The 56,084-nt window shown below is 61.9% G+C and carries 54 protein-coding genes and 1 tRNA gene (2 of these 55 running past the window's edge); 21 read left to right on the forward strand and 34 right to left on the reverse strand.

The window, feature by feature from the left end; all coding sequences use genetic code 11:
• Positions 1 to 1,792: the 5' portion of a S9 family peptidase gene (locus tag DKB74_RS03980; RefSeq protein ID WP_161956789.1), read on the reverse strand. It extends 146 nt beyond the left edge of the window; 1,792 of the gene's 1,938 nt are visible here — the first part of the coding sequence; its start codon is at positions 1,790 to 1,792; the stop codon falls past the left edge of the window.
• A 97-nt stretch (positions 1,793 to 1,889) separates the two neighbouring features.
• The gene (locus DKB74_RS03985; protein ID WP_161956790.1) at positions 1,890 to 4,835 is read right to left on the reverse strand and encodes a TonB-dependent receptor plug domain-containing protein; all 2,946 of its coding nucleotides are present in this window, start codon (positions 4,833 to 4,835) and stop codon (positions 1,890 to 1,892) included.
• A gap of 228 nt (positions 4,836 to 5,063) precedes the next feature.
• Here DKB74_RS03985 and DKB74_RS03990 point away from each other — a divergent pair, with 228 nt between their 5' ends.
• Complete coding sequence (locus DKB74_RS03990; protein WP_109806771.1) at positions 5,064 to 5,972, forward strand: LysR family transcriptional regulator; 909 nt, start codon at positions 5,064 to 5,066, stop codon at positions 5,970 to 5,972.
• Between the two features lie 5 nt (positions 5,973 to 5,977).
• On the opposite strand, the gene DKB74_RS03995 is transcribed toward DKB74_RS03990, so the two are convergent.
• The 3 genes from DKB74_RS03995 to DKB74_RS04005 are packed head-to-tail and all read right to left on the reverse strand — an operon-like array spanning position 5,978 to position 7,755.
• Positions 5,978 to 6,523 carry an AAA family ATPase gene (locus tag DKB74_RS03995; RefSeq protein ID WP_109806772.1) on the reverse strand — a complete coding sequence of 182 codons (546 nt, stop codon included), beginning with the start codon at positions 6,521 to 6,523 and terminating at the stop codon, positions 5,978 to 5,980.
• A gap of 9 nt (positions 6,524 to 6,532) precedes the next feature.
• Positions 6,533 to 7,249 carry a 2OG-Fe dioxygenase family protein gene (locus DKB74_RS04000; RefSeq protein WP_109806773.1) on the reverse strand — a complete coding sequence of 239 codons (717 nt, stop codon included), beginning with the start codon at positions 7,247 to 7,249 and terminating at the stop codon, positions 6,533 to 6,535.
• The gene (locus DKB74_RS04005; protein ID WP_109806774.1) at positions 7,246 to 7,755 is read right to left on the reverse strand and encodes a cupin domain-containing protein; all 510 of its coding nucleotides are present in this window, start codon (positions 7,753 to 7,755) and stop codon (positions 7,246 to 7,248) included. The genes DKB74_RS04000 and DKB74_RS04005 overlap by 4 nt, the downstream gene beginning before the upstream one ends.
• Before the next feature lie 189 nt (positions 7,756 to 7,944).
• Between DKB74_RS04005 and DKB74_RS04010 the strand changes: the two genes are divergently transcribed.
• From DKB74_RS04010 to DKB74_RS04020, 3 genes are read left to right on the forward strand one after another with little or no spacing between them, the layout of a single operon-like run.
• A complete protein-coding gene (locus tag DKB74_RS04010) occupies positions 7,945 to 8,385 on the forward strand; it encodes a PaaI family thioesterase (RefSeq protein WP_109807109.1) in 441 nt (146 codons plus the stop codon).
• Entirely contained in the window at positions 8,382 to 9,029 is a 648-nt protein-coding gene (locus tag DKB74_RS04015) for a LysE family translocator (protein ID WP_109806775.1), read from the forward strand. Before DKB74_RS04010 ends, DKB74_RS04015 begins: the two co-directional genes overlap by 4 nt.
• 23 nt (positions 9,030 to 9,052) lie before the next feature.
• Complete coding sequence (locus DKB74_RS04020) at positions 9,053 to 9,712, forward strand: DJ-1/PfpI family protein (RefSeq protein WP_109807110.1); 660 nt, start codon at positions 9,053 to 9,055, stop codon at positions 9,710 to 9,712.
• Between the two features lie 16 nt (positions 9,713 to 9,728).
• Here DKB74_RS04020 and catB read toward each other — a convergent pair whose 3' ends face one another.
• From catB to DKB74_RS04040, 4 genes are all read right to left on the reverse strand, one after another.
• The gene (catB, locus tag DKB74_RS04025; RefSeq protein ID WP_109806776.1) at positions 9,729 to 10,367 is read right to left on the reverse strand and encodes a type B chloramphenicol O-acetyltransferase; all 639 of its coding nucleotides are present in this window, start codon (positions 10,365 to 10,367) and stop codon (positions 9,729 to 9,731) included.
• Positions 10,368 to 10,588: 221 nt separating this feature from the next.
• A complete protein-coding gene (locus DKB74_RS04030; RefSeq protein WP_205007834.1) occupies positions 10,589 to 10,924 on the reverse strand; it encodes a DUF1330 domain-containing protein in 336 nt (111 codons plus the stop codon).
• Entirely contained in the window at positions 10,921 to 11,322 is a 402-nt protein-coding gene (locus tag DKB74_RS04035; RefSeq protein WP_145960895.1) for a nuclear transport factor 2 family protein, read from the reverse strand. Before DKB74_RS04035 ends, DKB74_RS04030 begins: the two co-directional genes overlap by 4 nt.
• Positions 11,323 to 11,333: 11 nt before the next feature.
• Positions 11,334 to 11,927, reverse strand: a complete 594-nt coding sequence (locus DKB74_RS04040) for a LysE family translocator (RefSeq protein WP_109806778.1) — start codon at positions 11,925 to 11,927, stop codon at positions 11,334 to 11,336.
• An 81-nt stretch (positions 11,928 to 12,008) separates the two neighbouring features.
• Here DKB74_RS04040 and DKB74_RS04045 point away from each other — a divergent pair, with 81 nt between their 5' ends.
• The 4 genes from DKB74_RS04045 to DKB74_RS04065 all read left to right on the forward strand — a co-directional run bounded on the left by DKB74_RS04045 (position 12,009) and on the right by DKB74_RS04065 (position 21,043).
• Positions 12,009 to 13,403, forward strand: coding sequence for an aminotransferase-like domain-containing protein (locus tag DKB74_RS04045; protein ID WP_205007835.1), 1,395 nt, complete (start codon positions 12,009 to 12,011; stop codon positions 13,401 to 13,403).
• Between the two features lie 14 nt (positions 13,404 to 13,417).
• Positions 13,418 to 14,344, forward strand: a complete 927-nt coding sequence (locus DKB74_RS04050; RefSeq protein ID WP_109806779.1) for a DMT family transporter — start codon at positions 13,418 to 13,420, stop codon at positions 14,342 to 14,344.
• A gap of 795 nt (positions 14,345 to 15,139) precedes the next feature.
• Positions 15,140 to 16,078, forward strand: coding sequence for a tyrosine-type recombinase/integrase (locus DKB74_RS04055; RefSeq protein WP_109806780.1), 939 nt, complete (start codon positions 15,140 to 15,142; stop codon positions 16,076 to 16,078).
• 1,377 nt (positions 16,079 to 17,455) lie between these two features.
• Entirely contained in the window at positions 17,456 to 21,043 is a 3,588-nt protein-coding gene (locus DKB74_RS04065) for a hypothetical protein (RefSeq protein ID WP_145960896.1), read from the forward strand.
• Positions 21,044 to 21,269: 226 nt separating this feature from the next.
• Here DKB74_RS04065 and DKB74_RS04070 read toward each other — a convergent pair whose 3' ends face one another.
• Positions 21,270 to 21,485: a helix-turn-helix transcriptional regulator gene (locus DKB74_RS04070; RefSeq protein ID WP_109806783.1), complete on the reverse strand. Its 216-nt coding sequence runs from the start codon at positions 21,483 to 21,485 to the stop codon at positions 21,270 to 21,272.
• Between the two features lie 749 nt (positions 21,486 to 22,234).
• Here DKB74_RS04070 and DKB74_RS04075 point away from each other — a divergent pair.
• The 3 genes from DKB74_RS04075 to DKB74_RS04085 all read left to right on the forward strand — a co-directional run bounded on the left by DKB74_RS04075 (position 22,235) and on the right by DKB74_RS04085 (position 25,227).
• Complete coding sequence (locus DKB74_RS04075) at positions 22,235 to 23,968, forward strand: ParB/RepB/Spo0J family partition protein (RefSeq protein WP_109806784.1); 1,734 nt, start codon at positions 22,235 to 22,237, stop codon at positions 23,966 to 23,968.
• Positions 23,969 to 24,019: 51 nt separating this feature from the next.
• Entirely contained in the window at positions 24,020 to 24,244 is a 225-nt protein-coding gene (locus tag DKB74_RS04080) for a sigma factor-like helix-turn-helix DNA-binding protein (RefSeq protein WP_109806785.1), read from the forward strand.
• Between the two features lie 68 nt (positions 24,245 to 24,312).
• A complete protein-coding gene (locus DKB74_RS04085; RefSeq protein ID WP_109806786.1) occupies positions 24,313 to 25,227 on the forward strand; it encodes a HEPN domain-containing protein in 915 nt (304 codons plus the stop codon).
• Between the two features lie 22 nt (positions 25,228 to 25,249).
• Here DKB74_RS04085 and DKB74_RS04090 read toward each other — a convergent pair whose 3' ends face one another.
• The 9 genes from DKB74_RS04090 to DKB74_RS04135 form a co-directional block, all read right to left on the reverse strand.
• On the reverse strand, positions 25,250 to 25,744 hold the full coding sequence (locus DKB74_RS04090; RefSeq protein WP_109806787.1) for a Ros/MucR family transcriptional regulator: 495 nt from the start codon (positions 25,742 to 25,744) through the stop codon (positions 25,250 to 25,252).
• Positions 25,745 to 25,855: 111 nt separating this feature from the next.
• On the reverse strand, positions 25,856 to 26,068 hold the full coding sequence (locus DKB74_RS04095) for a conjugal transfer protein TraD (RefSeq protein ID WP_109807113.1): 213 nt from the start codon (positions 26,066 to 26,068) through the stop codon (positions 25,856 to 25,858).
• Between the two features lie 19 nt (positions 26,069 to 26,087).
• A complete protein-coding gene (locus DKB74_RS04100) occupies positions 26,088 to 26,408 on the reverse strand; it encodes a conjugal transfer protein TraD (protein ID WP_109806788.1) in 321 nt (106 codons plus the stop codon).
• 650 nt (positions 26,409 to 27,058) lie between these two features.
• Positions 27,059 to 28,822 carry a UvrD-helicase domain-containing protein gene (locus tag DKB74_RS04105; protein ID WP_109806789.1) on the reverse strand — a complete coding sequence of 588 codons (1,764 nt, stop codon included), beginning with the start codon at positions 28,820 to 28,822 and terminating at the stop codon, positions 27,059 to 27,061.
• Entirely contained in the window at positions 28,819 to 30,627 is a 1,809-nt protein-coding gene (locus tag DKB74_RS04110; protein ID WP_239987359.1) for an ATP-dependent nuclease, read from the reverse strand. The genes DKB74_RS04105 and DKB74_RS04110 overlap by 4 nt, the downstream gene beginning before the upstream one ends.
• 117 nt (positions 30,628 to 30,744) lie before the next feature.
• Positions 30,745 to 31,557, reverse strand: coding sequence for a hypothetical protein (locus tag DKB74_RS18505; RefSeq protein ID WP_145960897.1), 813 nt, complete (start codon positions 31,555 to 31,557; stop codon positions 30,745 to 30,747).
• Entirely contained in the window at positions 31,547 to 32,641 is a 1,095-nt protein-coding gene (locus DKB74_RS04125) for a hypothetical protein (RefSeq protein ID WP_145960898.1), read from the reverse strand. Before DKB74_RS04125 ends, DKB74_RS18505 begins: the two co-directional genes overlap by 11 nt.
• Positions 32,642 to 32,653: 12 nt before the next feature.
• Complete coding sequence (locus DKB74_RS04130; RefSeq protein WP_109806793.1) at positions 32,654 to 33,001, reverse strand: hypothetical protein; 348 nt, start codon at positions 32,999 to 33,001, stop codon at positions 32,654 to 32,656.
• Positions 32,991 to 33,563: a hypothetical protein gene (locus DKB74_RS04135; protein ID WP_109806794.1), complete on the reverse strand. Its 573-nt coding sequence runs from the start codon at positions 33,561 to 33,563 to the stop codon at positions 32,991 to 32,993. The genes DKB74_RS04130 and DKB74_RS04135 overlap by 11 nt, the downstream gene beginning before the upstream one ends.
• 671 nt (positions 33,564 to 34,234) lie before the next feature.
• On the opposite strand from DKB74_RS04135, the gene DKB74_RS04140 reads away from it, so the two are divergent.
• Both DKB74_RS04140 and DKB74_RS04145 read left to right on the forward strand, forming a co-directional pair.
• Positions 34,235 to 35,401 (forward strand): DUF262 domain-containing protein, encoded by a 1,167-nt coding sequence (locus DKB74_RS04140; protein ID WP_109807115.1) that lies wholly within the window; start codon positions 34,235 to 34,237, stop codon positions 35,399 to 35,401.
• A gap of 2 nt (positions 35,402 to 35,403) precedes the next feature.
• The gene (locus DKB74_RS04145; RefSeq protein WP_109806795.1) at positions 35,404 to 36,039 is read left to right on the forward strand and encodes a hypothetical protein; all 636 of its coding nucleotides are present in this window, start codon (positions 35,404 to 35,406) and stop codon (positions 36,037 to 36,039) included.
• A 304-nt stretch (positions 36,040 to 36,343) separates the two neighbouring features.
• Here the strand turns inward: DKB74_RS04145 and DKB74_RS04150 are convergent.
• The 6 genes from DKB74_RS04150 to DKB74_RS04175 form a co-directional block, all read right to left on the reverse strand.
• A tRNA-Lys gene (locus DKB74_RS04150) sits at positions 36,344 to 36,419 on the reverse strand.
• Between the two features lie 112 nt (positions 36,420 to 36,531).
• Positions 36,532 to 37,650: a rod shape-determining protein RodA gene (rodA, locus tag DKB74_RS04155; RefSeq protein WP_109806796.1), complete on the reverse strand. Its 1,119-nt coding sequence runs from the start codon at positions 37,648 to 37,650 to the stop codon at positions 36,532 to 36,534.
• Positions 37,647 to 39,689 (reverse strand): penicillin-binding protein 2, encoded by a 2,043-nt coding sequence (gene mrdA, locus DKB74_RS04160; protein ID WP_109806797.1) that lies wholly within the window; start codon positions 39,687 to 39,689, stop codon positions 37,647 to 37,649. Before mrdA ends, rodA begins: the two co-directional genes overlap by 4 nt.
• Positions 39,686 to 40,204, reverse strand: coding sequence for a rod shape-determining protein MreD (gene mreD / locus DKB74_RS04165; RefSeq protein ID WP_239987360.1), 519 nt, complete (start codon positions 40,202 to 40,204; stop codon positions 39,686 to 39,688). Before mreD ends, mrdA begins: the two co-directional genes overlap by 4 nt.
• Complete coding sequence (mreC, locus tag DKB74_RS04170) at positions 40,201 to 41,091, reverse strand: rod shape-determining protein MreC (RefSeq protein WP_109806798.1); 891 nt, start codon at positions 41,089 to 41,091, stop codon at positions 40,201 to 40,203. The genes mreD and mreC overlap by 4 nt, the downstream gene beginning before the upstream one ends.
• 19 nt (positions 41,092 to 41,110) lie before the next feature.
• The gene (locus tag DKB74_RS04175; protein ID WP_109806799.1) at positions 41,111 to 42,157 is read right to left on the reverse strand and encodes a rod shape-determining protein; all 1,047 of its coding nucleotides are present in this window, start codon (positions 42,155 to 42,157) and stop codon (positions 41,111 to 41,113) included.
• A 151-nt stretch (positions 42,158 to 42,308) separates the two neighbouring features.
• On the opposite strand from DKB74_RS04175, the gene mutL reads away from it, so the two are divergent.
• The gene (mutL, locus tag DKB74_RS04180) at positions 42,309 to 44,084 is read left to right on the forward strand and encodes a DNA mismatch repair endonuclease MutL (protein ID WP_109806800.1); all 1,776 of its coding nucleotides are present in this window, start codon (positions 42,309 to 42,311) and stop codon (positions 44,082 to 44,084) included.
• 16 nt (positions 44,085 to 44,100) lie between these two features.
• On the opposite strand, the gene DKB74_RS18510 is transcribed toward mutL, so the two are convergent.
• The 7 genes from DKB74_RS18510 to DKB74_RS04210 all read right to left on the reverse strand — a co-directional run bounded on the left by DKB74_RS18510 (position 44,101) and on the right by DKB74_RS04210 (position 48,725).
• Positions 44,101 to 44,292: a hypothetical protein gene (locus DKB74_RS18510; RefSeq protein ID WP_145960899.1), complete on the reverse strand. Its 192-nt coding sequence runs from the start codon at positions 44,290 to 44,292 to the stop codon at positions 44,101 to 44,103.
• Positions 44,293 to 44,564: 272 nt separating this feature from the next.
• Positions 44,565 to 45,701 carry a threonine aldolase family protein gene (locus tag DKB74_RS04185; protein ID WP_161956792.1) on the reverse strand — a complete coding sequence of 379 codons (1,137 nt, stop codon included), beginning with the start codon at positions 45,699 to 45,701 and terminating at the stop codon, positions 44,565 to 44,567.
• 111 nt (positions 45,702 to 45,812) lie between these two features.
• Positions 45,813 to 46,427, reverse strand: a complete 615-nt coding sequence (gene rplI / locus DKB74_RS04190; RefSeq protein ID WP_109806802.1) for a 50S ribosomal protein L9 — start codon at positions 46,425 to 46,427, stop codon at positions 45,813 to 45,815.
• 12 nt (positions 46,428 to 46,439) lie between these two features.
• Entirely contained in the window at positions 46,440 to 46,664 is a 225-nt protein-coding gene (gene rpsR, locus DKB74_RS04195) for a 30S ribosomal protein S18 (RefSeq protein WP_109806803.1), read from the reverse strand.
• Positions 46,665 to 46,677: 13 nt separating this feature from the next.
• Positions 46,678 to 47,064 carry a 30S ribosomal protein S6 gene (rpsF, locus tag DKB74_RS04200; protein ID WP_109806804.1) on the reverse strand — a complete coding sequence of 129 codons (387 nt, stop codon included), beginning with the start codon at positions 47,062 to 47,064 and terminating at the stop codon, positions 46,678 to 46,680.
• A gap of 164 nt (positions 47,065 to 47,228) precedes the next feature.
• Positions 47,229 to 48,173, reverse strand: a complete 945-nt coding sequence (locus DKB74_RS04205; protein WP_109806805.1) for a hypothetical protein — start codon at positions 48,171 to 48,173, stop codon at positions 47,229 to 47,231.
• 135 nt (positions 48,174 to 48,308) lie between these two features.
• Positions 48,309 to 48,725 carry an RcnB family protein gene (locus DKB74_RS04210; RefSeq protein ID WP_239987361.1) on the reverse strand — a complete coding sequence of 139 codons (417 nt, stop codon included), beginning with the start codon at positions 48,723 to 48,725 and terminating at the stop codon, positions 48,309 to 48,311.
• Positions 48,726 to 48,934: 209 nt separating this feature from the next.
• Between DKB74_RS04210 and fabD the strand changes: the two genes are divergently transcribed.
• From fabD to DKB74_RS04245, 7 genes are all read left to right on the forward strand, one after another.
• Positions 48,935 to 49,870: an ACP S-malonyltransferase gene (gene fabD, locus DKB74_RS04215; protein WP_109806806.1), complete on the forward strand. Its 936-nt coding sequence runs from the start codon at positions 48,935 to 48,937 to the stop codon at positions 49,868 to 49,870.
• 22 nt (positions 49,871 to 49,892) lie between these two features.
• Complete coding sequence (gene fabG / locus DKB74_RS04220) at positions 49,893 to 50,630, forward strand: 3-oxoacyl-[acyl-carrier-protein] reductase (RefSeq protein ID WP_109806807.1); 738 nt, start codon at positions 49,893 to 49,895, stop codon at positions 50,628 to 50,630.
• A gap of 113 nt (positions 50,631 to 50,743) precedes the next feature.
• The gene (locus tag DKB74_RS04225; RefSeq protein WP_109806808.1) at positions 50,744 to 51,361 is read left to right on the forward strand and encodes a hypothetical protein; all 618 of its coding nucleotides are present in this window, start codon (positions 50,744 to 50,746) and stop codon (positions 51,359 to 51,361) included.
• 157 nt (positions 51,362 to 51,518) lie between these two features.
• A complete protein-coding gene (locus DKB74_RS04230; protein ID WP_193504354.1) occupies positions 51,519 to 51,752 on the forward strand; it encodes an acyl carrier protein in 234 nt (77 codons plus the stop codon).
• Between the two features lie 132 nt (positions 51,753 to 51,884).
• Positions 51,885 to 53,144 (forward strand): beta-ketoacyl-ACP synthase II, encoded by a 1,260-nt coding sequence (gene fabF, locus DKB74_RS04235; RefSeq protein ID WP_109806810.1) that lies wholly within the window; start codon positions 51,885 to 51,887, stop codon positions 53,142 to 53,144.
• A 30-nt stretch (positions 53,145 to 53,174) separates the two neighbouring features.
• Positions 53,175 to 54,146, forward strand: a complete 972-nt coding sequence (gene mltG / locus DKB74_RS04240) for an endolytic transglycosylase MltG (RefSeq protein WP_109806811.1) — start codon at positions 53,175 to 53,177, stop codon at positions 54,144 to 54,146.
• A 227-nt stretch (positions 54,147 to 54,373) separates the two neighbouring features.
• Positions 54,374 to 54,694 (forward strand): hypothetical protein, encoded by a 321-nt coding sequence (locus DKB74_RS04245; protein WP_109806812.1) that lies wholly within the window; start codon positions 54,374 to 54,376, stop codon positions 54,692 to 54,694.
• Between the two features lie 39 nt (positions 54,695 to 54,733).
• Here the strand turns inward: DKB74_RS04245 and eda are convergent, their stop codons facing one another.
• Both eda and glk read right to left on the reverse strand, forming a co-directional pair.
• On the reverse strand, positions 54,734 to 55,345 hold the full coding sequence (gene eda / locus DKB74_RS04250) for a bifunctional 4-hydroxy-2-oxoglutarate aldolase/2-dehydro-3-deoxy-phosphogluconate aldolase (RefSeq protein WP_109806813.1): 612 nt from the start codon (positions 55,343 to 55,345) through the stop codon (positions 54,734 to 54,736).
• Positions 55,342 to 56,084: the 3' portion of a glucokinase gene (glk, locus tag DKB74_RS04255; RefSeq protein WP_109806814.1), read on the reverse strand. 226 nt of this gene lie beyond the right edge of the window; the window shows 743 of its 969 coding nt (coding positions 227-969); the start codon falls outside the window, past its right edge — the gene reads right to left on this strand; it ends in the stop codon at positions 55,342 to 55,344. Before glk ends, eda begins: the two co-directional genes overlap by 4 nt.

Genomic DNA, 56,084 nt, shown 5'->3' on the forward strand with positions numbered 1-56,084 from the left:
CTTCGGATTGCTGCTGCGGGACGCGGGGGTCGTTGCCGCCCTGGATGAACAACACCGGCACCGTGATCCGGTCGGCATTCTGCATCGGCGATACGCGCTGAAAGAACGCTGCGATTTCGGGATCGCGCTCATCGCCATATTCGCGGCGGCGATTGTCGACGCGATAGGGCTCGGTATTCGCCATGAACGATGCGAAATCGGCAACGCCGAAGCGGGAAATGCCGCCCTTGAGCCGGTCGGAATAGGCGACCAGCGATCCGAGCGAGACATAGCCGCCATAGGAACCGCCTGCGATCACAACCCGCGATTCGTCCAGATCGGGCTGGTCGCGGATCCAGTCGAGCAATGCGCCGATGTCGCGGATCGCGTCCTCGCGCTTCGTGGTTTCGTCGAGCCGTTCGAATTCCTTGCCATAGCCGTCCGACCCGCGAATGTTCGGCCGGAGCACCGCGATGCCCAGTTCGGTGACGATATAATGGTAGAAGCGGCTGAAGCTGGGCCGCGACTGCGATTCCGGCCCGCCATGGGCAAAGATCACCACCGGCGCGGGCTTGTCTGCCGAAACCGTCGAGGGGCGATAGGCGAGCAGCGGGATCCGGCGCGGCGCATCGCCGTCCATGTCGAAGGTTGGATAGGTGGTGAGTTCGGGCACCAGCGACGTGATCGTCTGATTGGGTGCGAAGCCACCGGTCCAGACTTCGAAACTGTCGCGGCGATAATCATATAGCCCCGAACGCCACGGCACTTCGGGCTGGGAAATGCGCATCGCCAGCTTTTCGCCATCGGGCGAGAATTGCATGCCTGCAACGACGCCCAGCGACTTTTCCGACGGGCCGGCGATCAGCTTGAGCGCGTTCATGTCGATAACGACGATCATCGACAGGCCAAGACGATTGTACGAGACCGCCATGCGGCTGCGGTCGGGCGATACGGCGATTTCGTCGATATCGTACCCGACATCGCTGAGCACCGGGATGAGTTCGCCGGTTTCGCGGTCGAGCCGCATCAGTTCGATGAAATTGGAATAGGCGTTGCTGGTGAAGAAGATATAGCGGCCATCGGCGGAATAGACCGCATCGCGCACATCCTCATCGCTTTTCAGGATGACTTCCTCGACGCCGGTTTCCAGGTCGATCTCGGACAGTTTGAAGCCGTCGTCGGACGGCCCTTTGGCCAGCATATGCGTTTCGTCTGGGCTGATATCGTCGGGATAGAAAGGCGCGTTGCCGGTATAGAGGATCTGGGACGGCGCACCGGCGCAGCTTTTCTGTGTGATGAGCTGCCACACGCCGGTGCCTGCCTCCGCACTGGCATAGGCGACGCGATCGCCCGATGCGGAAACGATCACCGATACATTGCGCGACCGGCCCGGCGAGATTTTGTCCGCGTCGAAGGAACGACCGTCGGTCAGATAGACCGCGCTATATTCGTCGCCGTCCTGATCCGACGTGAAGACATAGCCGTCGCGCCCGCACACCGATGCCGGCTTGGCGCTCGACAGGCTTAGCTTGGGCAGGTCGAGTACCGGAACATAGTCCGCATTCACGCTCGACCGGCGGTACAGGTCGCCGCGATAGGCGAACAGCAGCGCGCTGCCGTCATGCGTCCAGCCGCGCACCGAATAGCTGTTGCGGGTACGCATATGCCCGGCGACCGCCTGGCCGTCATAAAGGACCGATTGCGGGACATTTTCGAGGAACAGATGCTCGCCGAACTGGCGGCGTTCCTGAGCGCCCGCCGGCGCGGTGGCGAGAATGAGGGCGGCCAGAGAGGCGGAGAGCAGCAAACGCACGACAAGAAGCTCCTTTGCGAGGAAGTCCCCGCAGGCCTGTTTGATCAAAAGTGAGGGGGAGCCGCCCCTTGCGGAGGCGGCTCCCGAAGGTCGATGGTCAGAAGGCGAAGCGTGCGCCCACATAGAATTCGCGACCATCCAGATCGTTGAGCGACGACACGATGTTGCGGCTGCTGCCGTTGTCCAGACCCGAAGGCAGGAACGGGCCGAGATCGTCGAACACATTGTTCACGCCGGCATAGAGACGGACCGTCGGCCGGTTCCGCAGCGTATAGCCGATGTAGAAATTGTGATATGCCTGCGATCCGATGTGGAAATAGGCGGGATCGCCCGGCGCCACATCCTTGTCGTCGACGCCGCCGCTCTTGAACAGCGTCGTCCAGCTCAGCCGCAGTCCGTTATGGCTCCAGCCGACCTTCGCCCGGAATTCGTCCTGCGGATTGCCGATCAGACCCAGCGTATCGACTTCCTCAAGTCCGTCGATCGCCTGGAAGCTGTACGAATCGTCCAGATAATGGGTGTAGATCACGCTGAGCCCGAACTTGCCCGGCAGGACGGGCAGCTCGACATCATAATCGAACGTCGCGTCGATACCCGCCGTCTTGTAGCGATCGAGATTTTCCGACTGGTTGATCACCTGACGGATCGTGCCGTTCGCGGGATTGCGCGAGATCACGTCGCAGAAGCGATTGTCCGGATAATTGTCCGCCGTGTAGCAGAGCTCGGCCGTCAGCTGGGTCGAAACCGATCCGATCGCGTCCTTCACGTTGATCTGGTAATAATCGACGATCAGCGTCAGGCCCGGAATGAACCGGGGCGTCAGGATGACGCCGGCGGTAAAGGTGTCGGCGGTTTCTTCGCGCAGATTGGTGTTGCCCGCGTTCGGACCATAGACGCTGCCACCGCTCGAAAATGCCTGACCGGCATTGTTCGGGTCGGCGAAATAGGCCTGAATACCCGGTTCGGCGAGGCAGTTTGCCGCGATCGTCGAAGCCGAAGCGCCGCTGCCCGGCGGAATGGTGATGCCATTCCCGTCGGCCAGCAGCCCGCTGCAGGGATCGGTGAGCGAGTCATAGTCGCCGCGCGGCGGCGAGAAGAACTCGGTCAGCGTCGGCGCGCGCTGCGACCGCGAATATTGCGCGCGGAAGCGGATGTCGGGGCTGGGATAGAAGCTGCCGCCGACATTGTAGCTGTAGACGGTGCCGACCGTGGAATAATCGGCGACGCGACCCGCAATCTGCAACGAAAGCGTGCGCAGGATCGGAATATCGGCTTCGGCGAACGCTTCGATGACGTCGAAACGGGCTTCGATATCGGGAATGCCGGTCGACGTGGTCTGGAGGATCTTGTCCCCGCCCTGACCCCAGGTGCGCTGATATTCGCGGCGATATTCGATGCCCGCGGCGACCTTCAGCGGTCCGGCGGGAAGCTGGAACGCAGTGCCGTTGGCGCTGAGCAGGCCGGTGACCTGTTCGCGCTCCTGCCACAGATCCGCATTGTAGCGGATATAGCGCGCCATATCGTCGTTGATCGAACCTTCGCCGAAGATGTTGACCGGGACACAGCCTTCGGCGCGCGCGGCCGCGCTGGCGCAGACCACCTGGCTGCCGATCGTCGTCACTTCGAGCGCATTGGCGAGATGCTGAAGATCGATCTCGTTCAGGTCGCGCTGATGCTGTTTATAGGTGCCGTAGGTGCCCGAGGCATTCCATTGCCAGTCGCCCCAGGCATTGCCCGACAGCCCGAAATTGGTGCGCAGCGTGGTGCGGTCATTGACCTTTTCGTCCCAGCCGAGCTCGTTGAAACGGCGATACCAGCTGACCGTGCCCGAACGGGTTTCCTCGACCGCGGCGGGAATGAAGGGATGGTTCGCCGCGATCTGCGGAAGCTCGGCTTCGATCATGACGCCGTTGCTGTCATATTGTGCATTGCCGTTGGCATCGAGCACCGCATAGGTGTCGCCATAAATGGCCGCTTCCGACGAGCTGCGCGCGCGCGTGCTGATCAGCGTGTACATCGCGCCGACATCGAACGTGATGCTGGGCGTCACTTCGTAATTCGCCTTGAACGCGCCCGACCACATTTCATATTCGGGCGAAAGCGTCTGGCCCGGGCGATAATTATACCCGTCCGGATAGGTTTCGAAGCCTTCGGCGGCGGTGCGGCCGTCATTGGGAAGCAGCGACTTGTCATTGTACCAGACGCCGCCGATGTTCCACGCATCGTCCGATTCGAACCGGCCGCCCGGGATGTAGGAGCTGAGGCTCGGCGTCATGCAGTAGTCGCCCGATGCGTCACAGCCCGGCAGCAGCGTTTCGTCGTTGAAATTGCCGATATCGCCCGGGATCCCCCAGGAAACGGGACGGATCGATTCCGGCCGCGTCGCATCGGCATAGATCGGGTCTTCATGTTCGAAGCTGAAGCCGAGCATGACATTGCCGCGACCATTGGCGAAATTGTGACCCCAGGTCAGGTCGGCGAGCATCTCGCGCTCGCCCGATGCTTCGGGCTTGCCATAGCGAAGATTGGCTTCGAATCCGTCGAAATCCTTTTTGAGCAGGATGTTGACGACGCCCGCGATCGCGTCCGACCCGTAAATGGCCGATGCGCCGCCGGTGGTGACTTCGATCGATTCGACAAAGCCCGCGGGAATGGTGTTCAGGCTGACGCGCTCGCCATTGCCGGCGTTGGAGATGGCGCGGCGGCCGTCGATCAGCGTCAGCGTACGGTTGCTGCCCAGGCGGCGCAGGTTGATCGTGCTGATGCCCGAATTCTGAACGCTGGTGTTGGTCGTTTCGGGCGAAAGGTCCGAATCGACGCCGGGAATTTCGGTGACGATTTCGGCCAGATCGACCGTGCCGCTTTCGTCGATCGTCCGGCGATCGATCACCTGCAGCGGAATGGCCGACGTCGCGTTGGAGCGGCGGATGCGCGATCCGGTGACGACGATCTCAGCTTCCTGATTGCTGTCCTGGGCGCTGCCGTCCGGCAGCGTCTGTGTCGGTTCACCGGCGTCCTGAGCCATTGCGGGCGCGGAGACCATCGCGGCCGCCAACGCGCCCACGCACGATGTTACGAGAAACTTCCTGTTCATTTTCGACCCCCCGATTGGCGATATTGGTCACGGCCGCGACGTAATTTTCGAACGTCCTGCATTCGCATGTCGCAATTCCGTTGCAGGGAACCTAGCGCCGCAGAGGCAAGTGGTCGCAAATTCAAAATTGGCGATTTCTGATGACAAAAACGCAATGCGCTGATAATACGTGATTTTATGAACCTGAAATGGTTAGAAGACCTTGTGTGTGTTGCTCAAGAGGGACACTTTGCCCGCGCGGCGGAGGTCCGGCACATCACGCAATCGGCACTCAGCCGGCGGATCAAGTCGCTCGAACTATGGGCGGGCGCCGAATTGCTCGATCGTTCGCAGCATCCGATCCGGCTGACCGCAGCAGGGCATGAATTCGCCTCTGCGGCGCGCGACATCATCCGGCAATCCTATGACGCGAGGCTGGCGAGCGAAGGGCTGGCGCGCGGATCGCGCAACGCGATCACCATTGCCTCGCTGCACACGCTGGCGCTCTATTTCGTACCTGCGCTCGTTTCGCAGCTGATCGGCAAGGTGGGGCCGATCGAAGCTTCGGTGATCGCCGAAACGCGCACGGTCGATGAGTATCTTGCATCGCTGAGCGAGCATCGCACCGACTTTTTCCTCTGCTACGCCTTGCCCGCCGGATCGCAGGAAGTCGATTTTGCCGCGTTCGACCGAAAAGTCATCGGGCGCGACCGGCTGGTTCCCTATGCCCATACCAGCATCGCCGATCCCAAATTCGAAGCCGCTTCGGGGCCTGCAATTCCCTATATCGCCTATTCGGGGACGGCGATGCTGTCGCGACTGGTCAACGATATGGTGGAACAGGCGCCGTTCCGATCGCGGCTGCGGCCGCGATACCGCGCGTCGCTGGCGGAGAGCATACACACCGCCGCCACGCTGGGGCTGGGAGTCGCCTGGCTGCCCGAAACTACCGTCCTGGCGCATGGCGAGGAGCCGATGTTGCGACAAATCCCCGGCCCGTGGGAAGTCGAAGTCCAGATCGAACTCTACAAGGCGCGTGGAAATAATCGTCCGCTTGTCGAGCGGATATGGAATGCCGTTACCGAGCAGGCTCTGGACGCGGCCTAGCCCTGCTATGCGGGCCCGCGCGCGATCGACTGCAGCACGAACGCCGCACGCGCATCCGGCGCCGCGAGCGGCAGCGGCACGGGGACATAGTGCAGATCCCGATAGACGCGCAGCATCGCGTCATGCGTCGCCACTGCCTCTGCCCAGTCCTGCCTGCGCTCTGTATCGCGTGCATAGATTTCCTGCCAGGGCGGGGCGATGAAGACATGGCGGTTGTAGCGGCGCGTTCGGGCCGCGTGCATCAGATCGCCGGGGATCGCCAGGCCGCACAGCATGCGATAGCCGATGATATCGGGAATCCCGCGATCGAAGAACAACACGCCCGACCGCGACATTGCTGCGTCATAGGAACCCAGATCCCGTTCGAGCATCCGATCGGCGAATGTTTCGCGATCGTCCCAGGGCAGGGCGGTTCCGCCCATCGCCATCTGATCGCGGATTACGGCGCGCCCGGCCTCTGGCATATGCGGCAAGCCTTGTTCGGCCAGCGCGGCGAGCAGGGTGGTTTTGCCCGATCCCGGGCCGCCGGTCAGGACGAAGAAGCGGTCCATTGCGATCCTTCAGCGTTCCGATGCTTGCGCGAAAGTGAGGACCAGCGTGTCGCGCCATGCGGGCGTGGCAGGCGTTGTCGCTTCGATGGGCGTGGTTTCGTGGCGGACCTGCCGGTCGTTCAGCAACAGCGCTTCGCCGGGCCGGGTAAGCCGCCGCGCGAAACGGCACGCGCCGGAGGCATCCGCGACGCGGCTCTCGCCGCCGGCATATGCGCCGCCGCCGACCAGCAGGATCAGCACCCAGTCGCGCCCGTCATGATGCATCCCCTCAGGCGTCGGCAGGCCGGGCTGTTCCGGCAGCGCTTCGATACGAAACTGATGCGCCTCTACCATCCATGCCCGCGCAGCCTGCGCAGCGGCATCTGCGATACGGGCGGCGGTGTCGCGCAACAGCGCCTGAAACAGCGGCGAGCCGGTAGTCGCTTCGGCCATCGGCGCGAACCAGCGTGCGACACCTCCGTTCAGCGGATTGTGGTCACGTAACTGAAAATGCGCGCAATGCGGGAGGCGCGTGGATTGCGCGCCCGCGACGCGAAAGGCGGCGTAGCGCCTGCGGCGATAGGTGCCGCCATCGGCCATCCAGCCGTCGCGGGGCAGATCGTCCCAGCTCTGTGCAAAGGGCGCCCATGCGCGGGCGGCGGGATCCACCAGCGCGCCCGGCGGCAGGCTGAACACAGAGCGCGGCGCGATCCCGGGCGCCGCGGCGCTGGCGAGCGCGATGCTCATGGTTCGTCGTCCCAATATCCGACCGCATCGGCATAGCGTCCGACATGGTCCACCGTGCGGCCCGTTTTGTCTCCGCCGGGGGCGGTGCCGGCCATGACCGCGAACTTGCCGCTGTCGGGATAGTCGAGCACATCGGGGGCGTTCATCGTGCTGATCGCGAGATAGCGCAGATCGACATCGCCGTCGTTGACGATCTGATGCGCACTCGCCGCGCCGCCGGCGGGGCACAGCGCGACATCGCCCGCGCGCAATCCATGGTCGCCATCGGCATAGCGCAGGCGTCCGGTGCCGGACAGGATCACGAACAGTTCCTCATTCGCGTGATGGCCGTGAAAGGGCCAGGCCCGCTTGCCCGGCGGCACCACGACCAGCCGGCCACCCAACATGGTGGCGCCCAGCGGCGCGGCGAAGGATGCCATCCGCGCCTGATAGCGATCGCCATGGACATGTTCTTTCAGATCGAGCGCGTCGAGATGGAGAACCGGGGGATGGAAAGCGAAGGGCATGATTGTACCAGTGCAATCTTTGATTTGATCGACTCGCAATTTGATACAATGATGAAGATCGAGGAGCAACCGGATGCACATCAGACCCTGCGCAAATTGCCATTGCGATCCTTTCGCTGTTTGCGGCGCACCGATGGCGTGGCGAGAGTCGCGGCGCGGGGGCGCCGGCATGGCCGGGAGGGCGCGCTGATGCACGCACCGGACGATCCGCACCTGCTCGAACGGGTTCGTGAGAGCTTCGCGCGCCAGAGTTTCATGGCCCTGATCGGCGCCAGGGTGGTCAGCGCCAGCCATGGCAAGGTGGTGCTCGAACTGCCGTTCCGGGCCGATCTGTGCCAGCAGAACGGTTTCCTTCATGGCGGCGTGGTGGGCGCGATTGCCGATGTGGCGGGCGGGTACGCCGCCTATTCGGTGTTCGGCGATGGCGAGGATGTCCTGACCGTCGAATATAAGCTCAACCTGATCCGTCCGGCAGCAGGCGAGCGCCTGCGCGCCACCGGCGAGGTGTTGCGCGCAGGGCGTTCGCTGACCGTATGCGACCTTAAAGTCCATGTCGTGCGCGAGGGCGCGGAGCTGCTCTGCGCCTCGGGCCAGCAGACGCTGATGCGCATGGAGGCGGGCAGGGCATGACCGTCTTCGCCGCACTGGCCGGGTTCATGCTCGCCGCCGGGCTTCTGGTGCTGACCCCGGGGCTCGACATGGCACTGGTCCTGCGTACCCTCGCCGTCGAAGGGCCGCGCCGGGCTATGGCGGCGGCAACCGGGGTGGTTGTCGGGGTTCTCGCCTGGGGGCTGGTGGTCGCGCTGGGGCTCGGGGCGCTGCTGGCATTGTCCGGCACGCTCTATACGATCCTGCAATATGCGGGCGCGGCCTATCTGCTGTGGCTGGGGCTGGGGATGGTTCGGGCGGCGCTCGCACGCGGCGCTTGCGCTGATGCTGCAAAGCCGGCGCGTTCCCCTGTGCCGTCGCGACCGGGCAACTGGTTCCTCAAGGGCCTGCTCACCAATCTGCTCAATCCCAAAATGGGCGTCTTCTATGTGAGCTTCCTGCCGCAATTCATTCCGGCAGGGGCGTCGGTGCTGGGTTTCAGCCTGTTGCTGGCGGCGCTTCACGCCCTGCTCGGAATGGCATGGTTCGCGCTGCTGATTCTGGGCAGTCGGCCGTTGCGGCATTGGTTCGCACGAGCGGCCGTAGCGCGCTGGCTCGATGGTCTGACCGGTGGCGTGCTGATCGCGTTGGGGGTGCGTATCGCGCTCCATCCGGCGCAGCGATGACATTGTTCGACGAAGGGATGGACATGGAAATAGCGGTTCTGACGTTCGACGGCTTCAACGAACTGGATTCGTTCATTGCCGCATCGATCCTCAATCGTCTCAGGCCGGTCGGGTGGCGGGCCTATATCGCTTCGCCTTCGGCGGAAGTGACGTCGATGAACGGCGTCACGATCCGCAGCCAGCGCCCGATCGAATTCGCCGCGCAGGCCGACGCCGTCCTGATCGGCAGCGGTATTCGCACGCGCGAGCTGGCCAATGATGGTGCGTTGCTCCGGCGACTCCGGCTCGATCCCGGGCGCCAGCTGATCGGCGCGCAATGTTCGGGCACGTTGTTGCTGGCGAAGCTCGGCCTGATCGGGGATCTGCCGGCCTGCACCGACCTGACGAGCAAGCCATGGGTGGTCGAAGCGGGCGTGCATGTCGTCGATGCGCCCTTTGTTGCGCACGGCAATGTCGCGACTGCGGGCGGTTGCCTCGCATCGCATTATCTCGCGGCCTGGATGATCGCACGCGGTGGTTCGGTGGAACAGGCGCGCGAAGCGATCCACTATGTCGCACCGGTCGGAGAGAAAGCCGCCTATGTCGATCGGGCGCTGTCTGTCGTGACTGCGCAGATCGGCGAGAAGCCGCCAGCGGGCCGCCCGCCAAAGGAGGACTTCGGACGGGCAAGCCTGTCGCCGTGACAACGTCTTTCGCGACCTAGGCGATGCCGCAGATCACGGTTCGCCAATGATCGTGGAGTTCGGGCGCCGACGACGAGGTAAGCAGCGGCATCGCGTCGGCGAGCTGCGCATCGGTCCAATCCCACCATTTCATCTCCAGCAGTCGGGCGATATCGGCGTTGCTGAAACGGCTGCGAATGGTTTTTGCAGGATTGCCGCCGATAATGGCGTAGGGGGCGACATCGCGTGTCACCAGCGCGCGGGTGCCGATCACTGCACCATCGCCGATCGTCACACCGGGCATGATGATTGCTTCCGAACCGATCCAGACATCGTTGCCGATCACCGTATCGCCCGCAGGCAGATAGCCGTTGGCCGCACCGGCAAAGGCTGGCTCTTCCTGCATCCAGAAAAAGGGGAAGGTGCTGATCCAGTCGCTGCGATGCCCCTGATTTCCCGCCATGATGAAGGCTGCGCCCGATCCGATCGAACAGAAGCTGCCGATGATCAGCCGGTCCGCACCCGCATCGGGGACGAGAAAGCGGGCGCATTCATCGAAGCCATGGCCGTGATAATAGCCGGAATAATAGCTGTATCGACCGACGATGATGTTGGGATTCGTAACCTGGCGGTCGAGCGTGATGCCGCGGAACGGGCTTTCGAAGAAATTGGTCATGTAAACTACCTCTGAATGCCGGCCGTTTCAGCCGGATTGCGCGCGCGAACAGGCGCGCCAGATCCGCCGGCACGTCGGTTGACGATGCCGCGAACAGGCTCCGCGCGCCGCAGCGCGGGAGAGGATTCAGAGAATAGAGTCGGCCGACTTCATGCCGCGATCATGCTTCGGATTGCGTGCGAAAGGCAAGCTGCCGGAGAAGGGCCGGGCGCGACCGACATTCAGGCAAGCGCATTCACGACAAGGACCGTACCGGTCGTCGCCTCCCGACGATCGACAGCGATTGCGCGATATTCCGGGGAGGATTCCCATGCGCGAAACGATTGCATGTCCGGGAATCTGAGCAGGATCACTTTCCCGCAATCCAAAATCCCCTCTATGGCGACCGGCGCTTCGTCGGCAGCAAGCAATGTTCCGCCATAGGGCGCCAGTGTCGGCAGAAACGCCGCCGCATACCGGTCGTAACGGGCGCGGTCATGGATCGATATCCGGGCAATGGCATAAACCGCCATGTGTATCCCGTCCGGCGTGCCGGGTTCGTTCGACGCCTGTGTCATCGCGGCGCATCGGGCGTTTCGGCAAACGGCGCCGCCTGCGCGCTGTAGAAGCTTTCGCCCTCCACCTGCCGGTCGTCGACGAAGCGCATCGTTTCCAGCGCGCGCCGGGCCTTGCCATTGCGCCGCGCGATATAATGGACGCCCAGCAGCTGCGCCTCGACATCGCAGATCGCGGCGATCAGCGTGAAGTGGAGGTCGGTCGAAGCCTCGAGCGCTCGGGACCAATAGGCACTTAGATCGGCCTTGCCCTTAATGACCGGCGAACCGGTGACTTCCGCCGCCAGCGGACTGATGAAATGTGCGTCTTCTGCAAAATGGGCGAGAATTGCGTCGAGGTCGCGCGCATTCCAGTTGGCGATCCAGCTTGCCGCAAATGCCTCCATGTCCGTCCGGTTCATCGCGCGCTCCTTCAGATCAGAAACAACAGGGCAGTAATCGCAGTCAGAATGGCCATCACGCGGACAAAGGCAATCATCGCCCTGCGGCTTTCCAGCAGTTCGCGCGCGCCGGCGCCCATCGCCGCCCAGGTCGCGATGGAGGGCAGGCCGACAATCGCGAACGCCGCGACGATGACGCCAAGCTGAAGCGTGAGCGGACGACCCGGCACCGTGAAGCTGGCGATGGCGGGCATGGTGATCGCCCAGGCCTTGGGATTGACGAACTGGAAGGCGGCAGCCTGCCAGAAGGTCATCGGATGCGCACCCTCGCGGCGTTCGACGCCCTCCGATTGCCACAGCTTGATCGCCAGCCAGCCGAGATAGACGGCACCAAAGATCCGCACCGCCCAGCGCAGCACCGGCCACGCTTCGAACAGCGCGCCCAGACCCAGCCCGCTGAGCACCAGCATCAGCGCACAGCCGAAATTGATTCCGAAGATGTGCGGAATGGTTCGCCGGAATCCGAAGACCAGGCCAGAGGAAGCCAGCATGATGTTGTTGGGGCCGGGGGTCGCCGTGCAGACGAAACTGTACAGCGCAAGCGGGGCAAGCAGACTCGGGTCCATGACATTCTCCTGCTGCGCGGGATGGGCATCATTGAACTATGAGTCAAATGTGATATTGAACCGGTTCAATATAGCGCGAGAATGATGATGAAGGACTGGCGGCCGGATATATCGAAGGGCAATGCGCCGGTGTACGAACGTCTTGTCGCCGCGCTGGAAAAGGATGTGCGCGATGGCCGCCTTGTTCCCGGCGACCGGCTGCCCCCGCAGCGCGATCTGGCGCATCGCATGTCGTTGAGTGTCGGCACGGTCAGTCGCGCCTATGTCGAGGCCGAACGGCGGGGGTTTATCTCCAGCCATGTGGGGCGGGGGTCGTTCGTCGCCGATCGGGCGCGGCCGCATTCCTCGCCGAAGGATGCCGGCCCGCTCGACATGGCGCATAATGTGCCGCCGCTCGATCCTGCCGAACGCTGGATAGGCGAGGGGCTGACTCGCGTGCGCCAGCGCGCCGATCTTGCGACGGCGGTCAATTATGCGCCGCCCGAAGGCCTGGGTTCGATCCGCGAAGCCGGGGCGTCCTGGCTGAATCGTCGGCACGGCGTGGTGCGCGCGACGGCTGACCGGGTCATCCAATGCAATGGTGGGCAGCACGGTCTTGCGCTTGCTTTTGCCGCACTGGCGCGACCCGGCGACACGATCCTGTGCGAAGCCGCGACATATCCGGGAATCCGGACGCTGGCCGACCATGCGGGCTATCGTTTGCGCGGCGTTGCGATGGATGCGCGCGGGATCGATCCCGAAGCGCTCGCCCGCTGCGCCAGCGAGACCGGTGCCAAAACACTGGTGCTGATTCCGACGCTGCAGAACCCGACGACGATTTCGATCGATACCGCACGCCGCGCCGAAATCGTCGAGGTAGCGCGTAGCCATGCGCTGAGGATTGTCGAAGACGATGCCTATCGCGTCTTTGCCGAGCCTGGAGCGCCGGATTGTTTTGCCGATCTTGCGCCCGAACGCACGCTGCTGATCGCCGGGGTCTCCAAGGCCGTTGCGCCGGGGCTGCGGCTCGGTTTCCTGTTGCCGCCCGACGATGACGCGGTTCGCGATCGCCTGTTGCTGGGGATTCGCGCCTTCGGCTACAGCCCGCCTTCGCTGGGCGGTCTGGTCTTCAGCCAGTGGGAGCAGGATGGCACCGCCGACCGGATCGCCGATGCGATACTCGCGGAAAGCGCGGCGCGGACCGAGATGGCGGCAGCGATCCTGGGAGACGCGATGACAGCGCCGGGGGCAGGGCGCAGCCTGCATGTCTGGATGCCGATGCCGATGCTCGATGCCGAACGGCTGAGCGCGCGCGCGTTGCGCGGTGCCATCGCCGTGACGCCGCCGGACGGACCGATTGTCGATGCTGTGGCCCCATCGGGCGTGCGCCTGTGCATCGGTGGCGTACGTTCGCGCGACGCGCTGGAAACGGCGCTTCGTGATATTGCCACCATGCTGACGCCTGCTGGCGGCAGTGCCGCACGTGGTCTCGTCTGACGGTCAGGAACAACATGCCGATACGCGATAATCCATCTCCGGCGCCGCGATCGGATCTCTGGTCCTATGCGACGCTGTGTATCGTGATCCTGTTCTGGTCGGGCAATTTCATCGTCGGGCGTGCGGTGAACGGCGTCATTCCGCCATTCACTCTGGCACTGGTGCGGTGGAGCGGGGCGCTTGTGGTCCTGCTGCCCTTCGCCTGGCCCCATTTGCGCAGGGACCGGCATATCCTTGTGGCACATTGGAAGCCGGTGCTGCTGCTGGGCGTGACCGGCGTCGCCGCATTCAATGCCTTCATCTATTCGGGACTGCGGTTCACCACGGCCAGCAATGGCCTGTTGCTTCAGGCGGCGATTCCCGCGCTTGTGCTGCTTTTCAATCGCCTGTTCTTCGGCAACCGTGCCCATGTCCTGCAAATCGTCGGCGTGTCGCTCTCGATGCTGGGCGTGGCGGTGATCGTCCTGCGTGGCAACCTTGCCGCGCTGGCGCAGCTGGAGCTTAATTTCGGGGACTTTCTGGTCCTGTGCGGTGTGATCTGCTGGGCGCTCTATACGGCGCTGCTGCGGCTGCGCCCCGATTGCCACCCGGCGAGTTTCCTGGCGGCCACCTTCGCAATCGGCGCGGCGGTAATGGCGCCGCTGGCGGCAACGGAACTGGCCGGTGGCGCCGTCATTCCCCTGAGCGCCGAAGTGTTCGGCGCGTTCGTCTATGTGGCGCTGTTTCCCTCGCTCGTTGCCTATGTCCTCTACAATGCGGCGGTGAAGTCGCTGGGCGCGGCGCCGGCCGGCCAGATGATCACGCTGATGCCGCTGTTCGGCGCGCTGCTCGCCGCGCTGTTGCTGGGCGAGGCGCTCCTTGCGTTTCACTTCGCCGGCATGGTGCTGATACTGGGCGGCATCATCCTGAGCGCCCTTGGCGTACGGTTCGGCGCGCGCTGACAGAATTGCCTGCGCGCAGAGTGACGCTATCGTCGCTGTTGGGGGGACGGAGGACGCACCAGGTCGCGTGGACAAATTCAGAATGGGCAGCCTGTGGCGTTTGCCACGCAAAAAGCTGCTTGTCTGGATACGACCCCAATGCGGACGTTCGCGGTGGATCGGACCCTGCCTAAAAGCTGCCGTTTGGTGGGCTAGCAACGGCCCGCAATGAAATGTCCGAAAATGGGTGAGAAGCGGACGTGCCGAGTGTTCGCCGCAAGACGATTAGAAGCGCGGCGAAGCGAGCGGGTAGGCCCAACTCTTTAGGTCGGTGCTTTGCTTGCCGGGACTGGTCTGAAAAGTGCAATCCTCGAAAAGCCGGACATTCAAGAGGCTGCCATCATCTTGACGGAATAGCTCCTTGCTTTTCGAGTTGGGCGGCGAACGCCGCAGGGGTGGCGTAGCCAGGCCTGCGGGCACGCGCGCGCGCTATTACCTGAATAACTTCGGCGATCCCGGCGCACCGGAAGACTGAGGGGGCGTAACGACCACTGGAAAAGAATGGATTCCCATTGGTGCCGCCAACGCATGAGCGGCAACCCGATCGCACATCTAAGTCATTGAAAAATGGTGGACGCACTAGGGCTCGAACCTAGGACCCGCTGATTAAGAGGTGAACCAAATAGGTTCTAAGACGTTCGACGATGTCTTGATTTCAATAACTTACGTGCCATGATGTTCCACTCGATCTCGCGCTATTTCGACCAAATGCTACCTTAGGTAGCGGTCGGATTCGCAAAACTGAGTGGAATTCAAATGGCCATGATTCAAGGTAGCGAAAAGGTAGCGCGAGGCGCTCAGCCCAAATCTCGCGCCGGAGGCGTAGGTAGCAGGACAGGTAGCGGAGCTCTCACCGACGCGAAGATTCTGGCGCTCAAACCCCCTGCGGCTGGTCAGGTGGAGTACCTCGATTCCACGGTGCCGGGATTGCGATTGCGCGTGGGGGTGTCAGGCACGAAGACATTCATGCTCCGCAAGCGTGTCGCCGGTAAGAGCCGCAACATCACCCTCGGGCGGTATTCTGAGCGGATGACGCTCAGCGACGCGCGCAAAAAGGCCCGCCAGATACTCTCAGACGTGGAGATGAAGGCAGATCCGGTGAAGGCGCTCCCGAAGCCGCAGCGACGCACGATCTCGGGCCACACGGTCAGGGCGCTTTGGCCGGCGTACAAGGCGTCGAAGTCGCATTTGCGCAAGATCGGTGAGATTGAGCGCGTCTTCAATCGCCACATCCTCCCGGAGTTCGGCGACCGTGCAGCCGATGGCATCACCCGCAGCGAGGTCACGCGCTTCATCGACGAAATTGCGGAGCGCACGCCGGTCATGGCACGCAACATCCTCGCCTACTTTTCGGCCTTCTACACCTGGGCGTTGCCCAGATTGGACCGGCTCCCAGGCAATCCGTGTCGCGACGCTGGCCGGCCGCCAAAGCCGAAGCCGCGGGAGCGCGTCCTATCCGAGAAGGAGATCGGCGCCCTCTGGAAAGTGCTTGAGTGTGAAGGGCCACCCTTTGGCCCGGCGATTAAGCTGCTCCTCTTAACCGGGCAGCGTCGAAACGAGGTGTTCGAGGCCGATCGATCCGAAGGAGCGCAAGCTTTGGACGATACCCGGCGAGCGTGCGAAGAATGGCACGGCGCATTTCGTTCCCCTTGCTCCACCCGTCATAGCGATCGTGAAATTGCTCGTCGACCATGATCGAGGAGATAAACTCATTCCCGCGAGGGGCAATTGGGAGGCCTGACCTAGTGGCTTCAGCAAAGCCATGACCCGAATTCGGGCAAATTTGGAAACGGAATTGGGGCAGCCCGTCGAACATTGGACCTTGCACGACCTTCGCCGCACCATGGCTACTGGCCTGCAGCGGCTCGGGATTCGCCTTGAGGTCACGGAAGCGGTTCTCAACCACCTTTCGGGCGCCCGGTCCGGTATCGTCGGGGTCTACCAGCGGCACCACTATTTCGACGAGAAGAAGGCGGCGCTGAACCGGTGGGCAAGGGAGGTTTTCCGCTTAGCGCGTGAACGCAAATCTCGGTCACAATTGAGCCGAGGGTCGCGGTAACTTCATAGCGCCCTGCGGATCAGTGTCGATACAATGACGTCTCGCAATTCTTGGAAAAGAGCGGCGTGTGGTACGCGTGCCGCCGTAGTCGCATTGGTCTCAGAACCGCCCGTAACTCCACGTGCTGATAGCGTTGCAAGGCGTTTAGCCATAGCGGTCGGACTCGCAAATAGCGTTGCATCGCCGTATGCTGCAGCATGCAAACGTTGGTTACGCCAGAAACGCAACGACACCGAGATGCGGTGGCCAGTGTCGCGGGCTATACGTATCAGCTCTATGTTAGCATCGCGGAGTGGCTACGGCTGCGAGCCGGGGAATCTCTGTTGTTGGAGGTCGCGGAGGATTTTGCAACCTTTGCAACTTCGGCCTTGGATCTCACTCAGGTTAAGAACGAGCCGGCCGTGAAAAACGTTTCTCTTCGGAGTCGGGGAGCTGCGAAAGCGATTGGTTCGCTGTGGGAGTACCAAAGTTCCAATCCCACACTAGAAGTGAGACTAACGTATCTCACAACCGCGTCTCCAACTACCGAGCGTGGTTTTTCTGCGGGGAGGCCGGCCATAGAGTATTGGGTCGAGGCTGCGGCAGGAGCCGACTTATCTCCCTTACGCTCGCTGCTCCTTACCCTGCCGCTACCCGAGGATGCACTTGCTTTTCTAAAAAGCGCTAATGACGAAGATATTCGGAACCGCCTTCTCCGTCGGATTACGTGGGCCTGCCGAGCGGCTTCACTAGCGCGGACGCGGCAAGAACTCGAAAATAGACTTATCGAGATAGCTGTACGAAGGAATCTTCTGGCTGAGGACGGATCAGGTGCGTTACCAGTCTTGGTTGATAAGGTTCTTGAACGAATTGTCTCCGGAAGTCGAATCCTCACCTCAGTAGACTTCGAGAATGCCTTCGAAGAAGCCACATCGGTCCGGGTTGGCCGGCACCAGATCCGAAGTCTAATAGGAAATCATGGAGGCAAACCGTCCTCCCACCCCGAATTGCCTGGGTGGTCAACGAGCGGGCTCGTGCTCGACCCAACTCGTGATACGTTGCAGCCGTCGCTACGGCCCCGGGTTCAACTCTTGTCTCGTCAAGGTGAACTCGATTCTCTCACGACATTATTTGAGCAACGAAGGCAAGCCGGAACCCTCGTTTTGGTCCGAGGAGAAGCTCTCAGCGGGAAGAGCGAGTTTCTGAGGGGATTTGCGGCTGATCTGGCCCTTCGTCCAGCGGAGAAAGGAACTCTTGCGCTCTTGCATGTAGATCTTCGTGCCGCGGCTTGGCCTCTTCGCGCAATATTCCTGGCGCTGCGACCGGGTCCTCAAATTCCAATGGAAAACGTGGATTCGGACGACAGTGAAGGGTGGGCGTCGTCCTCACGTGAATTCATGACGCTTCAGTTGCCTCACGCCTTGGAAGGACGGCGCCTTGTCGCTTTCTTTGAGAGCTTTCAGAGCATAGTGGCAGAACCTACCGCTGTTCAAAACATGCGGGAAATCCTTGAAACGAGCTCGTTCGAGGTTGCTTTTAACGTGATAGAGGCGCGGCAATGGACCTCCTTGTCGCCCCGCCTTCCCCCCGTTGACATACATCTAGAACCTCTGAGCATATTAGAAGCGATCGCGTTTTTGACAGCGCGCGGTGAGCCTTTAGATCGAGCCGACGCAGCAATCGGCGCATTGGCGGGGTGGGCCGACGAAGCATTCCTGCCTGGTATTCTCGCTGCCGCGACCGATGGACTTTCGGTCGCGAGGGATGCTGATTCGGAGCGTTTGCAGGTTGCGATATTGAGCACGGCTGCGGAAATTGCTTGGCACACCGTCAGAGATATCTCTGAAGAGGGTGAGTTCGCTCATGAGGAATTGATGTTGGCGCTCATGGCGCTTGCCATCTTTGATGTCGAAACAATTACAGGCGAGGTGGTGGCGGCCGCTAAGCTAGGTGAAATACCCAAAGAACGGCTCTCGAGTATCGGATGGTTTGATACAACGGGACAATTTGCCCTTAAAGGGTTCGGCAGAGACGCGCTTCGCTCTGCGGCCGCTTTAGTTTTCGGACGCGTCAATAGATTCATGGATTTCTCGTCGCAGGATCTTTTAGCTGCGATCCTTCGACTGAGCGCTCAGATCTTCGCTGACGTCGGCGTCCTGGCCTCGCCGGTACTTGATTCCTTGGTCGCGTGGTTGAGAAGGCATGCGGCTTCAGAGAGGACTCGCTGGATCTCCCTAGAAATGCTTCTCGAGCAGGAGGCGGCAGGCGATGCCGTCGCACCTATGCCTGAAAAGTATGTCGAGACAGCCGGGCCGAGCTTCTTGCAGTTGGCCCGAGATGGAGACTTGGATGCCGCAGTGACAGCCGCTGTTCTCTATTCACGGCTTCGCGCTTGGAGCGACCGAGAAGAGTCGACGAGTCGTGAGAGCTTTCTCGCCGCAATTGAGGCTGCGCTAGAGCTTGTGGCGGGCAAAAGAGAATTGTCGACACGGCAGCTCAGCGCTTTCGACGCGGCCTTGCGCCTCGGTGCCGAACGACTTCACGCGTCGGAGCATGTCACCCGCATCCGAGGTGAGACGATCGACGCTCTTCGAGACGAAGCGGGGAGGAAAGTCGCGAGTCACCGCAGGGCTTGGACCTCCGTTTGGCTCCGCGTCCTGATCAACCAAGCCGACGCTCTGGTGAGCGGCGGAGACCATGACGGTGCACGAGGCATCGCGCAGACTGCGTCCGAGGTCCTCCACGGCTCGTCCTCTTGGTTAGACGAGCAGTCTAAGCTGTGGGCACAGGCGAAGTTGGCGCTGTTGCATGTAGGGCTGGCAGGGAATGTGCATGAGGCCGACGCGCATTTGCGTGAAGCTGGGCTCGCGGCAGCACGAATGATTGAAAACGCTCCCGCCAATGTTAGCGTTCTCAGGTTTTACATCAGGATTATCAGGCAGATAATGCGGTCGGAGCGCACCGACAACGACCGAAAATTGGTAGTCGATATGTCGCGGCAGCACCTAGAAGCATGTTTAGGTCCGGAAGGGACTTGGAGCATCGCCGCACGATCCATCGTGGCCAGTCTTATCCGCGACGAAGCTCGCCGGGCGTGGAGCGAAAAGTATCGCCTAACGCGAGCCATTGAGGGCCTCAACGTTCTTCATGGAGGTAGCCCGACGGCAGACGAGGAGGTTAGGCGCGACGACCGCGCCTGCCTTGTGCAAGCACGCCTACAGGCATTAGTTGGTGATCACGAAGCGGCCGTGGCGAGCTGCGAGCGGGCCCTCGTGATACAGACTAGTCCCGCAGCATGGCATTTAAAACTTCGCCTCTTGGATGGTTGGGTAGGTCATCTGAGGTTCGACGAATTGCAAGCTGCTCGCCCGATATCACCGGCACTTCGGAGCGCTATTTCGGAAGTCAAGGAATGGACGCGTAACCCAGAGAGCGATATCGAAGGATACGCTCTTGTCTTACTGTGGATATGCCAAAGGGAATGGCAATTACAGGGGAGCTTAGAAAGGTACGTAACTACCAAGCTAGAGAGAGATGGTGTCGATTTTCAATATCTTCCACGAGATATGAGGGTGAAACTACTTGAGAAAGAATTTTATCTGAGAAGGAATAAATTAGAGGCACTTGAACGAAGATTTGGACTTCAAATACCTATCACGATCGCAAAGCTGAAGGGAAGGGGGCAATTTGTTAGATCGGTAGCAATTATATTGGGCTCATCTGAGATAGGTGCCTCTGACCCGAGAGATGATTTGAAGTCCGCGTTTGATAGGTGGCCTAATAACCATGAACTCATATTTTGTAGTGCTGAGTATTCCAGGTATATTTGGGACCATGACCGCGCGGTTGCTGGATTCCGAACGGTTGCCCGCTCCGCACCCGATGGTGAGTTAAGACGCGAAGCGGCGATATCGCTTGCCAGAACTCTTCTATCAATGAGAATCGACGGGTGGGACGAGCCGGGCCTAGTGGCTGATCTTCGTGCGTCTCTTGCGACTCTACAGGATATTCTCAATACAACGGAATCAAGCGATGAAGTCGCTATTCTAAGGGACCAAATTGCGCTGGAAGTCGATGAGTACGTGGATTGGGAAGAGTTGAATGTGCGATACAATAGAATTGTCGGAAGCATTGATGGTTTTCCGACGACGCTGATTATGGGGATAGAGACGAATTCGTTTTCGGAACAATCATCTGGCGGAGACATTTCTGCGTTACTGCGACGAGATGCGGCGGATCCTCGATTCTTAGGGGCGGCTGGCCTATTGTACCTGCGGCGCGCGCAGAAGAATCCGAGCGACGCGACAATTGAGTATTATATTAGGGCGATGGCATTTTTCAGGGCGCAGGCGCTATTAGAGCGATCATGGGATCTTTTCGAGCACTCTACCACGTCCTTCTATATTGGATGGACGATACTTTCGGCCTGTGAACAGCTAAACACTCTAAATCCAATCCCGGAATTAAACATCGATGGTAAAAGGGATCAAATTTCCTATGCTGAGGCTAAGTTTTCGGCTGCGGTGAACCGATCGGCTGGCGCCTTCCGTGATATCTCACGACAGTACCAAGCTCGAGCAAGCCGGATCGGTCAGACATTGAGAGAAGCGAGCGTAGGTTAGCTGCAACGTGCGGAGTGTCGAACGGAAGTTGCGGACAATGGACTTGAGGCCGGACGCTCGCTCTTGATCAGACCTGGAGGATCGACAGGCCCCGCGAGATCGGAAGATGGCAATGGCGCGGCACAGGCCGTCAATTTTCAGAATTCAACAGTATTTCTACGTTTCACGGCCATGCCGAGCAATTGCGTCTTGCCTCGACTGGCATGAGTACCGCGAAGACGGGGGGTCAGGATGCTGGATGATCGTCGGTGGTATAGAACATCGGATTCTTCATCCATTCGGCGATGGCGGATGCCCGCCACCCAGCGCAGCGGGTGCTGATCTTGATGCTCCGCGGGAAGGTGCCGTTGTCCATCTTCCGGTACATGGTGGACCGGCTGAGGCCGGTGCGAGCGAGGACTGTCTTGATGCGAAGAATGCGGTCAGGGGTTTCGGTCTGCATTGGTATCACCTTGAACTGAGTACGCTTGAGTGGTGCTCCCTCGGTAAAGGTGAGACGAAACAAGGCGTTAGAAAAGACCTCTTCGAGGGCACATGGGGGAATTGGCGGCCACTGGCGGCATAAAGGTATCCTAGCGTAGGCGGAGCTCCCGAGGGTCGAAGTCCCATGGCGTCTCACGCTTCGCGTGACCGCGCTCTCACGCCGCGAATCGCGGCGCCGAGTCGCTCTACGGCGTCTGGTCCGATGCCGGTTTCGATCGTATGACGCGGGCGCCATTTGGCGCCGGCAAGCGGAACGCGGGGACCAGATGAGCGCACACTGACGGGATCTTCGAACCCGCCATAGGTCGCAGCGCCTTTGGTTTCCCGCGTGGCACACTCGATCCGGCCAGAGGGCACGGCGGCGGCTGGCGCACGGCATGCGCGCGCACGCCGCCGCGCCGACCGCCCGGATTCGAGAGTGCGTGTTGGTTGGGCTCCGCTGGAGCCCCGATAGCGCTACGCGCTGATTTGCTGCGGACACCGCGCCCGGGCGCGGTGGCGTTGGCCTCCGGCACTCGATCTGGCGGGGTGAGCGTCGCTTCCCTGTAGGCCTGCCGCGGCATGCCGCAACCCGAGCTCGGCTCGGGTCTTCCACTTCTTTACAGCCCTTCGGGTGCGGCCTGCCTTCCTCGGCAGGCCTGTCGGTCCGCTCCTGCCGCTCCCCCGCCATTCCGGCGCCGGTTGCGGTGTTTTGAAGGAGTGAGAAAAATGGAACTCAAGCATATCGATATCGCCAACCTGTGTGTCTCGGCTGCCAACATGCGGGCGAAGGGGAAACCGGATATCACGAATATCCTGCCGTCGATCCGGGTGCGGGGCGTGCTCGTCCCGTTGATCGTGCGGCCAGCGCAGGACGAGGACCGGTTCGAGATCGTGGCGGGCAAGCGGCGCTATCATGCGGCGCGGGCGCTGGCGGAAGAGAGCGGCGAGAGCGAGCCGCTGCCGTGCGCGGTGATGGCGGCGGGCGACGACGCGGCGGCCTTGGAGGCGTCTCTGATCGAGAATGTCGCGCGGCTGGAGCCGGACGAGGTCGCGCGATGGGAAAGCTTCACGCGGCTGGTGCGCGAGGGGCGCTCGCCCGACGATATCGCGCTCACTTTCGGGCTGTCCGAACTTCAGGTGAAGCGCACGCTGGCGCTGGGCAATCTCTTGCCCCGCGTCCGCATCCTCTATCGCAGAGGCGAGATCGATGTCTCGACGGTGCGGCACCTGACCCTCGCGTCCAAGGCGCGGCAGCGCGAGTGGCTGGCATTGATGGACGATCCGGAGGCCTATTGCCCGACCGGCTATCAGTTGAAGGCATGGCTGTTCGGCGGCGCGTCGGTGCCCGTAAGCGCGGCGCTGTTCGACATCGCCGACTATCCCGGCGAGATCGTGTCCGACCTGTTCGGCGACGAACGGTATTTCGCGGACAGCGCGAGCTTCTGGACCGCGCAGACGGCTGCCGTCGAGGCGAAGGCCGAGAGCTACCGCGAGGCGGGCTGGACCGAGGTTGTGGTGCTGCCCACCGGCGAGCCCTTCCACAGCTGGGAGCATGAGCGGTGCCCCAAGCGCAGGGGCGGCAAGGTGTTTATCAGCGTCGGGGCGCGCGGCGATGTGGCGGTGCATGAGGGCTATGTGTCGCTCAAGGAAGCGCGGAAGCGCGAGCGGGGCGAAGCAATCGAGAAGCCGGTGCGGCCCGAGATCAGCAGCCCGATCCAGAACTATGTCGATCTGCATCGCCACGCAGCGGTGCGGGCGGAGCTTGCTGGTAGTCCGGCGCTCGCGCTGCGGTTGATGGTGGCGCACGCCATCGCCGGTTCGCCGCTGTGGAATGTCCAAGTCAATGCGCAGCGTGCCGCCAGCGATGCGATTGCCGAGAGCGTCGAGGTTTCCGCGTCAGAAGCCGCGTTCGACGAGAAGCGGCGCGCGGTGCTGGCGGTGCTCGGGTTCGATCCTGAGACGCCGATGGTGACCGGCGGCTATGACGGCGAGCTTGGCGTGGCAGGACTCTTCGTCCGGCTGCTCCCGTTGACCGACGCGCAGGTGCTGGACGTGGTGGCGATCATCGTGGGCGAGACGCTTGAGGCGGGCAGCGCACTGATCGAGGTGCTCGGGCCGATGCTCGGTACCGACATGGCGAAGGTCTGGCAGGGTGATGACGCGCTGCTCGATATGATCCGCGACCGCGAGGTCCTGCATCATGTGCTGGCGGACGTGGCGGGCGAGGCTGTCGCCGAGGCCAACGAGGCCGCGACCGGTAAGGTGAAGCGCAAGATCGTCCGCGATTGCCTGACCGGCGAGAACGGGCGCGCCAAGGTCGAAGGCTGGGTGCCCAAGTGGATGGCGTTCCCGCCAGCCGCCTACACCGAGCGCGGAGGCGTCGCGACCGTCGGCCGGGCAGCCAGCGTCGCCGGGCTGGCACCTTCGCCCGAGCCCGAGCCGCTGCGTCAGGCGGCCTGATCCCCCAGCCGGCGGCGGGCAACCGCCGCCGGACCTATCGGGAGATGTCCCATGCGTGACCCATTCTCGAAACGGGAGCTTCGCCGCGTGGAACGCGCTGCTGCTAAGCTTCCCCCCACCGAGCGCGAGGTTTTGCGGCTGAGCGCCAGAGAGAAGCTCGACTATTATCAGATCGGAGAACAGCTGGACCTTAGCGTCAAACAGGTCGAGCAGCATCTGGCCAATGCGCTCTACAATCTCGACCGCAACATGAAGCGGCGCTGGTGGCAGCGCTGACGTGTTCCTCGCCGGGCTTCGGTCCGGCGAGGTTTGCGGTTGCCGTGCCACGGGTTAGGAGTGCGACAATGAAGACCGACCTCGACCACCTGCCGTCATCCAAGCAGCGCGAATTGCAGCATGTCGTCCGTGTGCTTTTCGAGGAGTTCGAGCGCGAGATCGGGCTGGCGACGCAGCCGTGGAAGAAGCGCGGGCGCATCCTCAAGGTCATTCTCTACGGCAGCTATGCGCGGGGCGATTGGGTCGACGATCCGGCCGGCGGATACAAATCCGACTATGACATCCTCGTCGTCGTCAACGACGCCAAGCTCACCGATCCGATCGAATATTGGGGCAAGGCCGACGACCGGCTGATGCGCGATGCCACGATCAACGAGGCGCTCAGCGCGCCGGTCAATTTCATCGTTCACGACCTCGCCGACGTGAACAACCAACTGATTCACGGGCGACCGTTCTTTGTCGATATCGCCGAGCAGGGCATTGCACTCTACCAGGCCGAGGGTGCGGAGCTCGCGACGCCGCGCATTCTTCCGCCGGAGGACGCTCGCGCGGAGGCTGAAAAACACTTTGAACGGTGGTTCTCCATTGCGCAGCGATCGATGGCAACCTTCAAGCTTCAGCGCGCAGAGGGCGACGATCAGTACTGGCGGAACAAGGCGGTGTTCGAACTGCATCAGGCTGCCGAGCAGTTGTACCACTGCACGCTACTCACGCTGACGCTGTACTCCCCGAAATCGCACAAGCTCAACTTCCTGCGCTCCCACGCGGAGGAAGTCGCGCCCGAACTGATCGCGGCATGGCCGCGCGCCGACAAGTTCAGCCGCCGCTGTTTCGAGCTGTTGCGACAGGCCTATGTGAACGCGCGGTATTCACCGCATTATGAGATCAGCGGCGAGGAATTGCGGTGGCTCGGCGAGCGCGTCGCCGAGCTTCAGACGCTCGTGAAGTCGGTCTGTGAAAAGCGGCTCGCGCCGCGCGACTGAGCCGCGCGGCGCGAGCATCCCTTTATACCGCCTTGCGACGCCGAGGGGCAGGGGATTCTGCGGCGGCCTGGGCCTTGGCGGCGCGGCCCTTCTGTCCGAGTCCGATCTTCTTTGCCATCGCGCGGCGCTGTTCCGAATAGGTCTCGGCGACCATCGGATAATCGGCCTTGAGGTTGTAGCGCTCGCGATACTGCTCGGGCGTCAGCCCATGCGTCGACAGGTGGCGGCGCAGCGTTTTGTACGGCTTACCGTCGATCATCGAGAGGATGTGGTCCTTCGATGCGAGCGACTTACGCACGGTCACCGCGGGTGTGAACTCTTCGTCCGCCGGAGCTTCATCGTCGGACGCATTCGACGACGATGAAGGCGCGCCGGCCAGCTCAGTGATGGTCGCGTGCATGCTGCGAAGAAATGCCGGCACTTCTTCGGCCATCACGCGATTGTTCTGATTGCCGAGCCAGGCGATCGTGAGTTCGGTCGCAAGCTCGACTGAGTTGAGTGTGTTTTCGTCGGCCATGAGGGTTTCCGTTCCAGTTGTTTGGCGAGCCCATTGACGCCGTAGATTACAAATCCCCCGGTTGATCGCGGCCATGACGAAACTCCGTTTCGGATGCAACCGCAGAGATGCTTAATCGATAGAAGATTCATCGAACGCGCGCTTGCCGCGACGCCGCCACAGCGTCTGAACTTCTTCGCGATGTTCACCGCGAAGTTTGGCGGCGCCTTCGACCAGTAACCCGAAGATCACGGCGCGATCGTCATCGGTCAGTTCGACCAGTCCGGCCTTGGCGACCAGCCCGCCCAACTCGATCAACTTGCGCGTTCGTTCACGGCGCTTCACGACCCATCCCCGCTTGTCGTCACGCGCGATCCTGGCGCAGCGTCGATTGCGCATCGCCGTCGCTCGACGAAGTGCCGCGCGTGTCGCTGCGAGCGTGCCCGCGAGGCTTGCGCGATCCTTGAAAGAAAGCCGCGCCCCGCTTGCGCCAGCCCTCCTTCGCAGGTGTGTCGTTGGACTCGACGGCGGCGAGCAAAGCGCCTGCCAGCTGCTCGACCGGCAGTGCGTCCGCGCCGGTCGCGACAATCAGCTCGCCGAGCTGGTGCAACCGGCGCTCCTTGAGCAGCTTCGCCTTCTCGTCGAGCGCCTTCAGTTCCGAATCATAGTCGCGGGGCTTACGCATGACACCATCCTAAATTGTCATTGTGGAAGGTGTCAGTTAGTTACTGCATCGATCAGCGCAAATGCAGTGAAATGTCTTGGGACAAGTATTTCCCGAGAAAGATGAATTCTTTCGAGGACGCGCTTATACGTTGTTCCAACGTCGCTTGTTTAGTGTATGTGGATTGCCGTCATGGCAATCTACCACTTCTCGGCCAATGCCAGCTCGCGGGCACCGAAATCCAAGGATAGCGTGAAATGTCGGATTGAGGTCTACGCTCCGATTGCAGAGTAAGGTTGTCGGTCCGGAATGCGCCCCAATTGCGTCGTTCGGCCAAGTCCGGCTCGGTGCCGAAACCGGCCATCCGCTCATCCCACGTTGAGCGGCGGCCGGAACGGCCGAGGTTGGGGACTTTCCTGACATTCGCGAGCGAATGACTGAACGGCAAGTTTTGTCGGAAGCCGACATACGGCGTCTGCCCAGCCGGCAACCCGTTACGACAAAAGCTGGGCCGTGAGTGGACAGTCGGGTTGCGGTGCCAACAACCAGAGAAGCGGACGTTTGTGATTGGCACTTCCTCGGCCCATAAGTGAGCCGCTTATCAACCGGGGACTCAATAACCGACCTCAGGAAGGCAGAGCTAGCGCAAGCTGTTTTAGCGGGGCTAGCGTTCATCCAAGGCCAGCCTCTGCGATAAACGGGGTCGGCGTGTTCTTCCAGTGAGACTGGTCAGACGCCACAACAAGAACTCGCTTGGCTCGCGTCAGGCCGACGTAGAATAGCCGCCGAGACTCGTTATACGCCTCCTGCGTCGATGTAGTGAAATGCGGGATACTGCCATTGTTCATGCAGATCATTGCGACGCCGTCGAATTCCCGTCCCTTGGAATTGTGCAGCGTGATCAGCTTAAGCGCATGCTCGGGATTGGCGAACAGGCCCATATCGGAGATCAGCAGATTCGCGAGATCGACCTTGCTGGCCTGCATGTCGGACAGCATTTCCTCGGCGGAATCGATCAGCGGCTGTTTGGCGCTGCCTGGCAACCATTCCTCGCGTTCGAGATAGTCACCAGCCTCGCGGGCGATGGCGCGCAGCCAAGTGACGCCGCCGGGATGTTGGTCGGCAAGTTCGCGAGCGAGATAGATCAGGCCGAGCGCCACGCGACGACCTTGATAGCTGAACATGTCGTAGCGCGAATTCCGGGTGAGATCACCGATGAGCCGAAACAGTGCCCGCTCGACACCCGGGAGTCCGAGGTAATTGCCGGCCTTGGCGCAGGCTCCAAGTTGCTCGGCAAGTCCGGCAAGTAGACGCCGACGTTTATAGGGGCGCGCACCCGGACCGAAGACCGGGACGTCGAATTCACGGAGGGCGCGGGCGACCGGTATGAGATGCGTCCACCATGGCGCAAGGATCGCCGCCTTGCCGAGCGGGATGCCGGCATCCTGCAGGGTGGGCAGGAAATGGTCGGTGATGGCGTCAATCGGCCGGCCGACATGGACGTAGGTCACTTGCGCTGCGAGCTGGGCTGCATCGCCCGCCGACCGCATCCCTGGCACAGTCGGGATGAGTGTTGATGCTGTGCTGACTATCGCCGGCCCACATCGGAAGTTGCCGGTCAGGGCGGTGTCGCGATGTGCGTCGATCTGATCGCCGAACTGCTCGGCGAGCTCGGGGCGAGCGCCGGCGAAGCGCATGATCGACTGGTTCTGGTCACCGACGAGAAAGAAGCGGGTGTGGAGGAAATGCCGGAGCGCGCCGAAGAGGGCGATCTGGATGTCTGTCGTGTCTTGGAATTCGTCGATCAGCAGCCAGGCAAAGCGGCTCGCGATGCCGCGTCCGACGAACGGGTGCTGTTCGAGAATCTTCCATGAATAATAGAGGATCATCGCGAAATCGAGGTATCCGTGGGCGCGGACCCGCTCCCAATAGAGTGCGGCAGATTCGCCGGTGACGATCCCGGTCTCGATACCCTGGCCGCAGGGTTCGCCGTTCACGTCGATACGAATTGATTCATAATCGTCGAACACCTGCCCGGCGGGGATGCGACCGAAGGCGTCCTCAACCGCCGTCACGATCTGCTCGAACATGCCGTTCTCGCGCGAGAGCACCTGAAACGATGCCGGCACTTCGGGAATCAGCCAGCTATAGGGACGCAGGATGAATTGCAGGCAGAACGCGTGGATCGTGGAGATTTCACAGCGGTCCGCGATCGCGTTGTTGCCGTAGGTGCGCAACCGGGCCTCGATCTCGTCGACCGCGGCATTGGTATAGGTGATGCAGCCGATGAACTGGGGCGTGCCGACGACCTGATCGGCCAGCGTCAGCAACTTGGCGAGAATGACCCGCGTTTTGCCGCTGCCTGGGCAAGCCGTCAGCAGCAGATTGCCGTCATGTTCGACCGCCTCGCGCTGTTCGGGTGTCAGCCGGATCATTCAGTGAGCCACTCATAGGCCTGCTCGATATAGGGCGGCAGATCGGTCGCGAGGTTAGCGTAGCGCGCTGCTATCTGCGCGAAGCGCGCTTTGCCAAAGCGCTTGGCGGTATTGAGCGTGATACGGCCAAGCTCGACGCGCAGCGCCGTCTCTTCGGCGATGCCCAATCCCCCGAGCGCGAGCGTTGCGAGCCCATTCTCCATCTGCGCAAGGATCTGTGGCGCGCCGAGAGCACGAATGGTCTCGATCAGCATCGGCAGACGCCCGACCGATACCAGTTCGCGTTCGAAAGTAGTGGCGCCCGCGAATGTGGACACAAAGTCGTTTTCCAGTGCCACCAGATCGGGGGCGTCGGTTTCCGGATCAAAGTCCTCGGCGTCGGATGGCTTCATGTCAGCATCGGCCACGATCGCGCATTTCTTCTCGAGTGAGCCGGCGCGGAATAGCTTGGCATAGACGTCGAAATGGACGCCATGAATCGCGATAACCGAGATGCCGAGCCGCTCAAGCTTCACGCCGTACACCTGCTCGATCAGCGACGGGATCAGGAACATCTCGGCTGGCCCTTCGACCAGCATGACCTTGCGGGCGTAGAGCAATGCGCTCTTGGTTGCGTCGAGATAGCGTTCGAGATCGGCAATCTCTGGCGCGGTGAGCGCCGCATTGAGCGCGAGATTGCCCGCAGCAATGGTCGCGTCCTCACGCTTGGTGAGCGATACAATGCTGCTTAGCGGAACCTGTGAGGTCACTTGGGTGCTGTGACTGGTCAGAATGGTCTGCACGCCGATCGCGCGCAGTGCCGCGATCAGCGAGAATTGCAGCTGGGGATGGAGATGCGCTTCGGGCTCTTCGATCAGGATCAACTGGCCGGCCGAACGGTTGAGCGCGATCCGCCGCTGGAGATATTCCATCAGGATCGCGATATAGAGGATGTTGTTCATGCCAAGACCGTTGCGGCCGGGTTCGAACGAGGTGAGCGACAGGTCCGACAGAATGATTTTCAGGTTGCGGATGATCGCGCGGAAGGTCGCGGCGGACAGGCCGAGCGTGGCGTCCATCTCGAACGCGGGGCCGGAGACATCCTTGAACCGTGCGTCGATTGCCCCCGCTATCTCAGCGATAGTCGCCGAGTTCGCGATTGCCTGATTGGCTTGGTCGAGGATGGCAATCAGGGCATCCTGCTCAGCCGCATCGATTTCGAACGCCTCAATCAGGCGGATAAGCGGTGACTGGCGGGGATTGCGCAGGTCGTTCTCGACATCGCGGAGCGCGGGAAGATGGACGAGAAGGTAGGACTGTAGGTCGGCGAAGCGAACGGACTCGCCGACCGCCTCGTCCTCCCAGGTAATGTCGGTGAGGTCGATCGCGGGATCACCACCACCGCGGATTTCCCATTGATAGTCCTCGAGGGTTAGCGTTCCGGGCACGATGTCGCCACTTGCAAGTTGCTCACGGACAGCCGGACGCGGGCGGAAGCGGTAGAATATGCGCGCACGATCCGCTGCGGTCTTCCAAGTGCTGACGAGAGCCTCTTCGTTCACCCTGCCTTCGAACCCGGTTAACTCAATGCCGATAAGAACTTGGTTTGGCTCAGCGATGTCGATCGCGGAGTTGATGTCTTCGCGCAGCAGTGACCGAAAACTCGACGGCAACATATTGTCGAGACAGATCTGGATCGCGCGCAGGATCGCGGTCTTGCCGGTGTTGTTCTCGCCGATGATGCAACACAGATCATCGGCGACGTTCACATCAAGCGAAACGAATGTGCGAAAGTTCTGAATTACGATCCGCGCTAACCGCATCATCTTCCCCCAATTATTCGGCGGCGAACTGACACGGAATCTATGCGATTGAATTGCGAGCGACGCCAAAAACAAGGACGTCCTTCGCTGTGCATCGACCCCGACTACTTCTTGGAACCATCAAATACGACCGCGGTTCGATACAGAACAGGAAACTGCCGCCAAGAGACCGTTTAGCCGAGGCTTCTGCGAAACTTGGCGCGCGATGTGATCACCGAAACGGCCATCAAGGGTAAGCGCGTAGTCGCCCGACCGAAACCGCAACTGCCCGGTCATATCCGCGAGCTTCTCGAAGATCGGACGAAACCCATTTCCATGACCGGTATCGCGGGCAAAGCGTGAAACGCCTGCCTCAACCATCGCTTCAAGCGCGGCGGCTTCGTCGCCAAGCCCAGCGTGATCCGGATTCCGGGTCAGGCTGCGCAGGGCACCGATACCGGCATCTGCAATGACGAATTCGAACCGCCCCGCCTCGGCGGAGAACAACGCCGTCCCACTCCCGACCGCCTCCGAATGGTCGATGACATTCCCGATCAGCTCGCCCATGGCCGCGACCAGCAGTGCGGCGTTCTCGAAGCCCGCCGTCAAGGCCGCCTTGTGCGCGTCGATCTTGAAGCTAGTGAGGGTTTCTTCCTGCTCCAGACCCGCACCCGTAACCAAGCCGCGCCGACCATCCGGCGCGAGCCATTGACGCGGCTTGGCAGCAAGCGCGGAGAGCAGCGGCTGGAGCGAACCTCGATCCAGCCAAGTGCGCTCCCCGAGACTCTGGAGGTCAATGCCGGCCTCGAGGTTTGCCAGCTCGACGGCAGGGCCGGCGGCTCGCGCTCTGAAGACTTTGCCATCGAGCCGCGGAACTATGCCGCGCTGATGAGCGCGGCCCAAGCCGTCGACCACGCTATAGTCGAATGGCGGAGAGAGCAGATCAGGCTGCAAGCTTAAGCTTTGGCAGCAGGGACCCGAACCATTGTTCGGAAATCCGTATGTTCTCATCGAGCAGCGCATCGACCGGCTCGCCCGGTGCCGTCAGACGCTTCTTCCAGCGCCGCTGCCCCTCCTGGTCGATCCAGGCCACTTCGCGGTGCTGGGCCTTCTCGAAAGGCGAGCTGTCGATGAGGCTGATATCGTAGAATTGTGAGAGCAGCCCGACCACCTGCGTCCCACCGCGCAACACCAGCCCGAGCCGACGCCCGGCGGCTTGCGCAAGCTCGATCAGCCAGAGCGCATGCTGGCGCATGCGCTCCGGGTTCTTGGTGCCGGTCGTGAACTCGTATGCGATGTGGGTGACTTCCGGATGCGCAGCGACATAGTCCGACCAGCGCGCGAAATCATGCCGGGTGCGGCCGTTCACGTGGAGCGCGGCAGCCTGCCCTTCCGAGACGAGCTCGTGATAGGCGAGCACGATGCGGCGCAGGGAGTGCAAGTCGTCCCAGCGGGGACGGTCGACCATGAGGCTGAAATTGGGAGTCGTCACCATGGCGATGCCAAGGCGACGAAAATTCGCGATCGCCTTGATCCGACCCGGAGCTTCCAGCCTCCACCAGCCTTCGACCTCATGGTCCTGCGCGACGCCCGAGAGGATGATGTCGGCGCTCGGGTCGATCTTGTAGCTCTGGACAATGCTATCGCGTGTATCGAACCGGCAGTCGGCGCCCTGATCGAAGAAGCGATAGAGGGGGATGGCGACCGCCGGCGCCGCGATCGTGCTCGCCAGCGCGCTGCCATGAAACAGCATCGGCAGGTAGGACGGGAGAGTGCAAGGCCCGAGCGAAGCGGCCTGCGGCGTTGCGAGATCGAGCCCGCCGACCTCACGGATGCGGTCGGCGAAGCGATGCGCCTTCGGGCAGACGGCTTGGCAGCTGTCCGGCTTACCGCAGCAATGATCGAGGCAGTTGAAGCCAGCCCCGTCGATCGTCTGGCCGCCACAGATGACAAGTTCGGGACAGTCAATGCACCCCATGGACATCGAGGCGTCCGGCCGGCTCCAGAAACTGTTGAACGCTCGCTTTTGACGGGACATCGAACTTCGCCTCTAGCTGATGGTCACCTCGAACACGCCGCTGATCGGGTCGGCCGCGACGATGTCGGCACGTGCGATGTTGCAGCCTTGCTCGACCGATTGGATCAGTGTCGGGCTGGGGCTGGCGATCACCAGGACCGGCGAGATACCGCGCCGTCCGATCAGCCTGTCGCCCTCCATGCGCACCGCGACGGACTCTCCGATCTCGACCTGCGCATTGCCAAGCGCCTCAGCTTCGAAGCGGTTGGGGGCGTGATCCGGCGTCCTGGAGAACAAATCCGGCGTATTGGCATCCAGCGCTGCGTTATCCCAGCACTTCTCGAACGACTTCTTCGACTTCTCTTTGAAGTCAGCTCCCATCTCCGCCTCCCGCGAACATCGGTTTATAGCTCTTGGTACGTCCATGCGATTGTTCGCATATCAACCCCAGACTCGACAATGATGCGAGTCGATTGTTCCAGGCGGTCGCCTTCACCTGGCTATTCTCGATTGACATCAACTTGTTCGCAGTCGTTTCGCCCACGCGATTGACCAAGTCGAAGGTCAATTGCTGCATCGGATCGAGCTTGCCGATATGCCGGCAGCGCAGGATCGTGCCGTCTTCCCCGACGATGCAGGCCATGAGGACGTCGCCCCGCGGATGGAGGAGCTCGACTAACTCGTCGACCACGTCCGAATTGGCGTTCGCCACGGCTGGGTAGAAGTTGGACTTGCGACCCCGAACGAAGGTGCGAAACGCTAGGACAGATTCTCTGAGATAGCTCGCGGTGGCGACCTGGATCTGGTCAAAATTGAGAAACAGAGGCTCGGGTGCCTCCGTCTCCGCGGGCATAGCCTCGACCAGCTTCGCATAGAGCTGCCGTCCGCTCGGCGCTCCCGAAAGAATGGTCGTCCCAGCCAGTTCAGCCACTTCAAGAATCACAATCGCCTCTTCTCACCCAATGCACGTGAGATAGGTGATCAGCGCTCTGCAGTCAACCGGGTGTTTAACCCTACGATGTCTTGCCTGAGCGTCTGACCGAAGTCGGGCTTGCCAGCAGCTGGATCGCCAACGTCTAGTTTTAGGCGTGAGATGCAGGACGCCGATTGGCCGAAATTAGGGCGCTTTGCTGACCTTCTGCCTTGCCCTCGGCGATCGACCGGTTTCGGCGTAGTCGGACGTTTACGGGTGCAGATGTGAATGACTGGGTCTGGGTCGGAAGCTGCCCGACGGCAGAGCGCTCCAATTTCAGCCGTTGAGCGGCAGATCCGTCGATCTTGAAGGCTGCCCTTCCCAATTGTGCCTGCGCGTTACGCGTTTGAGCCGCTCGGCTGCCGGAATGTCCGCCGAGCTTCATGGTGCGCCAAAGTCGACCCGGCCGAAAGCAGGGTGAAAATACCCCTGCACGTGGCAAAAGGCATCGCCACCTCTAGGCGAACTTTGGACATACGTGACGACCACCCGGCTAAGGAATCTTGATCAGCCTACGTCTTTTGGGGGGTCATATGTCCACCGGGGAGTCGGCCACGCCGCCAACCGACGATGCCACGCGACGCACTTTCTCTGCCCGAGAGACAAGTGTAGGGTCAACACAACAGCGAGACAGGACCAAGATGGCCGACATTGAAATTGAAGAATGGAATGACGAACTCGCAAGCGAGGTCAGCGCTGAGGGTATTGAATCCCTCGTGGTCTACTCACGAGATTGGACCGTTGAAACCATTCTGAGTCAAATCGCTCAGGACAACATTGACTTAAATCCCAAATTTCAGCGAAGAAATGCTTGGACTGACACCAAGAGAAGCAAGCTGATCGAATCTCTTATATTGAATGTCCCGGTGCCTGAAATCGTTCTGGCAGAAGACCAAAGCAAAAAAAACTCGTTTATAGTTATCGACGGAAAACAGAGACTCATGGCAATTGCGGGATTTTTCAATTCAGAAAAGTTTAGCTCGTGGGATAAACCCGAATTGCGCGGATTAAAAACTAGGACCGATCTAAATGGCGAAACCATTGAGTCTCTTAGTGGAAAAGATGGTGATTCAGCTGCGCTGCGTAGTTTGCTCAATTCAGATATGCGCTGCACCGTTCTTACCAATTATAAATCAGATCAAGTTCTGTATGATATTTTCTACAGACTTAACACCGCCTCTGTCCCGTTAAGCTCACAAGAGCTTCGGCAAGTTTTAAATAGAGGTGATTTTGCAAACTATCTTATTGCAATTACTAATGAAAGTATCCCGATCCACACCGTAATGAATCTTACTGGTCCGGATCAACGGCTTCGAGACGCTGAAATTATTCTCCGTTACATTTGTTTCAGTCTGTACGGCGCGGAGTACACTGGCAATTTGAGTAGTTTTCTTGATTCGAAAATGAAGCAAATCAACGAATCATGGGAAGAAATGGAAGGTGTTGTTGAACAGATAACCAAAGGTTTTAACCAAGCCACGTCCGATTTGATTGCTACCCTCACCGCAAAGCGTGTCGGGCGAAAGGTCACCGAAAAAGGTTGGGAGGGGCGATTCAACCGCGCGCTATTCGAAGCGGAGGTTTACTATGCAGCGCGACTGCAACCCGAGCAGATGCAAACCAGAGCGCGGGAATTTGAGGCTGGCTTTGAAGCTCTTTCAAAAGACAACGGCCAATTCAATGACAGCATTGAAGCGACAACCAAGACCAACGAAAAATACGAAATCCGCTTCTCCCTGATGCGGGACTTGGTGAATGAAGTGTATGGCACGGAAATCAGTGCCGTGCCGGTGAAGGCTAAGCCCTGAAGGTGGACCCTGATCCTTTCAACAGGGCCCTGAAGGACGAAGCAGCGCACTTACGCGCTCGCTATATCGAAGCCTACGTTCCTGCCCGCCCCGAACATAAGCCCGAAACGTTCGAATATGACGTGAAAGCGTATCTTTTGCTTTTTCACGCCGCGTTCGAAGAGTTCGTTGAGGCCATATCGGAAGGGGTACTTGGCCAAGTCGAGACTGATTTTCTAGCCAAAAAGATCACTCTCGCCACCGTGTGTTTGCTCGCCGCACACGGTATTTCATTCACTCTTCCTGATCTGGACAACGAAGCAGATCAGACCTCTTTCGAACACGTTCGCGAGGGGATTGAAGCGGCCAAGCGAGCGCATTCGAAGGCCTTGAAGGACAATCATGGCATCTCGCCGAAGTATCTCCGTTGGCTGTTGATCCCTGTGGGATTGAACGTTCCGCGCGGGCCTGAAGTCGATTCACTTAAGAAGCTCGCCAACGCTCGCGGATCGTTTGCCCACACGATGGCCAAGCTGGCTAAGTACGGTGACTACAAAAAGGCAACCGATGTGATGACGCCCGAGGTGGCTGACGACGTGGTTGTAGATTGTCTAAAAATTGCCGACGACCTGTGCGCTGGCGTGAAGGCGGCTTGGTAAGGCGATAAACCGTGCAGATTGTGGATTGCCGCTCGAACGTGATGTTGGATATCCGTCTCCTAAGGCACCGGAAGCTACCCCTTTTGCCGCTTACAAGCGGATTGACTGTCGTCGGCCCACGATCAGCCGTTGGCGGATGATCAGTCGCGAATTCGCACCTCGGGTCGATTTGGATCGGTCCGAGATCACCGGGAGAGAAAACTTTTTCCCGCCGGATTGTTACCTAGAGCGTTACCTAGGAGAGTGAGGCGCTTCCACGCCCCAACCTAACAGGTGGCTAAGAGTTTGATTTTAAAGTAGAAAATGGTGGACGCACTAGGGCTCGAACCTAGGACCCGCTGATTAAGAGTCAGCTGCTCTACCAACTGAGCTATGCGTCCATACCGGGCTGGAAAGACGGGATGGTAACCCGCCGCCACGCTTTGGAGGGGCGCCGTTAGCAAAGGCTTTCGGGCATTGCAAACCCAAATTGCGCTTGCTGGCGGGAAATCGCTACCAGCGGGTCGAATGGCGGTTCTGGCGATCGATCGACATCAGTATTCCGACGCAGATGAGCGTCGTCATCTGTGCCGATCCGCCGAAGCTCACCAACGGCAGCGGAATGCCGACCACCGGCGCCAGGCCCATCACCATCGCCATGTTGATCGCCATGTAGAAGAAGATCGTGGTCGCCAGGCCTGCAGCGGTCAGCCGGGCGAATTTTGTCTGTGCACGCACGCCGACATTGATGCCCCAGCGGATCAGCAACAGGAATGCGACGATCAGGAACACGCCACCGAGCAACCCCCATTCCTCCATCATCGTCGCCAATGCGAAATCGGTGTGGCCTTCGGGAAGATAGTCGAGGTGGCTCTGCGTGCCGTTGAGGAAGCCCTTCCCGAATATGCCGCCCGATCCGATCGCGATCTTTGACTGGCTGATGTGATAGCCTGTGCCGAGCGGATCGTCCTCGGGGTGGAGAAAAGTGAGAACGCGGTTTCGCTGATAATCGTGGAGGATGAAATTCACCGCGAGCGGTATTGCAACCGCCGCCGCAAGCGCGCCGCCGACGAACAGGCGCAGCGGTATCCCGGCAAGGAACATCACGGTCACGCCGCTCATGCAGATCATCAGTGCGGTACCAAGATCCGGCTGCAGCATCACGAAGGCGGCGGGCAGGCCGATCAGGATACAGGCGGGCCAGATCGCCGAAAACCGCCGGATTTCGCCGGTAGGAAGCACGTCGTAAAAACGTGCGAGCGCGAGCACGATCGTCGGCTTCATCAATTCGGATGGCTGAAGCCGGATGAAGCCCAGATCGAGCCAGCGCTGGCTGCCGCCGCGTACCGCGCCGAGCAGTTCGACGCCGAACAGCATCACGACCAGCAGCGCGTACATCGGAAAGGCGCCCATCGACCACCATCGTTCGGGCACGCGCGACATGATCATGGCCATGGCTATGAACGCGGCAAAGCGTACCGCCTGCGGCAACGCCCAGGGCCTCAGGCTGCCTCCCGCAGCCGAATAGAGCACGAGCAGGCCGAACCCGCCGATGCATATGACGAGAAGGATGATCCGCCAGGGAAGCTGAGCGACGGGGGCCGGAACGAAGTCTGGACCAAAGCCGCTCATTCGGGTGTCTCGCGTGGACTGCCCGCGACATTGCCTGCGGGCCGGTTATTGGCATTGGCGGCGTTGGAAACGACGTCGTCGGCCGCGGCTGCGGCATCTTCGGGAACGGGCGGGGGCGGGGCGGCCTGTGCCGCACGGAACGCGGCTTCTTCGGCGGCCCGCCGGGTGCGGTAGTCGCCACCCCAGCTGGGTTCGAGTTCCAGCAGCGTCCGCACGGCTTTTCGACGGTCGAAGAAATAGGTCATCACGTCGCGCGCGATAATCTTGGCATCGGTGATCGGGTTCACGTGCCCATGATGTTCGAGCACGACTGCAGCCGCATATTTCGGTTTGTCGGCGGGCGCGTAGCAGACGAAGAGCGAGTGATCGCGCAAGCGGAAGGGAAGCTGTGAATCGCGCAGCACGCCGGTGGCGCGTTCGGCTGCGGTGATGCGGCGCACCTGCGCGGTGCCCGTCTTGCCGGCGATTTCGATGCCCGGAACCTGCATTCGCGAATTCCAGCCGCCGGTGCCGCCGCCGTTCACGACGGACCACATGCCATGGCGGATGATGTCGAGATATTCCTGGGGAATGTCGAGCGGCGGAGCCGGTGAATGCGGCTCATCGAGCAACAGGCGAGGGACGACCTGTCGCCCGCCGGCGATCCGCGCGGCCATCACCGCAAGCTGCATCGGATTTGCCAGCACATAGCCCTGGCCGATCGACGCGTTGATCGAATCCGCTACCGTCCAGTCGGTATCATATTTGCGCCGCTTCCACGCGCTGTCGGGGACGGTGCCGTACCGCTGGCTGGGGAAGGGGAGTTCGAAGGTCTGGCCAAGTCCCAGCTCGCGAACCGTCGGCGCGAATTTGTCATATCCCAGCTCGCGCGCCATCTGGAAGAAATAGATGTCGCAGGATTGGGCGATGGCGGTGTTCATGTTCACCGCGCCATGTCCGCCACGTTTGTGGCAGTGGAAACGGCCGTTGCCGACCTGCAAAACGCCGCCGCAATGCACCGTTTGTTCCGGAGAGACGCCGTTGCGCAGCAATGCCAGCGCATGCATCGGCTTTACCGTCGATCCGGGCGGGTAAAGGCCCTGCAGGATCTTGTTCATCAACGGAACATGGTCGTTGTCCGACAGCATTTTCCATTCGGTCTGGCTGATACCGTCGGAAAAGCTGTTGGGATCATAGGCCGGCATCGAAACGAAGGAGAGCACGTCGCCGGTTTCGACATCGAGCACCACCGCGGAGCCCGAATTATCGGCCATGCGCCGCGCGGTATATTCCTGAAGCCCGGAATCGATGGTGAGCTTGACTGTCTGGCCCGGCCGATCGGGGCGCGTTGCGAGTTCGCGCACCAGCTTGCCGCGCGCGGTAACCTCGACACGCTTGGCGCCCGGCGTTCCGCGCAGGCGGTCCTCAAGCGATTTTTCGAGCCCGTCCTTGCCGAGCTTGAACCCCGGCGTGATCAGCAGCGGGTCTTTCTCTTCAAGATATTGTTCGCGCGACGCCGAGCCGACATAGCCGACCAGATGGCCCACCGCTTCGCCCAGTGGATAGTTGCGGGCAAAGCCCCGGGCGGGCGCGACGCCGGGCAGGTTGGGCTGACGCACGCCGACCGCGGCGAATTGCTCCCAGTTCAGATTTTCGGCAACCTGAACCGGCTGGAACCCGGCATTGCGATCCAGATCGGTGCGGATGCGCTCGATATCCTCGTCATCGAGCGACAACAGCTGGCGTAGCTGCGCCAGCACCCGGTCATCATCCTCAAGCCGGTCGGGAATGATGTCGACGCGAAAATCGGTGCGGTTGTTGGCGATCGGCGCGCCGTTGCGATCGACGATCCAGCCGCGCCGCGGCGGCGTCAGCGTCAGGTTGATACGGTTGCTTTCGGCAAGCAGCCGGTAATGTTCGTTTTCGAACACGGCGAGCCAGGTCATGCGCCCGGCGAGCAGCAGCCCGACAAGCGCCTGACCACCGCCCAGCACCATTGCGCGGCGGGAAAAGCTGAAACTCTGGGCGGCTTCGGTAACGAGGCGTGGTCCCTGATTCACTGGCGCCGGGGCTCCTTGTCGAGCCGGGTGCAGAGCGTCGACACCAGGGGGAACAATGCGACGCTGATGATGGTCTGGACGAGCAGGGCGGTATCGACATGCGCGGCAAAGGGTGTCGCGACAAGGCGCGTGGCGACAAGGACGAACGTGATACCGCCCGCCGCGATCAGCCAGTCCTGCCAGAAGTCACGCCACACAAGACGACCATCTAGCACGTCGATCGACAAAAAGCACAGGGTCCAGAAGAACATGCCGCTGCCGAGCGGCTGGCCGCTGACCAGATCGTCGAACAGGCCGAGCAGAACCGGTGCCCAGGGCTTCAGTGAATCGCTGCGGTGAAGCCGCCAGCCGAGCATCATCATCAACCCGAAGGGCGGCAGCACCGGCAAGGTCGCGACGAAAGGCAGGATCGTGACCAGCGACCCCAGCATGATCGATACCGGCGCCAGCCATGCAGAACGCGTGCGCGAATGCGCGCCGGTTCGGCGGAGCGGCAGGAACCCGCCCCGGTTCACTTGTCGTCACCGGCGGGCGGCTCCGGAGCGCTGGGCGCGGCGTCGGGATCGAGGAACGTCTTTTGCACCAGTGCGAAATCCAGCGCACTGGGGTTCGCCGCCGGTTGCGCGATCGCGCTGTCGTTCGCGTCGCGCACGACGCTGCCCACCGGGATGTTGGGCGGATAGATGCCGCCGGTTCCCGATGTCACGAATCGGTCGCCGGCCTTGAACGGTGCATTGGTGACATTGGCCGAGCGGATGTCGAGCATCCCGTCTCCGCGCCCCGCTGCAATCGCGGCCATGCCGTCGCTGGTGCGCCGCACCGGAACCAGGCTTTCGGGATCGATGATCAGCATCACGCGTGCATTGTTCGGGCCGACCGAGATGACCTGCCCGATCAGGCCATCGGCCTGGCGCACCGGCTGTCCGCTGCGGACGCCCTGCCGCGCGCCGGCGTTGAGCGTGGCATAGCGCCGCGTGCTCGTCATCGAGGAGTTGACCAGCCGCGCCGCGACCACGGCTTCGGGCGTCACGTCGCGCAGCTTGAGCAACGCACGAAGGCGTCGATTTTCCTGATTGAGGGTACGCGCGCGCTGAACCAGCGTCGCGTTATCCTCGATTTCCTTTTTGAGGCGCTGGTTTTCGCCCATCACCGTGAAGTGATCGGATATGTTGCCGGGAATGCCGGTTATCCCGCGACCGGCCCAGCCCAGAAAGGTGGAAACCGGAGTCGTGATTTCCCCGAAAAATCCCAGGACCGCGCCATAGGCAGGGGGATTGAACGTCGAGAGCAGCAGCATGCCCGCACCGATCAGCGCGCCGCCGACGGCTCCGACATAGGCAGCGAAAATGCCATATTGCGCCCGCCGCGAAAATCCCGGGCGCCGGTTGCGTGACGGCGCCATTCCCCCTCAATTCCCTCGATCAGACGGCGAGCAGAACGCCGCGGAACACCGGATCTTCCAGTGCCCGACCGGTGCCCAGCGCGACGCAGGTTAGCGGATCTTCCGCGACAGTGACCGGCAGGCCGGTTTCATCGCGCAATACTTCGTCGATACCCTGAAGCAGCGCGCCGCCGCCGGTGAGCACGATGCCCTGATCGACGATATCGGCGGCAAGCTCGGGTGCGGTATTCTCGAGTGCGATACGCACGCCCTCGACAATGGTGCCGACCGGTTCGGAAAGCGCTTCGGCGATCTGGCCCTGATTGATCTGGATTTCCTTGGGCACGCCGTTGACCAGATCGCGGCCCTTGATGTGGATCGTCTGACCGATGCCGTCGGCAGGCGGCTTGGCGACGCCGACTTCCTGCTTGATGCGCTCGGCGGTCGATTCGCCGATCAGCAGATTATGGTTGCGGCGGACATAGGAAACGATCGCTTCGTCCATCTTGTCGCCGCCGACGCGAACCGATGTCGAATAGGCAAGGCCGCGCAGCGACAGCACCGCGACTTCGGTCGTGCCGCCGCCGATATCGACGACCATCGAACCGATCGGTTCGGTAACCGGCATTTCCGCGCCGATCGCCGCCGCCATCGGTTCTTCGATCAGCCATACCTGGCTGGCGCCGGCATTCGACGCGGCGTCGCGAATCGCGCGGCGTTCGACCGAGGTCGATCCCGAAGGCACGCAGATCACGATCTGCGGATGGCTCCACGGCATCGGCTTCTTGCCGCCATTCACTTTCTTGATGAAGTGCTTGATCATTTCCTCGGCGACTTCGATGTCGGCGATCACGCCGTCGCGCAGCGGCCGAATCGCTTCGATCGATCCCGGCGTCTTGCCCATCATCAGCTTGGCGTCGTCGCCGACCGCCTTAACCTTCTTGATGCCATTCAGCGTCTCGACGGCAACCACCGACGGTTCGTTCAGCACGACACCCCGTCCGCGCAAATAAACGACCGTGTTCGCGGTCCCGAGATCGATCGCCATATCGTGCGACATGAATTTGAAGAAGCGGGAGAATACCATCGATTGATCCGTCTATGCCGCGCCCGGCCCATGCGCGGCGTTTCGCACTTACATCTTCCCCTTGACCTTCCGAATAGGGAAATGATTCCGGCTTCGGATTACTGGCGGTTGCGGGTCGCGGGATGCCGCCGCTTGGGCTACAGCGACATCCATGTCAATACGCCGCTTACCAGAACATCTTGTCAACCGGATCGCCGCCGGTGAAGTGGTCGAAAGACCGGCCAGCGCGCTCAAGGAGCTTGTCGAAAACGCGATCGACGCAGGCGCGAGTCGAATCGCAGTGCGGATCGCGGCTGGTGGCACCGACATGATCGAAGTCACCGATGACGGGTGCGGCATGGACCGCGACGAAATGGCGCTGGCGCTCGAACGTCATGCCACGTCAAAGCTGCCCGACGACGCGATCGAAGCGGTCGAAACGCTCGGTTTTCGCGGCGAAGCGCTGCCCTCGATTGCCAGCGTCGCGCGGCTGACGCTGGAAAGCCGGGTGCGCGGCAGCGACGGCTGGGCGCGCGTGGTCGACAATGGCGAACTGGTCGAGGAAGGCCCCGCCGCGCTGCCGCCCGGAACGCGCGTCCGGGTCGAGCAACTATTCGCGCGCGTGCCCGCCCGGCGCAAATTCCTGCGTTCGGCGCGGGCGGAATATGCCGCATGCCTCGACACCGTGCGGCGGCTGGCGATGGCGCGGCCCGATATCGGCTTTTCGCTCGAACATGACGGGCGGCGTACGCTGTCGGTGCAGCCCGACGAGAGCCGCCCGGATCGCGTCGCCGCGCTCACCGACCGGGCGCTGATCGAAAACAGTGTTTCCATCGATTTCGAACGCGAAGGGCTGGTGCTGGGCGGAGTTGCCGGTCTGCCGACCTTCAATCGCGGCATTGCCGATCACCAATATCTGTTCGTCAACGGCCGTCCGGTGAAGGACCGGCTGCTCACCGGCGCGGTGCGCGGCGCCTATGCCGAGATGCTGGCGCGCGACCGGCATCCGGTGGTTGCGCTGTTCCTCGATGTTCCGACCGATGTGGTCGACGTCAATGTCCATCCCGCCAAGACCGAGGTACGGTTTCGCGATCCGCAACTGGTGCGCGGGATGATCGTCAGCGGGCTGCGCCGCGCGCTCGACGCCGCCGGCCATCGCAGCGTCCAGCGCCCCGATGATGCGGCGCTCGACATGTGGCAGCGCGATACGGTGGCGCCGCCACCCGATCCGACATTGTGGAATCGCGACGAAGCCCTGCCTGCGCATGCATTCTCATCGGTGCAGGACCGTCGCCCGAGCTTCATCGCTCCTCCCTTGCCGCAGGCGCGTGCGGAAATGGCGGCGGAGCCCGTGCCGCAGGCCGTGCAATATCCGATGGGCGTCGCGCGCGGACAGGTCGCCAAGACCTATATCGTCGCCGAGGCCGAGGACGGGCTGGTGATCGTCGATCAGCATGCCGCGCACGAACGGCTGGTGCTCGAACGCATGCGCCGGGCGATGGCCGATGGCGGTGTCGCGAGCCAGCGGCTGCTGATGCCCGAAGTGGTCGAGCTGGACGAACCCGCCTGCGACCGGCTGGAGGAGCGGGCAGGGGAACTCGCCGCGTTCGGGCTGGAGCTGGACCGGTTCGGGCCGCGCGCCGTGATCGTGCGCGCCGTGCCGGCGGTGCTGGGCGGCGGCGATCCGGCAGGGCTGATCGCCGATCTGGCCGACGAACTGGCCGGATATGACGAGGCGCTGAGCCTGAAGGAGCGGATCGACCATGTCGCCGCGACGATGGCGTGCCATGGATCGGTGCGCGCGGGCCGCGTTCTGAGCGTCGCGGAAATGAACGCACTGCTCCGCGAGATGGAAGTGACGCCGCATTCGGGCCAGTGCAATCATGGCCGCCCGACCTGGGTGAAGCTGGCGCATGGCGACATCGAGAAGCTGTTCGGGCGCAAATGACCGACAACGGCGAAAGCTAACCGCTCTTGTAAATTGTCGATGCCGCAGTGACGGCATAGCCCGATGGCGGCACGCTGGCGTTCAATGTCGGGCCGGGCTGCTGGGATGTGATGGCCGGAGCGGACGGATATTGCGGCGCGAATGGCTGTAGCTGGAAACAGAAGAATGTTCGCGTGACGATCGCGTCGGGCCGGACGCAATCGGTCACGTTCGGACCTGCGCCCGACTAAATTTACCGTTGGCGCGATTGCGTGTTCATCTGCGCGAAACCTTTTGCCCTGGCCGCGGGTTTAACCCCGCGAACAGGAAGGAAAACATTTCGCCATGAACAAGATTATGCCCGTGCTGCTGGCGCTTGTGCCGCTGGTGGCCGTAGTGGGGGCCTGCGTAGCCTGTCCCTGATATGCGCATGAACCGCACTCCGGTCCGGAGCGCGAGTTTTCAGGGCCGTCGGCATCACCGGCGGCCTTTTTGCTGCCGCTAGCCCAGAATGATCCGGGCATATTCCCCGACCGGCCGACGCAACAGCGTCGTGTTGACGAAAAATGCGATATTGCCGTCGGCAAAACGGCCGATCCGCACGCCCGCCGCGCGCCCGCGTTCGAACGCCGCTTCGCCGAGCGCCGGATCCGCTTCGAGCCGATAGATGTTCGAGGCATTGGGGTTGGGTGTCACCCGGACCTTGCCCGAAGCTTCGAGTATGGCGAACAGCGATTGCGCGGTGCGATGCGCCTCGGCAATCTGTGCAGGGAAGGTTTCGAGCGCGTCGAGCGCGAGCAGCGCGCTGCCCCAGCCCTGATAGATCAGCCCGCCGAACAAATGACGCCATTCGCGCGCCTGTTCGATCGTCGCGCGATCGCCGGCGAGCACCGCCCCGAACGGCGCGCCGAGATATTTGTAAAGTGACACATAGACCGTGTCGAAAAGCGCGGAATAGCTGGCCAGATCGAACGATGGCGGCGCAAGCAGGATGCGCGCGCCATCGAGATGCAGCCGCGCGCCATGTTCGCGTGACAGCGCGGCAATCTGGCGCATCCTATCGATCGGGACCATTTCGCCGCGCGCACGGCGGACCGGGCTTTCGATCGAGACCGCGCCGATTTTTAGCGGATAGGGGCCATTCTCAGCCTGGTCGAACGCAGCAGCGAATTCGTCGAGCGTCGGAGTCGCCTTGCCCGGCGCCAGCGGAACCAGGTTGATGCTCGACATGCGCTGCGCCGCATCGCTTTCGTCGCGATAGACATGGCTGTCCTGCTGTACGATCGCGCGGGGATGGTCGCCCGCCAGCACGCGGATCGCGACCTGATTGGCCATGGTGCCGGTCGGGAAAAAGGCGCAATCCTCCTTACCCAACAGCGTCGCGAATGCGGTTTCGAGTTGGGTGACCGCGCCTTCGTGGAGATAGCCGTCGAGCACATCGCCGCGCGTGCGGACAAGCTCGGCCAGCCGGGTGGCCGTCGCACCGGCATCGGGCGGGGCGGAATCGCCGACCAGCCAGACGCTGTTTTCGTCGACGGGCGGAAAAGCGGGTCCGCCATCCTGGCGCGCCCATGCCGGAAGCGCCGGCAGCGCCAGCGACGCCATGGCATATTGCATCAATCTGCGTCGCGCGATCATCCGAACCTCCGCCATTGGTTGCGGAACGCGTAACAGGCGAAACGCCACCGCCAAAGCAAAAGGGCCGCCCGGAAATCCGGACGGCCCGTTTTTCTTGCAATCGGCAGACGATCAGCCTTCGCTGGTTTCGCCTTCTTCCGAAGCTTCTTCGGTCGCTTCGGGAGCGATCTCGCCGACTTCGAGGTTCGGGTCGCGATCTTCGGTGAAGCCCGCTTCCTCGCGGTTTTCCTCGAACATCTGCGCCATCACGTCGACGCCCTGCGCCTGCATTTCGGCTTCTTCCGGCGAACGGGCGACATTGGCCGTCACCGTCACCGAAACTTCCGGGTGCAGCGCAACGCGCACTTCGTGCACGCCGAGCGTCTTGATCGGACGGGCGAGAACGACCTGCGACTTGTGGACCTTGTGACCCGCTTCGCTGAGAGCATCAACGATATCGCGAACCGCGACCGATCCATAGAGTTGGCCGGTGTTCGACGACTGACGGATCAGGGTAACCTGAGCGCCGTCGATCGAACCGGCTTCCTTCTCCGCGTCGGTGCGCTTGGCGGCATTTTCCGCCTCGATACGCTCACGATTGGCTTCGAAAACCTTGCGGTTCGCTTCGTTGGCGCGCAGCGCCTTCTTGCGCGGCAGCAGGAAATTGCGTGCGAAACCGTCCTTGACGGTGACCACGTCGCCGATGGCGCCGAGCTTTTCGACGCGTTCGAGCAGAATGACTTGCATGGGTTCCGCTCCTTACTTCACGATGTAGGGCAGCAGGCCCAGATGACGCGCGCGCTTGATGGCCTGGGCCAGTTCGCGCTGCTTCTTGGCGCTCACCGAAGTGATGCGCGACGGAACGATCTTGCCGCGTTCAGAGACGAAGCCCTGAAGCAGACGAACGTCCTTGTAATCGATCTTGGGAGCATCCTTGCCCGAGAAGGGGCAGCTCTTGCGGCGGCGGAAAAACGGACGTGCCATTGCGTGCTACTCCTCAGTTATCGTCGTTGCTGTTGTCGCGGTCACGGCCACGGCCGCCTCCGCCACGACGATCCCGATCGCCCTTGCGCATCATCACCGACGGACCCTGTTCGAGTTCGTCGACGCGGATGGTCATGTAGCGGATCACGTCTTCGTTGATCGCGGTCTGGCGCTCGAGCTCGGCGACGAGGGTCGGCGGACCGTCGATTTCGAGCATCACATAATGCGCCTTGCGATTCTTCTGGATGCGATAGGCGAGGCTGCGCAGGCCCCAGGTCTCGGTCTTGACGACCTTGCCTTCGTTATCCTCGATGATCTTGGTGGCGGCTTCCGCCAGTGCGTCCACTTGCGCCTGTGCCAGATCCTGGCGCGCAAGGAACACGTGCTCGTAAAGAGCCATGTATATCTCACTTCTGTTGGCCGATCGCTGACGCCGCCCCTTGCGAACGCCCCTCCGGCTATCGTCTCAAAATGACACAGGATCCGAAAACGGCGACGTCTGCGGATCGAGTGAAGGCGCGCGCTTACTGCCGAACGCAGCGCAATGCAAGCCGAATGGCCGAATCAGGCCGGCGGCTGCACTGCCGGATCGCCCTGGCGCGGGATCAGCATCGCGCCCAGATCGTCCTGTCCGCCGGTTTCGGAGGGCGGCGGTTGCGGGGCGGGGTGGACGATCGCGCGGCAATAGCCGGGCATGGTCCAGAATTCGATGCAGCTGATCGCGCCATGATCGACATCGGCCCGTGCCCAGCCATTGCCGCCGCCCTTCAGCGCGAATTCGCCATAGATCTGATAGCGGCCGTCGCGTTCGCGGCCGCGATCGATCGCGGTCAGGCTTCCCGGGACATATTCGTCATATTGCCAGCTGAACGCGTCGAGTGCGATTGCGGCTTCGAACCGGTCCTCGATCGGACCGTTTCCGGCCAGCCGCGCCTCGAGCGTTTCGATTCGCCACCGCCGCTGAATCGCTTCGCGGCGGCGGCGTTCGCGCTCGGCATAGTTGATCGTGCGCGTGCCGACGGTTTCGAACGCCAGATGCACCTGAATCGCGGCATTGGGCACGCTTTCCACGCTGCCCATAAAGCCCTGGCTGTCGCAACGTCCCGACCAGACCGAACCATCAGCAATATCGAACAGTCGGCATTCGGCGCCCAGACGGCGACCGACCAGCTGGCTTTCGCGTAACCCACCGGTGCCGCGAAATTCGCCGCGCACGACCGAGCCTTCGAATTCCAGCGTTACTTCCAGGCTTCCGCCGACCGGATCGGGGCAGCCCTGATCGGGGCGGGGGCAATCGGTATTGCGGCGGCGCTGTTCGTTACCGGTGCTGCGCAGCACCGAAATTTCGCCGCTGTGATTGCCGAAATAGCGGACCTTTCCTTCGAAATCGGGAGGAAGAACCTCGCCCGGCTGGCTGATCGGAATGCCGATCGGCTGAACCTGTTGGGCCTGAGCGACCGGGACCAGTATCGTGAACGCAAGAACTACGCTGAGCGTATGCCGGATCATCGCAACGTCCTCCCAGGAAGGGCGTTAACCATAACACTGGTGTCACGATGCTCCAACAAGCAAGCGGCGGAGCCTTTCGGCCCCGCCGCAGGAGGATCGCGCCCGGCGGAGGAGGAGGCGGCGGGCGCGACGCGATCAACGGAGCGCGTTCGCCACTATCGCGGCGATAATCCCGGTAGTGACGGCAACCAGTACGGCATCATCGCCCGAGCGTACCCAGTGATAGCCGCGCGGCGCCGCATTGAGCCGATAGCTGGCCGGGGTTCCGATCACGCGATAATTGCGGGCATAGCGCTGATCGAAATGCTGGCCGCGCTGCCAGCCGCGGTTCTGAACGCCGTTGCGGCGATCGTCGCGCTGAGTCGTGCGATGCGTGTTGCGGTCGGCGCGATTGTTCTGCTCGTAGCGATGATTGCCGCGATGATCCGACCGATCATTGTTGCGGTTGTCGTGCTGAGTCGCAGCGGGCCGATGCGTATCGCCCTGCGTAGCGGCCATTACGGGAGTGGCCAGCATCGAAGCGGCGACGGCGGCGGCGATACTCTTCTTCATGACCCGAACTCCATTCCTGCTTTTTCCAGACCGGCGCCGCAGTCGACGTCGAACTCCTGTCTGGGGGACAAGTGTGTCGCGCCTGTCCCGCAGGGCGGGAAAAAGAGTCGCAAAGTGTCGCAAGCGCGCGATTTTTCCGGCACAGCTTGCATCGGGCGACGGAACGGCTCTAAGCGCCCGGCGCTTCAGGGAAGCGAGGAGATATCGACATGCGCGCATTCATTTTCCCCGGACAGGGCAGCCAGGCCGTCGGCATGGGCACGGCGCTTGCCGCCGCGAGCGGTGTTGCGCGCGAAGTGTTCGAGGAAGTCGACGACGCACTGGGCGAGAAACTGTCGAAGATCATGGCCGAAGGGCCCGAAGAGACGCTGACGCTGACAGCCAACGCCCAGCCGGCGATCATGGCGAATGCGATCGCGGTGCTGCGCGTGCTTCAGCGCGAAGGCGGCATTTCGCTGGCCGACAAGGTCGATTTCGTCGCCGGGCACAGCCTGGGCGAATATAGCGCGCTGTGCGGGGCCGAGGCCTTTTCGCTGGCGCAGACCGCGAAGCTGCTCCGGCTGCGCGGCGAAGCGATGCAGGCGGCGGTGCCGGTCGGCGTCGGCGCGATGGCCGCGCTGCTCGGCGCTGACATCGAAAAGGCGAGCAGGATCGCCGAAGCTGCCGCAGAGGGGCAGGTCTGCACCGTCGCCAACGACAATGATCCGACCCAGGTCGTGATTTCCGGCCATCGCGAAGCGATCGAACGCGCAGTGGCGATGGCAAAGGATATGGGCGCCAAGCGCGGCCTGTTGCTGCCGGTATCGGCGCCGTTCCACTGTCCGTTGATGCAGCCCGCAGCCGATGCGATGCAGGCGGCGCTTGCCGCTGCGCAGATTCAGGCGCCGCTGGTGCCGGTATATGCCAATGTCACTGCCGCGCCGGTTGCCGATGTCGACACGATCCGCGCGCTGCTGGTCGAACAGGTTACCGGCATGGTCCGCTGGCGCGAATCGGTAGCGGCGATGGCCGAGGCCGGCGTTACCGAGTTTGTCGAACTGGGCGGCAAGGTGCTGACCGGCATGGTAAAGCGCATTGCACCCGACGCGACCGCGACCAGCGTGGTTTCGATGGACGATATCGAGGCGCTGCTGAATTCGCTTTGATCGGGATTTGAAGGAGACTTGCATGTTTGATCTCACTGGAATGACGGCGCTGGTGACCGGCGCGAGCGGCGGGATCGGTTCGGCGATTGCCAAGGGGCTGGCGGCGCAGGGCGCGCGGCTGGCGCTTTCGGGTTCGAATGTCGAAAAGCTTGAGGCGTTCAAGGCGGAGCTTGGCGGCGATCATGTCGCACTGCCGTGCAATCTTTCCGATCCTGCCGCAGTCGATGCGTTGGTGCCGCAGGCTGTCGAAGCGCTCGGCAAGCTCGATATCCTGGTCAATAATGCCGGCGTGACGCGCGACAATCTGGCGATGCGGATGAAGGACGATGAATGGGATCAGGTGATCCGCATCAACCTGGAGGCCGCGTTCCGACTGGTGCGCGCTGCCGCCAAGCCGATGATGAAGGCGCGGTTCGGGCGCATCATTTCGATCACGTCGGTGGTCGGCACGACGGGCAATCCGGGACAGGCCAATTATGCCGCGTCGAAGGCGGGTCTGGTCGGCATGTCGAAGGCGCTGGCGCAGGAGCTGGCCTCGCGCGGGATCACGGTCAATTGCGTCGCGCCGGGTTTCATCCGTTCGGCGATGACCGATGTCCTGCCAGACGCGCAGAAGGAAGCGCTGCTCACCAAAATCCCCGCCGGCAAGCTGGGCGAGGGTGAGGATATCGGCGGCGCAGTCGTCTATCTCGCCAGCCGCGAGGCGGGCTATGTCACTGGCCAGACGCTGCATGTGAATGGCGGGATGGCGATGATCTGATCGCCGATAGCCACTTTCGGGCGCGACGGTCCGGCGCTAGAGAATAGCACTATCGCCCTGAGAGCCGTGCAAGGTCGGGGCGCATGAATGACATTGTATTTCGGAGATTTTCGATGCGTATCGCCACAACCCTGACCGGGTGCGCCAGTGCCGTTCTGATGCTCGCGACCACGGGCGCCGCGCTGGCCCAGGATGCCGGCACCGCGTCGCGCGAGGCATCCCGGCAGTCGCGTAATGACGGTCCGGTCAGCTGTATTGGCGGCGCGATTCCCCGTTCGGTGGATCGCGACGTGCTGGCAACGGTCGTCCTCAAGGGATTCCAGGCCGACAATAGCGACGAGCAGCGCGTGATGGCCGCAATAGGCAACGCAGTGACGCGCTGCCGTGGGCGCTATGGCTGGGGCGACGCGCGTCAGGCAGCGGCTACCGCCTATTTCCGGGGCAGCACGATGCGCAGCAACGCCGCGTATCGCCTGCGCGATTACGGCGTTCGGTGGTGGCAGTTCGATGCCGCGCTTGCTGCCGTTCCCGAAGAGGATCGGCAGAAGCTGTTAAGCAGCGGTTCGATGAGCGGCGCGACGATGACGGCGGCCGCGCGTGCCCTGGAATCCGAAGGCGCCGCGTTCGGAACGCCGACGCCAGAACAGCTCGGTGTAATCGGCCCGGCGATCGCGCAGGGGCTCGCCGCAACGATGATCGTCGATAAGGCCAAGGCCGATTATAATCAGTGAAAACCGCCAAATGCCGCGGGTTTCACAGAATTCAACGTGCGTTTTCACGCGTTCTCCATTCGTTTTGCACGTTCCGACACTTGCCAGCGCCCTGAGGGCGTTCTACGTGCGTTCATCGTATTGAGACCCCAGAGCCATAGAGAGGAATACAGGGATCATGAGCACCGCCGATCGTGTGACCAAGATCGTTAGCGAGCACCTCGGCGTCCAGGAATCGGACGTCACGCCGGAAGCCAGCTTCATCGACGATCTGGGCGCCGACAGCCTCGACATCGTTGAACTCGTCATGGCGTTCGAAGAAGAATTCGGCGTCGAAATTCCCGATGATGCCGCCGAAAAGATCACGACCGTCAAGGACGCGATCACGTATATCGACGAACATCAGGGCTGACCCTTCGCCTGCGGATGTTTCCGCACGCCCAAGGTCGGAACAGCACATGCGGCTTCCCGTCCCGGGGTTGAAACACGGGGGCGGGGGGCCGTTTTGCGCTAGGCCCGACGCAAAGAAGTACGGAGAAACAGCATGCGCCGCGTAGTTGTGACCGGTCTGGGACTCGTCACTCCTTTGGGAGCCGATGTCGAAACGAGCTGGAAGAACATCATCGCCGCCAAATCCGGCGCCGCGACGATCACGCGTTTTGATGCCACCGATTTTCACACCAACTATGCGTGTGAAGTGAAGGCGCCGGACCATGAATATGGGTTCGATGCGGGCAAGCGCGTGGATCACAAGATCCAGCGCCAGGTCGACCCGTTCATCGTTTTCGGGATCGATGCCGCGGGCCAGGCGATCGAAGATGCCGGGCTGACCGACATGACCGAGGAAGAGCGGCTGCGTGCCGGCTGCTCGATCGGTTCGGGTATCGGCGGCCTGCCGGGCATCGAAAGCGAATCGCTGGTGCTTGAGCATAAGGGCCCCAAGCGCGTGTCGCCGCACTTCGTGCATGGCCGCCTGATCAACCTGATCTCGGGTCAGGTTTCGATCAAATATGGGCTGATGGGCCCCAATCACGCAGTCGTGACCGCTTGTTCGACCGGCGCGCATTCGATCGGCGACGCCGCGCGGATGATCGCGATGGACGATGCCGATGTGATGCTCGCGGGTGGCGCGGAAAGCGCGATCTGCCCGATCGGTATCGCCGGCTTCGGACAGGCGCGTGCGCTGTCGACCGGGTTCCGCGATGATCCCACCCGCGCCAGCCGCCCCTATGACGTCGATCGCGACGGTTTCGTGATGGGCGAAGGTGCGGGCGTGGTCGTGCTCGAGGAATATGAACGGGCCAAGGCGCGCGGCGCCAAGATCTATGCGGAAGTGCTGGGCTATGGCCTGTCGGGCGATGCCTATCACGTCACCGCGCCGCATCCCGAAGGATCGGGCGCGTTCCGTTCGATGCAGATGGCGATGAAGAAGTCGGGCCTGACGCTTGCCGAGATCGATTACATCAACGCGCATGGCACGTCGACGCCGCTGGGCGACGAGCTCGAGCTGGGCGCGGTGCGCAAGCTGTTTGGCAGCGCGCTCGACACCGCGTCGATGAGCTCGACCAAATCGGCGATCGGCCATTTGCTGGGCGGCGCAGGCGCCGTCGAGAGCATTTTCTGCATTCTCGCGATGCGCGACCAGATCGTGCCGCCGACGCTCAACCTCGACAATCCGAGCGAGAATTGCGCGGGCGTCGACCTCGTCCCGCACAAGGCGAAGGAACGCAAGGTGAAGGCGGTGCTGAACAACAGCTTCGGCTTTGGCGGCACCAATGCCTCGCTGGTGATGGCAGCCGTCTAAACCAGGGTTCAGGCCGGAAAGGGGCTGAATATGCGTCGGCTCTTCGGGTGTTTCGGTCTGCTGGTGATCCTCGCCGTGATCGGCGGGGGTTTCTGGGTCGTCCATGACTGGGGTGCCGATGGCCCTGCAAAGCAGAATGTGACGGTGGTGGTGCCGAGCGGCGCAAGCCTCTCGGCCGCCGCCGATCAGCTGGAAAAGGCCGGCGCGATCCGCAATGCGCGCTGGTTCCTGATCCTGTCGCGGATCTTTGGCGGCGACACGCCGATCAAGGCCGGCGAATACCGGTTTCCTGCGCATCTCAGCCAATCGGACATTTTGAAGACGATGCAGGGCGGCGACACGCTTCAGCGGTTCGTCACGGTTCCCGAAGGCATGCCGTCGGTGCTGGTTCATGAGGCGCTGATGAAGGCGCCCTATCTGACCGGCAAGATCGCGGTGCCGGTCGAAGGCACGATCCTGCCCGACAGCTATGCCTATACGCGCGGCGACACGCGGCAGAGCGTGCTCGACCGGATGCAGAAGGCGATGGCGGAATATCTCGCCGCCGCCTGGGCGCGCCGCAAGCCGGGAATCGCCGTCAGCACGCCGCGCGAGGCGCTGATCCTTGCTTCGATCGTCGAAAAGGAAACGAGCAAGCCCGAGGAACGGCGCACCGTGGCCGCGGTCTATTCGAACCGGCTGAAGCGCGGCATGATGCTTCAGGCCGATCCGACGATCATCTATCCGATCACGCAGGGCCGCCCGCTCGGCCGCCGCATCCTGCGATCCGAACTACAGGCCGTGAACGATTACAATACCTATACCATGACCGGGCTTCCGGCGGGGCCGATCGCCAATCCCGGGCGCGAATCGATCGACGCGGTGCTTGATCCGGCGGATTCGAATGCGCTTTATTTCGTGGCGGACGGCACCGGCGGGCATGTCTTTTCCGACACGCTGGAACAGCACAATGCCAATGTGCAGAAATGGTATGCGATCCGCCGTTCGCGCGGAGAAATGTAGGGTTCGTCCTTTCGCAGCGATGCGCGCTCTTTCTGCGTCCCGGAGCGATACTTGAGCACGATACTGAAGGTAACATGCCGGCGACGAGCGCGGATGCAGTGCGTTTTGTGGCGGGAATGAATCCGCTCGCTTCGGCATGCAGGGAACTGTCGTAGTTGCGCTGAAAAACCATTGATGCAGGTTGTAATCGCGTTACAAATCTCCCCCATCAATTGGGGGGGGATGCGATGGAATTTCTTGTAGGCGAATTAATCGCGATCGGGATTTCGGTAGTCTGGTTGCTATTCCTGTCGTGGGCAGTTTCTACGCAATTATTCAGAAATGACCTGCCGCTTGCCAGAGCAATCAAGACAGTTCTCACGGCAGAAGCGCTGCATTGGCTGCTTATGGTGGCAGCCTTGCTTTACTCACCGTTATTTGCTTCGCTTTTCCGAATAGGCGCAGAACTGATCATTTCGGACGTCGTTGCGATCGCAATCGCTATTTTCTGGGAATGGCGCTCTTTTTCACGTCACTGGATCGACGACGACGAAGTGGAACTGGAGTGATCGCCCCTTAAGGCGGTGCGCCCGCTCAGGGGTTGCGTATCACGCTCCGAGCGAAGTCGCTTCCCGCGCGATAGCCTCGACTTGCTGCATCGACGCGCCCCTGGGCGTTACCCAGCTGCCGCCGACGCACAGCACCGGATCGAAGCCGAGCCAGTCGGGCGCAGTCGCAGCACTGATGCCGCCGGTCGGGCAGAATTTCGCCTGATAAAAGGGTGCCGCGAGCGCCTTGAGCGCCTTCAGGCCACCCGCAGCTTCAGCCGGGAAGAATTTGAAATGCTCAAGGCCAAGTTCGAGCCCGAGCATGATGTCCGACGCATTGGCGGTGCCGGGCAGCAACGGCATGCCGGCGTCGATGATCGGGCGCGCGAGCTTTTCGGTAAGTCCCGGCGAAACGATGAATTCGGCGCCGATATCCGCGACTTGTTTGAACTGCGCCTCGTTGATCACGGTGCCCGCGCCGACGATCGCGCCGTTGACTTTCTTCATCTCGGCCATCGCTTCAATCGCCGCGCCGGTGCGCATCGTGACTTCGAGCACGCGCAGGCCGCCCTTGACCAGCGCCTCGGCAAGGGGACGCGCGGTAGCGGCGTCTTCGATCACCAGCACGGGGATCACCGGGCTGGTGCGCATGATCGTTTCGATCGGTTTCATTGCGTGTGCTCCTGGGCATAGGCCGCCGCCGCGCCATACAGGCCCGGCTCGGGATAAGTGATCAGCTTGACCGGGATCGATGCCATCAGCGACTGGAACCGCCCCTTGGCGGTAAAGCGCTGAGCAAAGCCCGAATTGACGAGATGGTCCTTGAGCCGCAACCCGAGCCCGCCCGCGATCACGACGCCGGTCGGGCCATGCGCAAGCGCAAGGTCGCCGGCGACGGCGCCCAGGCTGAGGCAGAAGCGATCGAGCGCGGCAAAGGCGAGGCTGTCCTTGCCCTCCAGCGCGAGTGTCCACAGCGTCTTGTCGTCGCGGCTCGCGACCGCATGGCCTTCGAGTTCGGCGAGCGTTTCGTAGATGCCGACAATGCCCGGACCCGACACGATCCGTTCGACCGAGACGCGGGTATAGGTTTTGCGCAGCCGCTTGACGATCGCATCCTCGATCCCGTCGAGCGGCGCGAAATCCGTGTGCCCGCCTTCGGTCGCGATAATCTCATAGCCCTTGCCGTGGCGCACCACCTGCGCGACGCCAAGTCCCGTGCCGGGGCCGCAGACGGTGATCGATCCTTCGTCTGGCAGCGGCATTTCCGGGCCGCAGATATATTCGAACTCGCTGTCGGGCAGCTGTGCGACCGCATGGCCAACCGCCGCGAAATCATTGACCATCACATAGCTGTCGACCTCAAGCCGTTCCTTCACCAGCGACGGGCGGATGATCCACGGATTGTTGGTCA

The organism is Stakelama portus (assembly GCF_003171655.1).
Taxonomy (GTDB): domain Bacteria; phylum Pseudomonadota; class Alphaproteobacteria; order Sphingomonadales; family Sphingomonadaceae; genus Sphingomonas; species Sphingomonas portus.

What these genes read in the sequence shown, in the direction of transcription:
- DKB74_RS03985 (WP_161956790.1), bottom strand. Translation starts at nt 4,835, where the DNA reads ATGGTCTCCGCGCCCGCAATGGCTCAGGACGCCGGTGAACCGACACAG.
- DKB74_RS03990 (WP_109806771.1), top strand. Translation starts at nt 5,064, where the DNA reads ATGAACCTGAAATGGTTAGAAGACCTTGTGTGTGTTGCTCAAGAGGGA.
- DKB74_RS03995 (WP_109806772.1), bottom strand. Translation starts at nt 6,523, where the DNA reads ATGGACCGCTTCTTCGTCCTGACCGGCGGCCCGGGATCGGGCAAAACC.
- DKB74_RS04000 (WP_109806773.1), bottom strand. Translation starts at nt 7,249, where the DNA reads ATGAGCATCGCGCTCGCCAGCGCCGCGGCGCCCGGGATCGCGCCGCGC.
- DKB74_RS04005 (WP_109806774.1), bottom strand. Translation starts at nt 7,755, where the DNA reads ATGCCCTTCGCTTTCCATCCCCCGGTTCTCCATCTCGACGCGCTCGAT.
- DKB74_RS04010 (WP_109807109.1), top strand. Translation starts at nt 7,945, where the DNA reads ATGCACGCACCGGACGATCCGCACCTGCTCGAACGGGTTCGTGAGAGC.
- DKB74_RS04015 (WP_109806775.1), top strand. Translation starts at nt 8,382, where the DNA reads ATGACCGTCTTCGCCGCACTGGCCGGGTTCATGCTCGCCGCCGGGCTT.
- DKB74_RS04020 (WP_109807110.1), top strand. Translation starts at nt 9,053, where the DNA reads ATGGAAATAGCGGTTCTGACGTTCGACGGCTTCAACGAACTGGATTCG.
- catB (WP_109806776.1), bottom strand. Translation starts at nt 10,367, where the DNA reads ATGACCAATTTCTTCGAAAGCCCGTTCCGCGGCATCACGCTCGACCGC.
- DKB74_RS04030 (WP_205007834.1), bottom strand. Translation starts at nt 10,924, where the DNA reads ATGACACAGGCGTCGAACGAACCCGGCACGCCGGACGGGATACACATG.
- DKB74_RS04035 (WP_145960895.1), bottom strand. Translation starts at nt 11,322, where the DNA reads ATGAACCGGACGGACATGGAGGCATTTGCGGCAAGCTGGATCGCCAAC.
- DKB74_RS04040 (WP_109806778.1), bottom strand. Translation starts at nt 11,927, where the DNA reads ATGGACCCGAGTCTGCTTGCCCCGCTTGCGCTGTACAGTTTCGTCTGC.
- DKB74_RS04045 (WP_205007835.1), top strand. Translation starts at nt 12,009, where the DNA reads ATGATGATGAAGGACTGGCGGCCGGATATATCGAAGGGCAATGCGCCG.
- DKB74_RS04050 (WP_109806779.1), top strand. Translation starts at nt 13,418, where the DNA reads ATGCCGATACGCGATAATCCATCTCCGGCGCCGCGATCGGATCTCTGG.
- DKB74_RS04055 (WP_109806780.1), top strand. Translation starts at nt 15,140, where the DNA reads ATGGCCATGATTCAAGGTAGCGAAAAGGTAGCGCGAGGCGCTCAGCCC.
- DKB74_RS04070 (WP_109806783.1), bottom strand. Translation starts at nt 21,485, where the DNA reads ATGCAGACCGAAACCCCTGACCGCATTCTTCGCATCAAGACAGTCCTC.
- DKB74_RS04075 (WP_109806784.1), top strand. Translation starts at nt 22,235, where the DNA reads ATGGAACTCAAGCATATCGATATCGCCAACCTGTGTGTCTCGGCTGCC.
- DKB74_RS04080 (WP_109806785.1), top strand. Translation starts at nt 24,020, where the DNA reads ATGCGTGACCCATTCTCGAAACGGGAGCTTCGCCGCGTGGAACGCGCT.
- DKB74_RS04085 (WP_109806786.1), top strand. Translation starts at nt 24,313, where the DNA reads ATGAAGACCGACCTCGACCACCTGCCGTCATCCAAGCAGCGCGAATTG.
- DKB74_RS04090 (WP_109806787.1), bottom strand. Translation starts at nt 25,744, where the DNA reads ATGGCCGACGAAAACACACTCAACTCAGTCGAGCTTGCGACCGAACTC.
- DKB74_RS04100 (WP_109806788.1), bottom strand. Translation starts at nt 26,408, where the DNA reads ATGCGTAAGCCCCGCGACTATGATTCGGAACTGAAGGCGCTCGACGAG.
- DKB74_RS04105 (WP_109806789.1), bottom strand. Translation starts at nt 28,822, where the DNA reads ATGATCCGGCTGACACCCGAACAGCGCGAGGCGGTCGAACATGACGGC.
- DKB74_RS04110 (WP_239987359.1), bottom strand. Translation starts at nt 30,627, where the DNA reads ATGATGCGGTTAGCGCGGATCGTAATTCAGAACTTTCGCACATTCGTT.
- DKB74_RS04125 (WP_145960898.1), bottom strand. Translation starts at nt 32,641, where the DNA reads ATGTCCCGTCAAAAGCGAGCGTTCAACAGTTTCTGGAGCCGGCCGGAC.
- DKB74_RS04130 (WP_109806793.1), bottom strand. Translation starts at nt 33,001, where the DNA reads ATGGGAGCTGACTTCAAAGAGAAGTCGAAGAAGTCGTTCGAGAAGTGC.
- DKB74_RS04140 (WP_109807115.1), top strand. Translation starts at nt 34,235, where the DNA reads ATGGCCGACATTGAAATTGAAGAATGGAATGACGAACTCGCAAGCGAG.
- rodA (WP_109806796.1), bottom strand. Translation starts at nt 37,650, where the DNA reads ATGAGCGGCTTTGGTCCAGACTTCGTTCCGGCCCCCGTCGCTCAGCTT.
- mreC (WP_109806798.1), bottom strand. Translation starts at nt 41,091, where the DNA reads ATGGCGCCGTCACGCAACCGGCGCCCGGGATTTTCGCGGCGGGCGCAA.
- DKB74_RS04175 (WP_109806799.1), bottom strand. Translation starts at nt 42,157, where the DNA reads ATGGTATTCTCCCGCTTCTTCAAATTCATGTCGCACGATATGGCGATC.
- mutL (WP_109806800.1), top strand. Translation starts at nt 42,309, where the DNA reads ATGTCAATACGCCGCTTACCAGAACATCTTGTCAACCGGATCGCCGCC.
- DKB74_RS04185 (WP_161956792.1), bottom strand. Translation starts at nt 45,701, where the DNA reads ATGATCGCGCGACGCAGATTGATGCAATATGCCATGGCGTCGCTGGCG.
- rplI (WP_109806802.1), bottom strand. Translation starts at nt 46,427, where the DNA reads ATGCAAGTCATTCTGCTCGAACGCGTCGAAAAGCTCGGCGCCATCGGC.
- rpsR (WP_109806803.1), bottom strand. Translation starts at nt 46,664, where the DNA reads ATGGCACGTCCGTTTTTCCGCCGCCGCAAGAGCTGCCCCTTCTCGGGC.
- rpsF (WP_109806804.1), bottom strand. Translation starts at nt 47,064, where the DNA reads ATGGCTCTTTACGAGCACGTGTTCCTTGCGCGCCAGGATCTGGCACAG.
- DKB74_RS04205 (WP_109806805.1), bottom strand. Translation starts at nt 48,173, where the DNA reads ATGATCCGGCATACGCTCAGCGTAGTTCTTGCGTTCACGATACTGGTC.
- DKB74_RS04210 (WP_239987361.1), bottom strand. Translation starts at nt 48,725, where the DNA reads ATGAAGAAGAGTATCGCCGCCGCCGTCGCCGCTTCGATGCTGGCCACT.
- fabD (WP_109806806.1), top strand. Translation starts at nt 48,935, where the DNA reads ATGCGCGCATTCATTTTCCCCGGACAGGGCAGCCAGGCCGTCGGCATG.
- fabG (WP_109806807.1), top strand. Translation starts at nt 49,893, where the DNA reads ATGTTTGATCTCACTGGAATGACGGCGCTGGTGACCGGCGCGAGCGGC.
- DKB74_RS04225 (WP_109806808.1), top strand. Translation starts at nt 50,744, where the DNA reads ATGCGTATCGCCACAACCCTGACCGGGTGCGCCAGTGCCGTTCTGATG.
- DKB74_RS04230 (WP_193504354.1), top strand. Translation starts at nt 51,519, where the DNA reads ATGAGCACCGCCGATCGTGTGACCAAGATCGTTAGCGAGCACCTCGGC.
- fabF (WP_109806810.1), top strand. Translation starts at nt 51,885, where the DNA reads ATGCGCCGCGTAGTTGTGACCGGTCTGGGACTCGTCACTCCTTTGGGA.
- mltG (WP_109806811.1), top strand. Translation starts at nt 53,175, where the DNA reads ATGCGTCGGCTCTTCGGGTGTTTCGGTCTGCTGGTGATCCTCGCCGTG.
- DKB74_RS04245 (WP_109806812.1), top strand. Translation starts at nt 54,374, where the DNA reads ATGGAATTTCTTGTAGGCGAATTAATCGCGATCGGGATTTCGGTAGTC.
- eda (WP_109806813.1), bottom strand. Translation starts at nt 55,345, where the DNA reads ATGAAACCGATCGAAACGATCATGCGCACCAGCCCGGTGATCCCCGTG.